Here is a 55,533-nt window from a genome sequence, read left to right on the forward strand (position 1 = left end):
CAGCCTGCGCAGGGCGGTGACGGCGCGCAGGGCCACGGCCGGGTCGGCGTCGGCGACCCGCTGCGAGAGAACTTCGGGATCCATGCCTGTCAGTCTGGGCTGACAACGACTGCTGTGTCAACCCAGACTGACAGAGCGCTCGGCGTGGTGCCGCGAGCTCACGGCGGAGGCGGACGGAGGCTCCCCGTCATGCGGACGGGCGAGGAGTGGCTGGTCCGGCCGGACGGGACCGTCGGGCGGGCGGGGGACCGCTGCGCCGGGGGCCGGCCCGGCCGGCGCGCCGTCCCACTGGTTCGTCCCCGCGGCGCCGTCCGGCCGGCGTTCGAAGCGTCCGGTCAGCGGCGGATGACGTGCAGGACGCTGGCGATGCGTTCGGCGGCGGTGACGACGTCCGAGGCGTGGCCGATGCGGCCCGCCCAGGACAACCAGTACCACCACTCGCCGTCGCTGGCGTTGGACGCCAGCACGTCCTCGGCCATCGTGGGCTCCATGGGGTTGATGACACGCAGACGCGGGTAGAGGCCCGCGGGCGCAGTCATGCGTACCTGGAACGAGTGGGCCTCCAGTTGCGCCGCGAGCCGCTCCAGGTGGTCCATCGCCGCACTACGGTCTACCGTCGTCATCGTCGCCTCCGGGGAACGTTGGACCTATCACCGGAAAGGGTGAACCCGCTACGACACACCGGCAATCGTCCGGATCCCGCGAAACCGTGCAATAACCAGGGAACTCACCCCGATTCCGTGGAACAGACGCGGGTTCCCGGCCACGAACGCATAACAGTCGCGGGGGGTTGGGTGCCTGCTCCTTTACGTTGGGGAAACAACCGTAAACGGGGACTCTGCACAAACGGAGGGCGTGTCCATGGCCCGCGGAGAGCACTCACCCGCTTGCGCACGACGCTGGCGCGAACAGGCGCAGATTCGGCAGTGGACGCTGTGGCAGACCGTCCAGGCGATCCACGGGTGCTGCGGCGTCAGCCTGCTGAAGGCCCACCGGCTCGGGCGCGGCTGGTCGGCCCGGCAGGCCATCGAGGAGCTGGAGCACCTGTGTGACCAGCAGGACCTCGGGCACCCGCACGCGAGCATCGACCTGCTGAACGCCTGGGAGAACAACCGCGCCCGCCCCCGCCCGCAGACGATCGACCTGCTGGCCCGCTTGTATCGTGCCAACGCCGTACGGCTCGGTCTCGCCGCCGACTACTGCGAGGACACGGGCGGGCAGCGGATCGTCGTGGTGGGGCCGGGCCAGACCGGCGAGCAGGCCCGCACGGAGGACCTGACCGCCGACGACGCCGAGCGCCGGGCGCTGTTCCACCAGGCGATGCTGCTGGGCACGCCGAACGGCCGGTTCTTCGCCGAGGTCGAGGGCATCCGCCACGAGCTCGACCGCACCCTCGCCATGGGCACGGTGAACGAGGACCAGCTCGACCGGCTGGACGAGCAGGTCCTGCGCTACCGCCGTGAGTACATGACGACCCCGCCGATGCCGATGCTCTGCCGGGTCATGCTGGAGATCTCCGACGTGCGCCGGCTCAGCGCCGCCCGTCAGCCGTCCTCGGTGCAGCGCCGCCTGCTCACCGCGACCACGATGCTCACGCTGCTCGCCGCCGACGCGCTGATGAAGCTGGGCGACACGCGCCAGGCCCACACGTGGTACGGCACCGCCCGGGCCGCCTCCGACGACGTGGGCGACCTGCGGCTGCGCGCGCTCGTCCGCGCCCAGCAGACGATGCTCCTGTACTACTACGGCGACCTGAACGAGACCGTCCGGCTCGCCCGCGAGGCGCGGATGCTGGCCGGCTCGGCGCCGAGCTCCCCGGCGGCGCTCGCGGCGGCGGCCGAGGCCCGCGCGCTGGCCAGGATGGGAGACGGCAAGGCGGCCAGGATCGCGCTCGCCGAGGCCGAGCAGATCTTCGCCCGGATGCGCGGCATGAGCCAGGACGACCTGGCCTTCGTCTTCACCGAGAAGCGGATGACGTTCTACCGCACCGGCACCCTGATCGAGCTGGGGGACGCGCAGAAGATCCAGGGGATGGACACGTTCCCGCCGGGGTTCCAGACGATCGACCCGGCGCTGATCCTGCTCGACCAGGCGAGCCACCTCGCGCGGAGCGGCGACCACGAGGAGGCGTGCCGGCTCGCGGCCGAGGCGTTGCGGCAGGTGCCGGCCGAGCATCGCACCTCGATCGTGGTCACCCGCGCCAGGGCCCTGCTCGCGGACGCCGACCCCTCCCTGCCCGCCGTACGGCGCCTGCGGCAGGTGCTGGCCGAGTCGTCGCCCGCGCTCGTGCTGAGCGGGCTCTTCCCGTCCGCAGAGAACGCCTGACGCCGTCGTGAGGACCTCCGGCATGAGGATCATGGAACGCCCGTCGCTGGCCGAGGAGGCGTTCGAGGTCCTGCGCGAGGTCTGCGCGCGGATCGGGGTCGACGCGCGTGGCGCGCAGCTCATGCGGCTGCGCAGCAACGCCGTCTTCAAGCTGCGCGCGACCGCGCCGGGCTGGGACAGGGCAGGCGGTGACAGGGCAGGCGGTGACAGGGCGAGCGGCGAGATGGTGGTGCGGATCGCGACGGCGCCGGACGCGCTGACCCGCCTGCCGGTGGTCCTGGCGGTCGCCCGCTGGCTCGCCGACCGGGGCTTCCCGACCGTGCGGCCGGTCGACGAGATCCCCGGCCAGCCCATCGTCCACGAGGGGCGGGCGGTGACCTTCTGGCGGTACGTCCCCTCCCGGGGCCGTCCGACGACCCGGCAACTCGGCCGGGTGCTGCGCAGCCTCCACCGCGAGCCGGTGCCGCAGATGGGGCTGCGGACGCTCACCGACCCGCTCGCCGAGGTGCGGCACGCGGTGGAGCAGCGGGCCGAGGTGCTCACCCCCGGGCAGCGGTCCTGGCTGAGCGACCGCATCGAGGAGCTCACCGGGCGCTGGCGCGACCTGGACACCGGCGCGCCGGTGCTGCTGCACGGAGACGCCTGGATCGACAACCTGCTGCGCTGCCAGGACGGGCACGTGGTGCTGTGCGACTGGGACGGCGTGGCCGTCGGGCCGCGCGAGTGGGATCTGGTGCACACCTATCACGGGCAGCGCCGGTTCGGGCTGTCGACGGACGACGTGGACGGCTTCGCCCACGCGTACGGCTCCGACCTGCGGCAGTGGCCGGGCTACGGCACGCTCATGGAGGTGCGGGACATGTACGCCGTGGGCATCCACATCCGCAACGCCGCCGGAGACCCGTTCTCCCGGCAGGAACTGCCCCGCCGGCTCGACTCGCTCACGCGCGGTGACGGCCACGCCCGCTGGTACATGGCGGCACCGGCATAGCCTCGGGTAATCGCGGGTACTGTCCGTACAGGCTGTGAGTGTCGCAGTGGACGATTTCCAAAAACGTGGTCTGTGAAAAGCGCACCCGGGTTGCTCCCGGCGGCGGGCGTGCGTGCCATTCCAGCGTCCCACGCGGATGGGCGACGATTCCGCTACGCAGCCTCATGCTCCCGACCTGGGAACATGGTGCGGCTTCCAAGAAGGAGAAGCAGTTGTCTGAAGGCACTGTCAAGTGGTTCAACTCCGAAAAGGGCTTCGGTTTCATCGCCCCGGACGACGGCACCCCTGACGTGTTCGTTCATTATTCGGCGATAACGTCGAACGGTTACCGTACGCTGGACCAGAATCAGCGGGTCAGTTACGTGACCGTTCAGGGCACCAAGGGACCGCAGGCCGAACAGGTCACGCCGCTGTAATTCTGTGACTCTCGGTGACGGTGCGGCCGTGATCGGCCGCACGCGCGGTACCGCGTCGGCCCGCGCCGTTCCGGCGGCGCGGGCCCGATGTTTTGCCGTTCCTTTGCCGGGAAGCGGGAACGGTCATGAGACTCAGCATGACCTCCGACCTCTGGTGGAAGAACGCGGTCGTGTACTGCCTCGACATCGAGACCTTCGCCGACGGCAACGGCGACGGGATCGGCGACTTCCGGGGCGCGATCCAGCGCATCGACCACCTCGACAGGATGGGTGTCACGTGCATCTGGCTGATGCCGTTCTTCCCGACGCCTGACAAGGACGACGGGTACGACATCACCGACTTCTACAGCGTCGACCCGCGCCTGGGGACGCTCGGCGACTTCGTCGAGTTCATGCGGGTGGCCAGGGACCGCGGCATCAGGGTCATCGCCGACCTCGTGGTCAACCACACCTCCGACCAGCATCCCTGGTTCAAGGAGGCGCGTTCGAGCCGGAACTCCCGCTACCGCGACTGGTACATCTGGTCGGACAAGCCGGAGCCGGACGACCCCGAGGGCGTGGTGTTCCCCGACAAGGAGGACAGTCTCTGGGAGTACGACGAGAAGACCGAGCAGTATTACTACCACCGGTTCTACCGGTTCCAGCCCGACCTCAACACCGCCAACCCCGAGGTGCAGGACGAGATCTCCCGCATCCTCGGTTTCTGGATGGAGCTCGGCCTGTCGGGGTTCCGGGTGGACGCCGTGCCGTTCCTCATCGAGCAGGTCACCGACAGCGGTGACGACCTGCCCGACCCGCACGAGTTCTTCGCCTGCCTGCGGGCGTTCCTCAGCCGCCGCGACGGCAGCGCGATCCTGCTCGGCGAGGTCAACCTGCCGTACCCGGACCTGGTGAAGTACTTCGGCAACGACCTCGGCGACGAGCTCACCATGTGCTTCGACTTCATCAGCATGCAGCGGACGTACCTGTCGCTCGCGCGCAAGGACGCCCGGCCGCTCGCCGCCGCGCTGCGGGAGCGGCCCAACCCGCCCAGGGACAGCCAGTGGGCGACGTTCATGCGCAACCACGACGAGCTCACGCTCGACAAGCTCAGCGACTCCGAGCGCGAGGAGATCTTCGAGGCGTTCGGCCCGGACAAGGACATGCAGGTGTTCGGGCGTGGTCTGCGGCGCCGCCTGCCGACGATGCTCGGCGGCGACCTGGAGCGGATCAAGATGGTCTACAGCCTGCTGTTCTCCCTGCCGGGCACCCCCGTGCTCTTCTACGGCGAGGAGATCGGCATGGGGGAGAACCTTGAGTTGGAGGGCCGTCTCGCCGTACGGACGCCCATGCAGTGGACCCCCCACCGCAACGGCGGCTTCAGCGAGGCCGACCCCGCGAAGGTCGGCCTGCCCATCACGAAGGGCGACTTCGGCCCCGAGAAGGTGAACGTCAGCGCGCAGGAACGCGACCCCGACTCGCTCCTGGCGTGGATCACCCGCCTGATCCGGCACTACCGCGACTGCCCGGAGTTCGCCTGGGGGAAGTACACCGTGCTCGACACGGGCGTGGACGCGGTGTTCGCGCACCGCGCGGACTGCGACGGCGAGACGGTCGTCGCCGTGCACAACCTCGGCGACGCCGAGGCCGAGGTGGAGCTCACGCTGGAGGGGCTCGACTCGTCGAAGGTGCTGACCGATCTGCTCGTGGACGGCCGGATCGAGATCGGCGACTCGGGCCGGGTCAGCTTCCCGATGGGCCGGTACGGCTGCCGCTGGTTCCGGGCCTCCACCCCCGAGACCGCCCCCGCCGACTCCGCAGACCCTTCCTAGGGGACGCCTCAGGGGCGGCTCCGGTGGATCTCCGATGGGCCGTCGCCATCCCCATGGCCACAGTGGGGAGCCATGGGGATGGTCTTGGGATACGCGCTGGTCGCCGCCGGCTCCGCCGTGATGTTCGTGCTTCATCTGACGGCCGGGCTCGACCCGCTGACGGACATGATCAGTGAGTACGCGTTCGCGCCGCACGGCGTGCTGCTGCCCGTCTCGCTGACGCTGCTCGCGGCCGGCTCCGCCGTGCTCGCCGTACGGCTGGCGCGGCTGGACCGGCGCGCGGCCCTGCTGGTCGGCGTGTGGAGCGGCTGCCTGCTGCTGGTCGCCGGGTTCCCGACCGACCGGCCCGGGCTGTCGCTGTCGGTGTCCGGGGGCATCCACCGCTACGCGGCGTTCGCCGCGTTCGTCAGTCTTCCGCTGGCCGGGCTGCTCGTCGCCAGGGCCACCCGCTCGCGGCCGGTCCGGCTGCTGTGCTCGGCCGCGCTCGGGTCGCTCGTCCTGGTGCTCGTGCCGTACGCCCTCCGCGCGCTCGGCCTCGACCCCGGCATGGTGCCCGCCGGTCTCACGCAGCGCCTGACCGTCGTCTCCGAGGTCGCGGCGCTGCTGGTGATGGCGGCCTCGGCCGCCTCCGCGGTGTCATCCGCGGTGTCAGCCGCCGCAGCTCAGGTACGCGAAGGCGCCGGACCGGACCTTGTAGGAGTCGCGCACCCGGGTCCGGCCCGTCTCGGTGTCGACCCGCAGGACGGTCACCACGTCGCGGGATCCCCGCGCCCGGACGAGATGCAGGGTCACCTCGTGCCCGCCGGTCCAGTCGATCATGTCGAGCGCGGCGTCCTCCGGCAGCGAGAAGCCGACCGAGCCCGTCGGCTGGTCGGTCGCGACGTCGTAGAAGCGCAGCCTCGCCTTCTTGCCGAGGCCGGTGACGAAGGCGACCGTGCGGTCGTCGGCGGACAACGCCCACGGGCCGTTGTTGGCCACGATCTGGGGCGGGACGGCGGCGGCCAGTTCGGCGCCCGTGTCGTCGTGGACGGACAGCCCGATGGTGTTCGCGTCGCCGGCCCGCTGCAGGAGGACGGCCGAGCCGTCCCCGCTGAAGCCGGAGAACGCGTCCGTCTCCGGGGTGGTGCCGGTCGCGCTCGCCCGCGCCACGTCGAACAGGCGCACCCGGGTGCGGCCGTCCTTCGTGGTGTAGCCGAGGGCCAGGCGGTCGCCGCCCTGGGAGAGCTTCAGCCAGGACGCGTTCATGCCGACGCCGCGCGGCAGCGGATTCCTCGGCAGCACGCGGACCGCGCTCCGATCCCCGTGGAACTCGCGTACGACGAGCCGGTGGTCGGACCTGCGGAAGTAGGCCACCGACTCGCCGTCGCCGCTCACGGTGAGCGGGGCGCTGTTGGTCCTGTCGGGCCTGCCCTTGGCGGTCAGCGGCCACAGCATGGCGTCCTTGAGCGCGACCCGCCTGCCGTCGAGCAGGTCCAGCCGCCAGGTGTGGCAGGGCGTCGTGGTGCCGTCCCTGCGCGGGCAGGAGTCCACCGACGCGTAGCGGATCATGTGGTGGGAGGTCCGTGCCTGCGCGGCCGCCGGGACGGTCAGTGCCGGAACGGTCAGCACGGGCAGCATCGTCAGCGTGGTCAGGGCGAGGCCGGTCAGTCCCCGTGTGATCGGCCGGGTGGGGTGCTGCATGATCATCTCCTCTCTGGGATGTCATGCATTGGATCCGCCCGGGACCCGGCCGGTTCTGTCACGTGTTGATATCGGGCTGCCGGTGGTCGAGGGTCTCCAGCGCGTCCTCGACGGCACGGTGGAAGGTCGGATACGCGTACATCATGTGCCGCAGCCGCGCGGTGGGGATCTCGTTCTGCACCGCCACCACGAGCGCGCCGAGGACCTCGCCGCCCGCGGGCCCGCTGCTGGTGGCGCCGACGAGCACTCCGCGCCGCGCGTCCTCGACCAGCTTGACCAGGCCCTCGTGCCCGGGGCCGTGGATCCAGCCCCGGGCCGAGTCGCCGAGGGCGGCGAACCCCACCCGCACCTCGACGCCGGCCTCCCGGGCCTCCCGCTCGGTCAGGCCGACCGCGCCCACCTCCGGGTCGGTGAACGTGACGCGCGGCACCGCGCGGTAGTCGGCGGCGGGCCCGCCCTCGCCGAGGATGTCGCGGGCGGCGATCCTGCCCTGGTAGACGGCGACGTGCGTGTAGGCTCCGCGGCCGGTCACGTCGCCCACCGCCCAGACGCCGTCGGCGGCCCGCATCCGCTCGTCCACCTCGACGAAGCGGGCCTTCTCGTCCAGGCCGGCGTTCCCGGCGCCGATCGCCGCCAGATCGATGTCGCGCCCGGTGGCCACCAGCAGGTGCTCGGCGCGCAGGGTCCGGCCGTCGCCGAGCGTCAGTGTGAAGCCGGTGTCGTCGTCGTGCCGCACCCGCTCGACGGCGACCCCGATGCGCGTCTCGACGCGTTCCCCCGCGAACACGCGGGCCAGCAGCGCGCCCGCCTCCGGCTCCTCGCGGGGCAGCAGGCGGCCGGCGCCCTCCACGATCGTGACCTGGGCGCCGAACCGGGCGAAGACCTGGGCGAGCTCGCAGCCGACCGGTCCGCCGCCGAGCACGATCAGCGACTCGGGCACCCGCCGCGCCACGACGGCGTCCCGGTTGGTCCAGTACGGCGTGCCCTCCAGGCCGTCGATCGGCGGAACGGCGGGAGTGGTGCCGGTGGCGACGACGATCCCCCGGCGGGCGCGCAGCCGGCGGCCGTTCACGGTCACCTCGCGCGGGCCGGTGATCCGGCCGCGGCCGCGGACGACCTCGACCCCGGCGCTCTCGAAGTGCTCGGCCTTGTCGGCGTCGCTCCAGTCGTCGGTGCCCTCACCGGTGATCCGGTCGATCACCGGGGCCCACGCCGGGGTCACCCGGACCGACCCGGCCACGCCGGGCACGCGGCGGGCCTCGGCGAGCAGGTCGGCCGCGCGCACCATCATCTTCGAGGGGACACAGCCCCAGTAGGCGCACTCGCCCCCGATCAGACCGGCCTCCACGGCGGCCACGCCGAGCCCGGCCTCCGCCAGCCGTCCCGCGACGCCCTCGCCGCCGGGTCCCATGCCGAGCACCACAACGTCGTAGGCGCCGTCTCCAGTCATCAAGATCCTCCATGGAAACCCCCGCCTTCAGGCGGGGGAGGAATCGGGCTCCCTGTGGAGCGGGGCAGGGGTCGGCGTTTCGCTGTTAGTTGGAGTTCCATGCGAACAAAGATGCGATTCTCGGCTGGCCGGGTGGCATGATGTGCGGCGTGGCGCAGATGGTGAAGCGGGCTTACCGGTACCGCTTCTATCCGACTCCCGAGCAGGCGTGCGAGCTTGTCCGGACGTTTGGGTGTGTGCGCTTTGTCTACAACAAGGCGCTGGAGGAGCGGAGTCGCGCCTACGCCTTGGAGGGCCGCCGCGTCTCCTACGCGGAGTCCTCGGCCGCGCTGACGGCGTGGAAGCGCCAGGAGGAACTGGCGTTCCTCAATGGGGTGTCCTGTGTGCCGTTGCAGCAGGCGCTGCGACACCTGCAGGCGGCGTTCGCGAACTTTTTCGCCAAGCGGGCCAGCTATCCGGTGTTCAAGTCGCGGAAGAAGTCGCGGGCGTCGGCCGAGTACACCCGCTCGGCGTTCCGGTGGCGGGACGGCAGGCTCACCCTGGCCAAGATGGACCCCCCGCTGGACATTGTGTGGTCGCGTCCACTCCCGCAGGGGGCACGGCCGTCCACCGTGACCGTGAGCAAGGACGCGGCCGGGCGGTGGTTCGTGTCCCTCCTGGTCGAGGAGACGATCCACCCCCTCACCCCCAGCGGGGACGCGGTCGGTGTGGACGCGGGCATCACCAGCCTGGTGGCCCTGTCCCGCCCCATCCCCGATCTGACCGACCAGGACGGCAAGGTCGCCAACCCCCGGCACGAGCGGGCCGACCGCAGACGCCTGGCCAAGGCCCAGCGCTCGCTGGCCCGCAAAGCGGCGGGCAGCGCGAACCGGGCCAAGGCCCGGCTCAAAGTCGCCCGCACCCACGCCCGCATCAGCGACCGGCGCCGGGACTTCCTGCACAAGCTGACCACCTCGCTCGTCCGTGAGACCCAAACGGTCGTGATCGAGGACCTGACCGTTCGCGCCATGGTCAAGAACCACTCCCTCGCCCGCGCCATCTCCGACGCCTCCTGGCGGGAGCTGCGCTCGATGCTGGCGTACAAGACGGCCTGGTACGGGCGGGAACTGGTCGTGATCGACCGGTGGTTTCCCAGCTCGAAACTGTGCTCGGTCTGCGGGACCCTGGCAGAGGCGATGCCGTTGCACGTCCGCGAGTGGGAGTGCGCCTGCGGCGCGGTCCACGACCGGGACGTCAACGCCGCCAGGAACATCCTCGCCGCCGGGCTGGCGGAGAGGTGAAACGCCTGTGGAGCTGGTGTAAGACCTCAACGGACTCCTCCGAGCGGGCAACCGGCAGTGAAGCAGGAAGACCAACTTGTGAAGGTTGGAATCCCCTCCCTTCAGGGAGGGAGGGGAGGATGTCAAGCCCGTCCACTGCCCGTCCACTGCCCGCGGAAGGCCACAGCGCACCCGATGCACGGTAATGCCGGGAAAAACGTGAGGAGGGGGCGGGCCGTGACCGGCCCGCCCCCTCCTCACGCGGTTTGTTAGATGAGGCCGAGCGCCTTGACGGCGTCGCGCTCCTCCACCAGCTCGCCGACCGAGGCGTCGATCCGCTCGCGGGAGAACGCGTCGATCTCCAGACCCTGGACGATCTCCCAGCGGCCGTTCCTGGACACGACGGGGAAGGACGAGATGAGGCCCTCCGGCACGCCGTACGAGCCGTCGGACGGCACCGCGGCGGAGGTCCAGTCGCCCTCGGGCGTGCCGTTCACCCAGTCGTGCACGTGGTCGATCGCCGCGTTGGCGGCGGACGCGGCCGAGGACGCGCCGCGCGCCTCGATGATCGCGGCGCCGCGCTTGGCGACGGTCGGGATGAAGGTGTCGCGCAGCCACTCCTCCTCGACGAGCTCGGCCGCGACCTTGCCGCCGACCTCGGTGTGGAAGAGGTCCGGGTACTGCGTCGCGCTGTGGTTGCCCCAGATCGTCATCTTGCTGATCTCGGTCACCGGCACGCTCAGCTTGCCGGCGAGCTGCGACAGCGCGCGGTTGTGGTCGAGGCGGGTCATCGCGGTGAACCGCTCGGCCGGCACGTCGGGAGCGGCGGACCGCGCGATCAGCGCGTTGGTGTTGGCCGGGTTGCCCACGACGAGCACGCGGATGTCGTCGGCGGCGTTGTCGTTGATGGCCCTGCCCTGCGGGCCGAAGATCCCGCCGTTGGCCTCCAGCAGGTCGCCGCGCTCCATGCCCTTCGTCCGAGGCCGGGCGCCGACGAGCAGCGCGACGTTGGCGCCGTCGAAGGCCTTGGCCGGGTCGTCGGAGATCTCGATGCCGCGCAGCAGCGGGAACGCGCAGTCGTCGAGCTCCATCGCCGTGCCCTCGGCCGCCTTCACGGCCTGCGGGATCTCCAGGAGGCTGAGCTTCACCGGGGTGTCGGCCCCGAGAAGCTGACCCGAGGCGACGCGGAACAGCAGCGCGTAACCGATCTGGCCGGCCGCGCCGGTGACGGTCACTTTGACGGTCATGACGATCCCCATTCGCGATATGTGTGACTCACGGATGCTACCCGCCGGACCCCATCCCCTCGTGACCAGGTCAGGTTCGCGTCCGGCGCCGCCGTCCCGGGCGTTCCGCCGGGGACCGCCCGGCGTCCCGCCCGCGGGATCCGGTTGACGCACCGTAGGGCCCTGGCCACGCGTTTCGCGGATGAATGGGTGAAACTTTCACGTAACACGCAGGCGTCTTCGGGCGTAACGTCACCATGGATGCCCTGTTCGGGCGGCGGGTACACGCCGGGTGGCCTATTCGTGGCGGTGTGGGTCTTGACGGGTCTCTGTACGCCGCCGGGGGCGGTGCCTATGGTTCGTGGGAGCGCTCCCAAGCGCAGTAACCACCGCCAGGAGGACCTTCCCAATGAGATCCACCCCCCGACCGGGAGCCGTGAGCTCCACGGTGCGCCGCGGCCTGGTCGCGGCGGCCGTGCTCGCGATCGGTTCCACGGCGGCCGTGGCCACCGCCACTTCGGCGAATGCTGCGGTCTCGTGCAAAGTCACCTACTCCGCCAGTCAGTGGCAGGGCGGCATGTCCGCCAACCTGACCATCCAGAACCTGGGTGACGCGCTCAGCAACTGGACGCTCACGTTCACCTTCCCGAACAGCGGCCAGAAGGTCGCCCAGGGCTGGTCGGCCAACTGGAGCCAGTCGGGCAGCAACGTGACGGCGACCGCGCTCGACTGGAACAAGTCGCTCGCGACCGGCGCGTCCACGAGCCTCGGCTTCAACGGCACCTGGACCAGCAGCAACCCGTCGCCGACCGACTTCAAGATCAACGGCGTGAGCTGCAACGGCACCCCGCAGTCGCCGTCCCAGTCCCCGTCGCAGTCGCCGTCGCGGTCGCCTTCGCAGTCGCCCTCCCAGTCGCCTTCGCAGTCGCCGTCCCAGTCCCCGTCGCAGTCGCCCTCCCAGTCGCCTTCGCAGTCCCCGTCCCAGTCGCCGTCGTACTCGCCGCCGCCGCCCGGGACCCACGTGGACAACCCGTACGTCGGCGCCACGGGTTACGTGAACCCGGACTGGTCGGCCAGCGCGAAGTCCGAGCCCGGCGGCTCGCGGATCGCCAACACCTCCACGGCGGTCTGGCTGGACCGCATCGCCGCGATCAGCTCCGGCTCGGCCGGCAACAACAGCATGGGCCTGCGTGACCACCTGGACGAGGCGGTCAAGCAGGACGCGGCCAACGGCAGCGCGCCTCTCACGATCCAGGTCGTCATCTACGACCTGCCGAACCGTGACTGCTCGGCGCTCTCCTCCAACGGTGAGCTGAAGATCGCGAACAACGGTCTCGCGCGGTACAAGTCCGAGTACATCGACGTGATCGCCGGGATCATGGCGGACTCGAAGTACTCCAACCTCCGCATCGTGACGATCGTCGAGCCCGACTCGCTGCCGAACCTGATCACCAACGTCAGCAACTTCCAGGCGTGCCAGGAGGCCCAGTCCTCCGGCGCCTACGTCCAGGGTGTGCAGTACGCGCTGAACAAGCTGCACGCGATCCGGAACGTCTACACCTACGTCGACGCGGCGCACCACGCCTGGCTCGGCTGGGACACCAACTTCGGCCCGGTGGTGAACCTCTTCCACCAGGTCGCGTCCGGCACCACTGACGGCGTGAACAGCGTCGACGGCTTCATCGTGAACACCGCCAACTTCGGCGCGACGGTCGAGCCGTACTTCACCATCAACACCTCGGTGAACGGCCAGTCGGTGCGTCAGTCCAAGTGGGTCGACTGGAACTACTACGTGGACGAGCAGTCCTTCGCGGTCGGTCTCCGCAGCGCCCTGGTGGCGAAGGGCTTCCCGAACACGCTGGGCATGCTGATCGACACCTCCCGCAACGGCTGGGGCGGCTCGGCCCGTCCGACCGGGCCGAGCACGTCCACCAACGTGGACACGTTCGTCAACCAGTCCCGCGTCGACCGCCGGATCCACGCCGGCAACTGGTGCAACCAGTCCGGCGCCGGCATGGGTGAGCGGCCGAAGGCGAACCCCGTCGCCGGTCTCGACGCCTACGTCTGGATCAAGCCCCCGGGTGAGTCCGACGGCTCCAGCTCCGCCATCGACAACAACGAGGGCAAGGGCTTCGACCGGATGTGTGACCCGACCTACACGGGTAACTCGCTGAACGGCAACAGCATGTCCGGTGCCCTCGGCGGCGCCCCGGTCTCGGGCCACTGGTTCTCCGCCCAGTTCCAGCAGCTCATGCAGAACGCCTACCCGCCGCTCTCGTAACCCGAGGAACCGCGTAGGCGCACAAGAAGGCGGGCCCCGTCGCGATCGCGACGGGGCCCGCCCCTTTTACCTGTCCTGCGGCCGGTCAGGTGTAGTGGCTCGACCCGCTGCTCCGGGTGAGCTTGAACACGACCGACACGATCAGGGCGATCGCGCCGATGATCAGGACCCACTTCAGCGCGCCGAAGATGAGCCCGATCACGGAGCCGAGAAGGAAGAACCCGACGACGACGGCTGCTGCGATGAGGAGAATGCGTCCCATGCCTTCACGGTACGGGCCGCACTCCCCCCGCTCACAGGGCCGAAGGCCAAGTTCAGGGCCAACTCAGGGTCATCTCAGGGTGCGCCTCGGTAGGGCGGCTCAGTAGGGGAGATCAGTCGTTGGCGTGCAGCGCGGCGTTGAGCTCGATGCCCCTGCTGTCCCTGGCCACCGCCTCGACGGCCCCGGTCGTCGAGTTGCGGCGCAGCAGCAGGCCCGACTTGCCCGACAGCTCCCTGGCCTTCACGACCTGCCCGTCCGGGAGGGCGACCTTGGTGCCCGCCGTGACGTACAGCCCGGCCTCCACCACGCAGTCGTCGCCCAGCGAGATGCCGACGCCGGAGTTGGCTCCGAGCAGGCACCGCTCGCCGATCGAGATGACCTCCTTGCCGCCGCCGGACAGCGTCCCCATGATCGAGGCGCCGCCGCCCACGTCGGAGCCGTCGCCCACGACGACCCCGGCGGAGATCCGGCCCTCCACCATCGAGGTGCCGAGCGTGCCCGCGTTGTAGTTGACGAAGCCCTCGTGCATGACGGTGGTGCCGCTCGCCAGGTGCGCGCCGAGCCGTACGCGGTCGGCGTCGGCGATCCGCACTCCCGCGGGCAGCACGTAGTCGACCATCCGGGGGAACTTGTCCACGCCGTACACGGTCACCGGGCCGCGGGCCCGCAGGCGCAGCCGCACTTCCTCGAAGCCCTCAACCCGGCACGGGCCGTGGTTGGTCCACACGACGTTGGCCAGCAGCCCGAAGATCCCGTCGAGGTTGAGCGCACGCGGCCGGACCAGGCGGTGGGACAGCAGGTGCAGGCGCAGGTACGCGTCGTGCGCGTCGGCCGGCGGAGCCGCCAGGTCGGCGATGCCGGTGCGCACGGCCTCGACCTCGACGCCGCGGGCGGGGTCGGGGCCGACGAGCTCCGCCATGCCCTCGCCCAGGTCCTCGTGGGAGATCGGCTCGGTGCCCACGGCCGGGGGCTCGCCCAGCGCCGGGAAGGGGAACCAGGTGTCGAGCACGGTGCCGTCCGCGGCGATCGTGGCCAGGCCGATGCCGTACGCACCAGAGGTGGAGTCGATAGCTGTCATGGACACCTACGCTACCGGCTCACGCACCGGTGTCCCCGGGGCGGACCAGACCCGACTCGTAGGCGTGCCGCACGGCCTGGGCGCGGTCGCGCAGGCCGAGCTTGGCGAGGAGCCGGTTGATGTGCGTGCTCACCGTCGCCTCGGCGATCGCCAGCGCGGCCGCGATCTCGCCGTTCGACAGCCCCCGCGCGACCAGGCGCAGCACCTGCTCCTCCCGGGCCGTCAGCCCCGAGTCGCCGGGCGCCGGGGCGGGCCCTGCGCGCCGGTAGGCGTCGACGACCCGCTCGGTCACGGCGGGGTCGAGCAGGACCTCGCCCCGCGCCGCGCTGCGGATCGCGGCGAACAGGTGCTCGGGCGGCGACACCTTGAGCAGGAAGCCGCTCACCCCCGAGCGCAGGGCGTGGTCGAGGTTCTCGTCGGTGTCGTACGTCGTCAGCATGATCACCCGTGGCGGCTCCGGGAAGGCGAGAATCCGCCGGGCCGCCTCCAGGCCGTCGAGGCGCGGCATGGCGATGTCGAGCAGCACGACGTCGGGCCGCAGGCTCCGGGCCAGCTCGACGGCGCGCTCGCCGTCGGACGCCTCGTCCAGCACGGCGAGGTCCGGCTGGGTCCCGATGACCAGGCGCAGCCCGGCCCGGACCATCGCCTGGTCGTCGGCGATCAGGATCCCGACTAAACCCCCGCTCACAGCGGCAGCACCGCCCGGACGCCGAAGCCGCCCGAGGGGAGCGGCGCCGCGGTCAGCGTGCCGCGGAACAGCGCGGCCCGCTCCCGCATGCCGATGAGCCCGTGCCCGCTCCCTCGCGTGGCCGGCCGGGCACGCCCCTCGCGGGGGCCGTGGTCCACGACGTCGAGGCGCAGCTCCCGCGGGCCGTAGGCGACGGTCACCTCCGCCCGGGTCGCGCCGGCGTGCTTGAGCGTGTTGGTCAGGGCCTCCTGCACGATGCGGTAGGCCGACAGGTCGAGCCCCGCGGACAGCGGCACCGGATCGCCCCGCACCTCCAGGGTCACGTCGAGCCCGGCGGCGCGGACCTGGTCCAGCAGGTCCCGTAGGCCGTCGAGGCCGGCCCGCGGCCCCGGGACCTCGGCCGGTGATCCGCGCAGCAGGCCGAGCATCCGGCGCAGCTCGTCCACGGCGCCCCGGCCGGTCTCCTCGACGGCGGTGAGCACCTGGCGCTCGCGTTCCTGGTCCTCGCGCAGCATGAGCCGTACGCCGCCGGTCTGCATGGTCATCACGCTGACGCTGTGGGCGACGATGTCGTGCAGCTCGCGCGCTATGCGGGCGCGCTCCTCCGCCACCGCCTCGCGGGCCAGCAGTTCGCCGCGCTCGGCGGCCTGCTCGGCGAGCGCGCGGTGCCGGCGTACGGCGAGGCCCGCGCCGGCCGCGATCGCGCACATGACCAGCGCGACGGCGACGTCCCCCGGGCCGGACGGCGGGGACGAGGCGGCCAGCATGGCGGCCACGAACGCAGCGGTCGCGCCGAGGCCGCATACGGCCTTGACGCCGCGCGGCCGGACCTCCGACAGGAGCGTGAACAACAGCACGAGCTGGGTGTAGAACTGCCAGGCCGCCGCCATCTGGGGCGTCAGGACGAGCAGCGCGACGTTGGCGGCGGAGTAGACGGCGAGGATCGCGAAGGGGGCGTGTCGCCGGAACAGCACGCCGGCGGCGGCGATGAGCCCGGCGGCGATCCAGAGGGACAGATGGCCGCGCGAGGGGGCTGCCGTGCGCCCGCTGACCTCCTCGGCGACCGCGAACAGGCCCACGACCACCGCGACGAGCCAGTCGACGGTTGTGGGGGGACGGCGGTGGAGCATGAGCAGAGGGTAACCCCGCCGTGTACCGTTCCACGTCCGCCTGAGGCCCGCCGAAAATCCCCCTACAGGGGGACAGAAGGTCAAAGAGTGCTTTGACGACGCGTCCCGGGTCCGCTCCGTACGGTCCTCCGCATGCTTACCAACGCGAACTCCTTCCGCCGCGTCGCGGCGGGCGCCAGCCTCGTCCTCGCGCCGCTCTGCCTGCTCCTCGGCATGGCCGCCGACCCATCCGAGCCGGGGGTTGAGGACCCCCTGGTGTACGCGCACAACCCGGGCGCCGTGGGCGTCAGCGCGACCCTCCTCCACTACGCGTGGATCCTGTGGGTCCCCGGGGTGATCGGCCTCGTCCACCTCGTCCGCGGGAAGGGCGTGGTGCTCGCCCACATCGCCGGGGTGATCGCGGTCCTCGGCCTGATCAACTTCTCGGCGCTCATGATCTCCGACTTCTTCGACATCGTGGCGTACCAGATGCTGCCGCCGGCGCAGGCGGAGAAGCTCATGCAGGACGCGGCGCAGCCCGCGATGATCGCCGCCTGGCAGATGCCCGGCCTGATCGGAAGCTTCCTCGGGCTCGTCCTCGTGGCCGTCGCGTACGCCCGGGCGGGCCGGGCGGGATGGTGGTTCCCCGCCGGTGTGCTGGCCGGGATCGTCGTCTGGCTGTTCGGCGCGAGCGCCTGGAACCTCGTCCTGGGGCTCGGCGGCCCGGTCATCCTGCTCGTGGTCTTCGGTGCGGTGGGCGTCTCGATGATCCGGATGCGGGACGAGGAGTGGGCCACGACCTCAGCGTGACCCCGGTCGACTCCCTGTTTGGCCAGTTCTCAGGTTGAAAGAGGCATTTACGGGGAAAGTTGACTCGGCACCACCGAGTCGTGTGAGGCGGGTCGTGTGAGGCGAGGGGGGCGGATGACCGACGTGCAGGGGTACGCTCGGGACTGCTTCCGCGGAGCCACGTCGAGCCGGTTGGGCGTCGAGCTGGAGTTCCTGGTGTTCGACGCGATGGACCGGGCGAGGCCGGTCCCCGTCGCCAGGATCGAGGACGCGCTCCCGCCGCTCCCGGGTGGCAGCAAGGTGACCTTCGAGCCGGGCGGTCAGCTCGAACTGTCGGCCCCGCCCGACGTCCTGCCCGCCGCGATCACCCAGCTCACCGCCGACGTCGAGGCCGTACGGCTCGCGCTCGCCCGGGCCGGGCTGCGGCTGGGCAACCGCGGCCTCGACGTGCTCCGCCCGCCCGTCCGGCAGCTGACCGAGCCGAGGTACGAGGCGATGGCCGCCTTCCTGGGCCGCCCGCACGGACCGGCGATGATGTGCTCGACGGCCTCGATCCAGGTCAACCTCGACTTCGGCGACGATCCGCGGGCTCGCTGGGAACGCGCCCACGTGCTCGGCCCGGTGCTCGTGGCCGCCTTCGCCAACTCGCCTGCCGGTGGGTGGGCCTCCGGGCGCCAGGCGGTGTGGAGCCGTCTCGATCCGACCAGGACCGCTCCCGTCGCACAACGCCTGGACGGCGGCGGCGACCCGGCGGACGACTGGGCGCGCTACCTCCTCGACGCGCGTCTCATGATGGTCCGGGAGGGCGACGCCTGCCGGCCCGTCCTCGACGGCTCGCCGTTCCGCGACTTCGCCCGGGTGGCCGGGCGGCCGGCGGGTGAGGCCGACATCGCCTATCACGCCACCACGCTCTTCCCGCCGGTGCGTCCCCGCGGCTGGCTGGAGGTGCGCTACCTCGACGCGCAGGGGCCCGCCGGATGGCCCGTGTGCGCGGCCATCGTCCACGCGCTCGTGACCGACGACCAGGCCGCGGCGACCGCCCTGGAGGCCGCCCGGCCGCTCGCCGGCCGCTGGACCGACGCCGCCCGCCTCGGGCTCACGGACTCCGCCCTGCGCCGCTGCGCCTCCGTCTGCTTCCGCGCCGCCGCCGAGGCGCTACCCCGGCTCGGGGCCGGGCCCCGGCTGGTCGCCCGGGTCCGCGCGTTCGCCTCCCGGCACATCGAATCCGGCCGCCCGCCGGCCGCCGACCGGATGGAGGAGATGTTCGCGTGACCGAACTCGACATCGGTATGACCGGTCTGAAGGACAGGATCGCGGCCGAGCTCGCCGCCGTGCGGGAGCGGTCCCTCGCCTACACCGACGCCGACGACGACGTGCTGACGCGTCAGCACTCGTCGCTCATGTCGCCGCTGGTCTGGGACCTCGCCCACGTCGGCAACTACGAGGAGCTGTGGGTGCTCCGGGAGGTCGGCGGCATCGAGCCGCTGCGCCCGGAGATCGACCACCTCTACGACGCGTTCAAGTATCCGCGCGCGAACCGGCCCTCGCTGCCGCTGCTCACCCCCGCCGAGGCCAGGAAGTACATCTCGGGCGTACGCGGCCGGGTGCTCGACGTCCTCGACCGGCTGGACCCGGCCGACCCCGACCCGCTGCGGGCCGGCGGCTTCGTCTTCGGGCTGGTCCTGCAGCACGAGCACCAGCACGACGAGACCATGCTGGCCACGCTGCAGCTGTCCCGGCGGCCGGGGCTGGTGCGCGACGGCGAGCTGCCGCCCGGCGGCGCTCCGGCCGCCGATCCCGAGGTCCACATCCCCGCCGGGATCTTCAGCATGGGCACGGACACGGTGGCCTGGGCGTACGACAACGAACGCCCGGCGCACCGGCGGCACCTGCCGGGCTTCTGGATCGACCGTCATCCTGTCACCTGCGGGGCGTACCTGCGGTTCGTCGAGGACGGCGGCTACCGCGACCCGCGCTGGTGGCTGCCGCAGGGCTGGGAGTGGGTCGAGCGGACCGGCGTGGACGCCCCGCTGTTCTGGACGAGGGACGGCGACACCTGGTGGCGTCTCCGCTTCGGCCGGGAGGAGCCGGTGCCGCCGGACGAGCCGGTCCAGCACGTCTCGTGGTACGAGGCCGACGCGTACGCCCGATGGGCGGGCAGGCGGCTGCCGACCGAGGCCGAGTGGGAGAAAGCGTGCGGGGGCCGCGAGTATCCCTGGGGCGACGCCGGGCCCGCCGACCTCGCCTACCGGGCGAACCTGGGACACCGGGCCGCGCGGCCCGCGCCGGTCGGGGCGTACCCCAAGGGAGCGAGCCCGTACGGCGTCGAACAACTCGTCGGCGACGTCTGGGAGTGGACGGACTCCTGGTTCCAGCCCTATCCGGGCTTCCGGAGCTTCCCGTACAAGGAGTACAGCGAGGTCTTCTTCGGGGAGACCTACCGGGTGCTGCGCGGCGGCTCGTGGGCCACCCATCCCTCGGCGGTGCGGACGACCTTCCGCAACTGGGACCTCCCGATCCGCAGGCAGATCTTCGCCGGGTTCCGCTGCGCGCGATCCGAGGACTAACCGGTGTGCCGCCACGCGGCGTGGCTGGGGCCGCCGCGGTCCCTGGCCTCGCTGGTCAGCGACCCCGAGCACGGCCTGCTGCGCCAGTCGTACGCGCCGCGCCTGCAGAGGTACGGCACCGTGAACGCCGACGGGTTCGGGTTCGGGTGGTACGACGCGGCCCTGCCGGGGCCGGTCCGCTACCGCCGGGCGGTGCCGATCTGGGCGGACGCCAACATGCCCGGTCTCGCCGCGGCGGCGCGCTCGTCGTGCCTGCTCGCGGCGGTCCGGTCGGCCACGACCGGGATGCCGGTGGAGGAGACGGCGACCGCGCCGTTCGCCGACGGGCGCTGGCTGCTCAGCCACAACGGCAGGGTCCGGCGGGAGGCGGTCCGGCCCCTCGTGACCGGCGTGGACGCCGACCCGGAGAGCGCGTGCGACTCGGCGTGGCTCGCCTCGGCGGTGTTCGCCCGCCTCCGCGACGGCGTGCCGCTCGCCGACGCGCTGTCCCTCGTCGTGTGCGAGGCCGCCGAGGGGGACCGGCACGCACGGCTCAACCTGCTCGTCACCGGCGGCGCGGAGGTGGCGGCCGTCACCTGGGGCGACACCCTGTTCACCCACCTGGAGGAGGGAGTGCTCGTGTCCAGCGAGCCGCTGGACGACCGGCCCGGATGGCGGGCCGTGCCCGACCGCAGCCTGCTGCTCGCCTCCCCCGACGGCGTGGCGGTGACACCCATCTGACACCCATCCGACGGCCACCGACTGAGAGGGGACCTCATGAGCATGATCGATCACCTCGGCGGCGACTACCTGCGCCAGGCTCTGGAGTGCGACGTGCGCGCCGGGTTCACCTCCACACCCAAGTGGCTGCCGCCCAAGTGGTTCTACGACGCGGCCGGCAGCGAGCTGTTCGCCCGGATCACCCGGCTGGCCGAGTACTACCCCACCCGGTGCGAGCTGGAGATCCTGCGCCGCCGGGCCGTCGACGTCGCGGCGCTCAGCCGCGCCGACACGCTCGTCGAACTGGGCTCGGGCACCAGCGAGAAGACCGTGCTCCTGCTCGACGCGCTGGCCGCCGCCGGGACGCTCCGGGCCTACGTCCCGGTCGACGTGGACGCCGTCACGCTGGAGGCCGCGGCGGAGCGGCTCGCCGTACGCTATCGCGGCCTGGACGTGCGGCCGGTGCGCGCCGACTTCGAGCGGCACCTCGCCCTGCTGCCGAGGACGGGCAGGCGGCTGGTCGCGTTCCTCGGCGGCACGATCGGCAACCTCACGCCCGCCGCCCGGGAGGTGTTCCTCAAGGAACTGCGCGCCACGATGCGGCCGGGGGACACCCTGCTCCTCGGCGCCGACCTGGTGAAGGACCCCGCCCGGCTGGTCGCGGCGTACGACGACCCGCGGGGCGTCACGGCCGCGTTCAACCGCAACGTGCTCCGCGTGATCAACAGGGAGCTGGACGCCGCCTTCGAGCCGGAGGCGTTCGATCACGTCGCGCTCTACGACGAGGACGAGGAGTGGATCGAGATGCGGCTGCGGGCGGCCCGGCCGATGGAGGTCCCGATCAGGGCGCTCGGCCTGACGGCCGCCTTCGGCGCGGGGGAGGAGCTGCGTACGGAGATCAGCGCCAAGTTCCGCAGGGAGGGCCTGCTCGGCGAGCTGTCCCGGGCCGGCTTCGCGGTCGCCCGCTGGTACACCGACAGCGGAGGCGACTTCGCGCTGACCCTCGCCGCCGTACCCGCCGTCACCGGGCCGGGCGTCAGCGGGTGAGCTGCCGGGGGCGGGCGGCGGCCGAGGCCCCCGCGGGCAGGGGGAGGCGCAGGACGAAGCGGGCGCCGCGCGGGGAGTCCTCGACGCGGAGCGTGCCGTGGTGCGCGTCCGCCGTGATGCGGCAGAGGGCGAGGCCCAGCCCGGTGCCCTTGGGGTCGCGGCGGCGCCCGTCCTTCAGCCGCACGAACGGCTCGAAGACCCGCTCGCGGTCCTCCGGCGCGATGCCGTCGCCGTCGTCGAGCACGGTGACGACCGCCTCGTCCCCGGTCCGCTCGACGCTGACCTCCACCTCGCTGTGCGCGTGCCGCTGGGCGTTGATCAGCAGGTTGGTCAGCACGCCGCACAGCTGGATCCGGTTGCCGAGGACGGTCACGTCGTCCCTGATCTCGGCGCGCACGGGCACCCCGTCCGTACGGGCGGCCGCCTCCTCTCGCGCGAGCGTCCCGAGGTCGACCGGCTCGGGCTCGGCCGCCGCGGCCGTGCGGACGCGGGCGACCGTGAGCATCTCGTTGATGATCGCCTGGCAGCGCTCGGTGGTGCGCACCGCCGTCCGCAGGGTCTCGTACGGATCGGTCTCGTCTCGGTAGAGAAGGGCCTCCTCCAGCTGCGTCCGCAGGCCGGCCAGCGGGGTCCGCAGCTCGTGGGAGACCATCGAGGCGAAGTGCCGCTGCTGGCGCACCGAGGAGTCGAGGTGTTCGAGCAGGCCGTTGGAGGCCCGCGCCAGCTCGGCGATCTCGTCGTGGCCGCGCGGCTGCGGCACCCGCAGGCTGAGGTCGCGCACGGTGATCTCTTCGACCTTCTCGCGGATCTCCCGGACGGGGCGCAGTGTGCGCCCGGCCGAGCGCCAGCTCGCCCAGGTCCAGCCGGTCGTCATGAGCAACACCCCGATCGCGATGAACAGTTCCAGCCGCCGCGTCGCCAGGAGGGCCGGCTCGGCCTTCCCGGAGTAGACGGCGTGCGGCTCGCCGTTCCAGAAGAGCCGGGTCTGCACCGGAAGCACCCGTACGGCGGTGACCACGACGCACCAGTCCCCGTTCCGGCACTCGATCCGGTACTGCAGGCGGTCCAGGTCGCCGGGCATGGGAGAGGTCAGCGGCGGCCTGCCGGTCGCCCCCCGGCTGGCGGTGATCACCCGGTTGCGGGAGTCGACGAGCTGCACGAGGTTCTCGTGCGCGGCGGGCGGCGCCGGGATGCCGTCGGGGCCCATCGAGGCGATCCAGTCGGTGGCCACCCGCTGGGTGTCCATGAACAGGTTCGAGTGGATCCGGTTCCGGACCGCGAGGTCCAGGCCCACCCCGATCACCGTGAGAACCGTGAGGGAGAGGACCGCGCTCATCAGGGCGATGCGCGCCTGAATAGAACGCGGGCGTAAAAGGAAAGGCATGCGCCTGCCAGTCATGGCCCCTCCCCGATTCCCCGTAATGCAATGCGCGTACAAAAAGGGTATGGGACGTATCCGAGTTCGGACGCCTCAGGACAAAAAGGATCACAAGTCTTACCAGCTCAGGGCCGATGCTTGGCCGTCCCTTTACCCACTCCTCGCGCCGCTTTTCCGGGCCGTGGGAACGGTGGTCGCCGAGGGGAAATCGCGCCGTATGTGAAAAGGGTGGCGGCGCCGGCCGCGAGGACGAGACAGGCGGTCACCACCACCGCGACCGCCGGCCAGGGAATGACCAGGGGGACGGCCGCTCCGGCCTTCTGGGACAGCCCGGCGCGCATCCCGAGCAGCGCGGGCACGGCCACCGCGAACCCGAGCGTGGTGCCGATCCCGGTGACGAGCACCGCCTCGGCCGCGGTCGCCGCGATCACCTGCCGCCGCGTCGCTCCGGACAGGCGCAGGTCCTCCCGGGCGGAGGCGCTCGCCACCGCCAGGGCCAGGCCGCCGGCGACCGACGCGACGCCGGTGATCCACCGCAGGCGCGTCATCGGCGTGCCGCCCGCCGCGTGGTCGCGCAGGGCCTCCAGCGGGCGGACCCGGGCGGCCCGGCCCGAGGCGGACCACGCGCCGAGCAGGCCCGCCGCGATCCCGGCCGCGACCGCGCCGGCCAGGGGCAGGGGGGTGATGCGCACGTCGAACGACGCGGGCTCGAAGCCCGCCGTGACGAGCACCCCGCCCACGGCCGGCGCGACGGCGGCGCCCAGCAGGGCCCCGGCCACCGCCGCGACGACGCCCACGGCGAGCGCCTCGCCGTACACGATCAGCCGCACCTGGCGGGGGGTCGCGCCGGCCACCCGCAGCAGGCCGAACTCCCGGCGGCGCTGGACGACCCGGAACGCGAACGTGGAGGCGACCACGAACACCGACACGAAGCCGCCGAGCAGCGCCATCGCGGTCAGCACCTGCATGCCGATCCACCGGGTCCGCGCGTCGGCGGCCGGCTCGGCCTCCGCCCTGTCCTCCCCGGCGAGCACCCGCGCCGCGCCGGCCCCGGCGTCGCGCACCGCACGCCCGGCCGCCGCCCGTATGGCGGAAAGATCGGCTCCTGGTTCGGTGCGCAGCCCGATGACGCGGACCCCGTCCGCGCCGTACGGCCCGGGGGTGCGGTAGGGGACGACCGCCGCGACGCCGGGCACCGACGCCAGGGCGCGGACCAGCGCCTCCGTCGTTCCGGGAGACCAGGGCGGGTTCTCGGCGAAGTTGTTCTCCTCCCCGGGCACGCCGGGGCCGCGCACGAGCAGGGGCACGGCGGCGTACCGCGCGGGCACCCGCGGGCCCGCGGACGTCAGCAGCAGCGCGCTCGCGGTGAGGATCGCGGCGCCGAGGCAGAGCGCGGCGAAGGTGCCCGCGAGGCCGGTCCACCGGCCGCGGAGCAGGGCCAGGCTCAGGGGCCGGTTCAGGGGCCGGTTGAGGGGACGGCTCAGCACGTCTCCTCCAGCAGCGCCACACGGGCGGCGATCTCGGTGGCGCTCGACCGGTCCAGCTCCCCGGCGAGCCGCCCGTCGGCGAGCAGCACGACCCGGTCGCCGTACGCCGCCGCGGCGGGGTCGTGTGTGACCATGACGACGGTCTGCCCGTGGGCGTCCACGAGCGCGCGCAGGAGTTCCATGACCACGCGGGACGCGGCGCGGTCGAGCGCGCCCGTCGGTTCGTCGGCGAAGAGCACGGCGGGCCGGGTGATCAGCGTGCGGGCGATCGCCACCCGCTGCCGCTCGCCGCCGGAGAGCTCGGCGGGCCGGTGCCCGGCCCGCCGGTCCAGGCCGACCTCGGCGAGCGCCGCGCGCACCTCGTCCCGTCCGGGACGGCGCCCGGCCAGGCGGAGGGGGAGCGCCACGTTCTCCTCGGCGGTGAGCGCGTCGACGAGGTTGTGCTCCTGGAACACGAAGCCGACCCGTTCCCGGCGCAGCAGGGTGAGCGCCTTCTCGCCGAGCGGGCCGAGGTCGACGCCGCCGATCAGGACGGTCCCGTCCGTCGGCCGGTCGAGCCCGGCGGCGCAGTGCAGCAGCGTCGACTTGCCCGAGCCCGAGGGCCCCATCACGGCCGTGAAGGTCCCCTGGGCGAAGCCGAGGCTCACGCCGTCGAGAGCGGTCACCGCGCCCGGCCCGGTGCCGTGGACCATGCGGACCGAGTCGAGCAGGACCGCCTGCCCGGTCGTCTGTGTCGTGCCTGTTCGTCTCATGGAGCCGAGCCAACCGGGAGCGAGCCCGCGCGGCACTGGCGTTGGGACGAGAACCGGAGGTATCCCCAGCACTACCGACATCGGCGGGCCCGGCGGCTAGCGTCGATGCCGTGACCGCCCCCTTCCCCGCCGTCGCCGCTCTCGCGCCCCGGACCGCGTTGGAGGCGCTCGCCGGGCCTCCCCAGCGGTTCCTCGCCTCGGCCTGGCCGTGGAGGTCCCTGGCGTACCTGCTGGCCGGGCTCGTCCCCGGCTCCGCCTTCGCCGCCGTCCTCACGCCCGTCCGGCTCATGGGTGGTCCGGCGGCCGTACCGGTGTCCCTCGCGGTGGCGGCCGTGCTGCTCACGCCGGTGGCCCGGTTCGAGCGGTGGCGACTGGGGCTCGCGGACCGGCAACCCGTACGTGGCCTGCCGGACGGGTGGTGGCCGGGATGGCGGGAGGCGGGGCACACCCTCGTGGCGCTGGTCGCGCTCTGGTGGGTCGACCTGCTGGTGGCGGCGGCCGCGATCGGCGGGCCCGTGGTGCTGATCCTCTCCCCGGTCGTGCAGCCGACCGCTCCCGAGGGCGAGGCGACACTGGCGCAGACCTTCGCCGGCTCGGCCCTCGGGCTGCTGCTGGTGCCCGTCGCGGCGTACACGGTCAGCGCCTGGGCGGGCGCCCGGGCCGCGATGGCGCGCGCGATGCTGGTCCCGCAGGAGGCCGAGACGCGGGAGATCGCGCGGTCCCGGGCGCGTCTGGTGGACGCCTTCGAGGCCGAGCGCCGCCGCATCGAGCGCGACCTGCACGACGGCGCGCAGCAGCGGCTGGTCGCGCTGTCGATGAAGCTGGGCCTGGCGGGGCTCGACCTCCCGCCGGGCTCGCCCGCGGCCCTGCGGCTCGACGAGGCGCGCGAGCTGGCCGGGCAGGCGCTCGGTGAACTGCGCGAGCTGATCCGCGGAGTCCATCCGCAGGTGCTCGCCGATCGCGGCCTGCCCGCCGCCGTACGCGACGTCGCCGGGAGGTCGCCGGTGCCCGCGCGGGCGGACGTCACGCTGGACCGGCGGCTGCCCGAGCGGGTGGAGGCGGCGGCCTACTACGTCGCCTGCGAGGCGCTGGCGAACGTGGCCAAGCACAGCGGGGCCGGCTCCTGCACGGTGCGCGGCCGGCTGCGCGGCGCACGGCTCGTGCTGGAGGTCGCCGACGACGGGCGCGGGGGAGCGGACCCGGCGCGCGGCACCGGCCTGACCGGGCTCGCCGACCGGGTGGCGGCCGTCGGGGGCACGCTCACCGTCGAGAGCCCGCACGGCGGCCCGACCACGGTGCGGGCCGAGATCCCGTGCGAGTGGTGATCCCGTGCGTGTGGTGATCGCCGAAGACTCGGTGCTGCTCCGGGAGGGACTCGCGGGCCTGCTCGAACGCTTTGGGCACGACGTCGTCGCGGCCGTCGGCGACGCTCCCGCGCTGATCGCGGCGGTCGCCGAGCAGGATCCGGACGTCGTCGTCGCCGACGTGCGCATGCCGCCCGGCTTCAGCGACGAGGGACTCCGGGCGGTGCTGGAACTGCGGGCGGCGCGGCCGTCCCTCGCCGTGCTGGTGCTCAGCCAGTACGTCGAGCAGACCTACGCCGCCGAACTGCTCGACCAGACCCAGCGCCCGGGCGGGGGTGGCGTGGGCTACCTGCTGAAGGACCGCGTCGGCGACGTCACGCAGTTCGCCGGCGCGGTGACGACGGTCGCGGGCGGCGGCACGGTCATCGACGCCGAGGTCGTCCGGCAGTTGCTGCGCGGGCGCCGCGACCCGGTGGCCCGGCTCTCCCCGCGCGAGCGCGAGGTGCTCGCGCTCGTCGCGGAGGGCCGGTCCAACGCCGCGATCGCCCGCGCGCTGTTCGTCTCCGAGGCGGCCGTCGCCAAGCACATCGCGAGCATCCTCGCCAAGCTCGACCTGCCTCCGGACGCGGACGACCACCGCCGGGTGCTCGCCGTGCTCGCCTACCTGCGCGCCGGCGGGTGACGCCCCGTCAGCGGCCCGGGCTGGAGATGACCTTCTCGGGAACGACGCGTACGGTGACGCGCTGCTCTCCCGGCTGGCGGAAGGGGTAGGTGTCCACCCCGAGGTACTTCTTCGCCAGGCCGTCGATGACCGTGTCCGCGCCGTCCAGCTCCAGCGTGGCGGTGCCGGAGACGCTGACGAAGCGGAAGGCGTCGTTGGGGTCGAGCACGCTGACCGACACCTGGGGGTTGCCGCGCAGGTGCCGCTCCTTCGCCCGGCCCACGGCGGTGTTGAAGACGACGTCGTCACCGTCGACGGTGACCCACACCACCGTGTTGTGCAGCGATCCGTCCGGCCTGACGGTCGTCACCCAGGCGTGGATCGGTTCCCGCAGTAACGCCACGGCGTTCTCGTCCAGCTTGCTCATCCGGCTTCTCCTCGGTTCGTCGGCGCTGATCCAGATCGACAACACGACAGCGCACGACGACATTCTCTTCCCGAGGACGGGGGGCATGATCGCCGCCCCCGGATCAGCGTACGGAGACGGGCTCGGGGGCGGGGATGACGGGGCGCCGGACCTCCTCCCGCAGCCGGGGCGCGAGTTCGGTGGTCAGCGGCGCCCTCTCGGCCCGCAGCCGGTTGAGCGCGAGCACGAGCGCGGTGCCCCACAGCAGGTGTCCCGCCAGCAGCGTGGCCTGGCGTCCCGGGCGGTCCTTCGGCAGGGGCGGATACGCGCCGATGGCCGGCGCGAGGCCCCGGCAGCCGAAGTGCCACACCAGCAGCCCGTACGCCGTGCCGATCGGGACGGGCACCCGTTGCCCGGCCGACAGCAGGCCCAGCACGGTGCCGCAGCTCGACCCGAAGGCGTAGTGCGCGATGGTCGAGAGCACGCTCTCACCCGGTTTGGGACGGCTCGCGCGGCCCGGCAGGGTCATCCGGGCGAACCGCCGCGGCGGCGGCTCCTCCAGCAGGCCGGCCCTGTCCGCCGCCATCAGCATCGCGCTGTACACCGCCGTCGCGAGCGCGCCGCCGACGGCGCCGTTCACCAGGTTGCGCATCATGAGGAGCCTTTTCCCACCCCGGCCGGATCACCCGCCCTCGCGGTGCCCCGTTCTCGGTAAACAATCAAGTCCCACCCCACGAGGAGCTTGGTCAGGCCAGGGAGTTGATGGATGCACTGCGGTACGGCAAGGCGCCCACTGTCCACTGGCGGACGGAGCGCGCGGGCCGCAGGGCGCTGATCGCTGCCACTGTGGCTTCACTGGACTGCCTCTCCCTGGTTGCGATCGCCTTCTACAGTCCCCCGGGCCGTTCGGAGCGCGCCAGGCGCCGCTGCCTCCTTCGGCTGCTGCCTGAACTGTCCGCCCATGAGGTGGGCACGGTCGTCTTCGAGTCCCGTCGAGAGCAGGACGCAGGCGATAGGGCGATCCTGACGAACCTCCGTATCTCTGGGCAGGTCGCCGCTGAGATGGCTGTCGTCTGGGCGCGCGCCAGTTCTGACGCCGCGTTGTGGACAGCAGACGTGGTCGCAGGAATCGTCGCCGGGTGGCTGGACGGAGAAGATCGCTGGTTGGCGCTCTTCGAGGAGCGACTCACGTTTTTCGAGGCAGAGGGAATTTGATCCCGGACAGCGCGAGCGCCGGGCTCCCGATTCCATCGGGGGGTTCCCGGCGCCACTTCCGCACCCCAGAGGGTGCGTCACAGTCAGTATCTCCACGATTGCGCGCTGTCGTCAACCCGGTATCGGGTTGCGTGTGGCCTGTGGGCGCGAGCTGCCCGAGGCGGCCGGTAGACCGGATCAGCTCGGGGCGATGGAGCGGAGGAGGCGGTCCCAGTCGGTGTGGAAGCGGTCGAGGTTGTAGCGGGTGAGCGCGGCGGCGCGGGCGGCCTTGCCGGCCTGGGCGGCGAGCTCCGGTTCGTTGGCGAACCGGTCGAGGGCCCGGAGCAGTGAGGGGATCTTGGTCGAGACGACCCCCGCCTCCGGCGGCACCGCCTCCACGGCCTCGGTGGTGGCGAGGGCGACGACCGGCATGCCGATCATCATGGCCTCGATCAGCGACAGGCCGAGCGAGGTCCAGCGGTAGGGGTGCAGGTAGACCCGGCGCCTGGCCAGTTCGGTGTGCATGGCGCTCTGCGGCAGGTCCTCGAAGGCCTCCATCGCCCCGTCGAGGCCGAGCTTGGCGGGCAGGTTCGCGACCTGCATGCCGAACACGTCGATCGGGGCACCCGTGGCGAAGGTGGGCAGCAGGTCGGTGCCCGCCACCCGCCAGCGCCTGATCGGCTCGTTGACGACGACCCCCGCGCGGGCCAGTTCACCGCTGTAGAGGTGGCCGGGATCCACCACGCCGTGCTCGATGACGTGGGTGGGCGCGCGGCCGGAGTCCCAGAAGAGGTCGTTGAAGTGGGTGACGTGGACGAGCGGGATGTCGTTCCGGTCAGCGAGCGGGTGGCGGGTCTTCGGCACGTCCCCGGCGGGGGTGTTGTGCTCGACGTAGACGCCCGGCACGTCGCGGCCCAGCCATTCGCGGGCGAGTTCGATCTCGTGCGGCCGCTGGTAGACGACCAGGTCGACGTCCTCGGCGGCCAGCCGGTCGTGGGGCACCTCCCGCACGGTCTCCGGCCAGGGATAGGTCTCCGCCCGGCCCCGCCCGTCGGGGCCGCGGTCGGGCGTGAGCGGCACCAGATATTCGTGCCCCCCGTGCACGAAGGAGGTGGTCCACGAACCGTGGACATGCCAGACCATGATCTTCATCGCGTCGCTCCCCGTCCGTCCTTCTGCAGACTCTGGAACACCCTGCCTCCTGTCGCGCCTCCCCCCTGGGCGCGCCACCCCCCTGCCCCACTCGGCCCCGCTTAAGGCTCCGCTGTCAGCGGAATCCTCGGCAGCACCAGATCGACCGCCGCGGCGAGGTCGGGCGCCACCTCGAGCGCCGCGGCCACCTCCTCCGGCAGCGTCACCGGGGTCGGCACAAGGACTCCCCGCGCGCCCGCCGCGCGGGCCGCCTCCACGTCCCGGCCGATGTCGCCGATCACCACGCAGTCGACGGGCGAGACGCCGAGTCGGCGGGCGGCGCTCAGCACGAGGCCGGGTGCGGGCTTGCGGCAGGCGCAGTGGTCGCCGTCGTCGTGCGGGCAGATCTCCCAGACGTCGAACGGCCCCAGCAGGGCCTCCACCCGGGCGTTCACGGCACGCAGGGCAGCCGGCGCGATCAGCCCCTTGGCCACCCCCGACTGGTTGGTGACCACCCCGATCGGGACGCCGGCCGCGCGGAGCCGGTCCAGCGCCTCCCGCGCTCCGCCGACCGGCGCCACGCGATCGGGGTCGCTGTTGTACGGAACATCGTGGACGAGTGTTCCGTCACGGTCGAAGAGCACCGCGGCGGGTGGGCGAGCGGGCTGGGACACGAGCGGGCCTCCTGAGCGGCCTCTTAAGCGGCCTTCTGCGGGAATCGCCCGCCGGGCTACCCGGAGGACTTATAGGCAAACGCGCCGTGACCACGAGCTGACCGCGCGCTGACCACCTCCAGGCCAGGGCATGTAACTACGCAGAGTAGCGGTTATTGAGCACATCACCCACTCACGTCGACTTCTCTACAAAGGAGTGTTTAGCGCCGCTTCTCTCGGTAACCAGACCGGCACTGCGCAACGGAGGGAAACCGATGCGGTTCTTGGGCATAAACGCGATATTCCATGATCCGGCCGCTGCGCTGGTCGTGGATGGCGAAGTGGTGGCCGCAGCGGAGGAAGAGCGCTTCAGCCGGCGCAAGCACGGCAAGCGGCCGGTGCCGTTCTCGGCCTGGGAGCTCCCCGAGCAGGCCGCGGCGTGGTGCCTGGAACAGGCCGGCCTGCGGCCCGAGGACCTCGACGGAGTCGCCTACTCCTACGATCCGGAGCTGGTGCTGCCCGGAGGGGAGGGGCAGGACGCGCGCTGGGAGGACATGCGCACCACCTACGCGCGCCGGGCCCCCAGCTTCCTGGCGACCGCGCTGCCCGGGCTGGACGCCGCCCAGGTGCGGTTCGTCCCCCACCACATCGCGCACGCCGCGTCGGCCGGGCTGGCCGCGCCGTACGACGAGTCGGCGGTGCTGGTCTGCGACGGCCGGGGCGAGGCCGTGTCGCACCTCGCCGGGCACTACCGGGACGGCGAGCTCACCGTGCTGGCGAGCCAGGCCCTGCCGCACTCCCTCGGACTGATGTACGAGGACCTCACCGCGCACCTCGGCTTCCTGCGGTCGAGCGACGAGTACAAGGTGATGGCCCTCGCCTCCTACGGCGAGCCGCGGTTCCTGCGGGAGATGCGCGAGCTGATCTACCCGACGGGTGACGGCGGTTTCCGGGTCGAGCAGATCGACTGGAGCGTCTACGCCAAGGCCCTCGGCAAGGGCGAGAAGTGGACCTCCGACCACGCCGACCTCGCGGCGAGCGTGCAGACGCGGCTGGAGGAGGTGTTGCTCGACCTCGCCCGGTGGCTGCACGAGCGGACCGGCGCCCGTCATCTCACGATGGCCGGGGGAGTGGCGCTGAACTGCGTGGCCAACACCCGGCTGTTCGCCGAGGGCCCGTTCGAGGACATCTGGGTGCAGCCCGCGGCGGGTGACTCCGGCACCGCGCTCGGCGGGGCGCTGCACCTCGCTCAGGCCGGTGGCGACCGGGTCGCCCCGATGCCCGGCGCCGACCTCGGCCGCGGCTGGACCGACGAGGAGCTCGGCGCCTGGCTCGACGTGGCGAAGGTGCCGTACGAGCGGCCCGCCGACCTCGCCGCGGCCGTCGCCGCCGACCTCGCCGCCGACCGCGTGGTGGCCTGGTTCCAGGGCCGCGCGGAGTACGGCCCCCGCGCCCTCGGCCGCCGTTCCCTGCTCGCCAACCCCGGAAATCCCCGCAACACCGAGCGGCTCAACGACGTGAAGGGCCGTGAGCAGTTCCGCCCCATCGCCCCGATGGTCCTGGCGGAGCGCGCCTCCACGATCTTCGGCAGGGGCCCGATGTCGAGCCCGTACATGTTGTTCGTCCACGACGTGAGGCCCGAGTGGCGCGACCGCATCCCGGCCGTCGTCCATGTGGACGGCACGGCCCGCATCCAGACGATCGAGCCCGGGCGCGACCCGCTGCTCGCCCGGTTACTCGAGGAGTTCGAGGCCCGCACCGGGGTCCCCGTGGTGGTCAACACGAGCCTCAACACCGCCGGCCGTCCGATGGTGGACGATCCGCGCGACGCGCTGGAGTGCTTCGGCTCGGCGCCCGTGGACGTGCTCGTTCTCGGCCCGTACGTCGTGCGCAGGGGGGCGGTGTTCGCGGGATGACATCGGAGACGACCCGGCAGACGACACAAAAGACGACACACCAGACGACAGAAAAGACGGCACAGCAGATCGGCCGGAAACGGAAGGCCGCCCCCACCGAGGCCGTCCCGCAGGGGCCGGCCGTAACGGTCGTGATCCCGACGATCGGGCGGCCGAGCCTCGCCGCCACGCTCGCCGCCATCGATCCCCAGGACGGTTCAGAGGTCATCGTGGTGGACGACCGTCCAGAGGACGGCGCCGAAGCCCTGCCGGTCCCCGCCCGCGTACGGGTGCTGAGGTCGGGCGGGCGTGGCCCGGCCGCCGCGCGCAACGTGGGCTGGCGGGCGGCGACGACCCCCTGGGTGGCGTTCCTGGACGACGACGTGGTGCCGGGGCCCGGCTGGGCGCGGGCGCTGGCGGCCGACCTCGCCCGCCTGCCCGCGCACGTGGGCGGCAGCCAGGGACGGCTGGAGGTGCCGCTGCCCGGGTCCGCCGAGGGCCGCCGCCCGACCGACGCCGAGCGCAACACCGCCGGCCTGGCCGGCGCCGACTGGATCACCGCCGACATGGCCTACCGCAGGGCGGCTCTGGAGGCGACCGGCGGGTTCGACGAACGCTTTCCCGGCGCGTACCGGGAGGACGCCGACCTCGCGATTCGCGTGGAGCGGGCCGGGTTCTGCCTGGTGAAGGGGGAGCGGCTGACGCGGCACCCGGTGCGCGCCGACGGCTTCTGGTCCAGCGTGCGCTTCCAGCGCGGCAACGCCTCCGACGCGCTCATGCGCCAGGCGTACGGCCGCGACTGGCGGCTGTTCGTCGGCGGCCACCCGGGCAGGCTCAGGCGGCACGCACTCACCACCGGCGCGGGACTGCTCGCGCTCACGCTGGCCGCCGCCGGCGTGCGGAACGGCCGCCGGACGCGTCTCGCCGCGGGCGCCGCCGGACTCGCCTGGCTCGGCCTCACCGCCGAGTTCGCCTGGGCGCGGATCGCCCCCGGGCCGCGTACGCCCGAGGAGATCTGGCGCATGGCCGTGACCAGCGTGGTGATCCCGCCGGTCGCGTGCGCCCACCGGCTCAGGGGCGAGCTCGCGGTGCGGACGGGGAGGCGTCCGTGATCGGGACCGCACTGGTGGTGCGGCCCGACAACGCGGGTGACGTGCTGCTCGCGGGGCCCGCCGTGCGCGCCGTCGCCGCCGGGGCACGTGAGGTCGTCATGCTCGCCGGCCCGAACGGCAGGGCGGCGGCCGGACTGCTGCCCGGCGTCGACCGCGTGCTGGAGTGGCGCGCCCCCTGGATCGACCCCGACCGGATGCCGGTGACCTCCGAGCACGCGGCCCGCCTGGTCGAGCAGGTCCGCGCCGTCGGGCCCGACCTGGCCGTGATCTTCACGTCCTTCCACCAGTCGGCGCTGCCGACGGCCCTGCTGCTGCGGCTCGCCGGAGTGCCGCGCATCGCCGCGATCAGCGAGGACTACCCCGGCTCCCTGCTCGACGTGCGGCACGTCGTGGACGAGAGCGTGGACGTCCCCGAGCCGGAGCGGATGCTCGGCCTCGCCCGCGCGGCGGGCTTCGTGCTGCCGCCCGGCGACGACGGGCGGCTCGCCGTACGCGGACCGCTGCCGGACGTGGAACACCTCACCGGGCCGCCGGGCTATGTGGTGGTGCATCCCGGCACGACCGCGCAGGCCAGGGCGTGGCCCGCCGAGCGCTGGGCGGAGGCGGTCGGGGCGCTGCTGGCCGCGGGCGAGCGGGTCGTCGTCACCGGCAGCCCGGGGGAGCGGGCCCTCACCGCGATCGTCTCCGGTCCCGCGGCGGACCTCGGCGGGGCGACCACGTTCGCCGAGCTGGCCGCCGTGCTGGCCGGGGCGTCGGCGGTCGTGGCGGCCAACACCGGCCCCGCCCATCTCGCGGCGGCGGTCGGCACGCCGGTGGTCAGCCTGTTCGCGCCGGTCGTGCCCGCCGCCCGCTGGGCGCCGTACGGCGTGCCCTCGGTGCTCCTCGGCGACCAGGACGCCCCCTGCCGGGGGAGCAGGGCGAGGATCTGCCCCGTCCCCGGCCATCCGTGCCTGTCCGCCGTCAGCGGGGCGCAGGTCGTGGACGCCGTCCGCGGCCTGACCGCGGCGAGGGAGCCGCTCGGCGAGGCGGTCGAGGTGGTCGAGGCGGTCAAGGAGGGGGTGTCATGAGGATCGCCCTGGTCTCGGAGCACGCGAGCCCGCTCGCGACCCTCGGCGGCGTGGACGCGGGCGGGCAGAACGTGCACGTGGCGGCGCTGGCCCTGGCCCTGGCGGAGCGGGGCAACGAGGTCGTCGTCCACACGCGGCGCACCTCGCCGGAGCAGCCGGACACCGTGCCCATGGCGCCCGGCGTCACCGTCGAGCACGTGCCGGCCGGGCCGCCCGAGCCGCTGCCCAAGGACGAACTGCTGCCACACATGGTGGAGTTCGGCGCGCACCTGGCCCGCGGGTGGAAGGGCGAGCGGCCCGACGTGGCGCACGCCCACTTCTGGATGAGCGGCCTGGCCGCCCTCACGGCGGCCGAGCCGCTCGGCGTCCCGGTCGTGCAGACCTACCACGCGCTCGGCACGGTGAAGCGGCGCTGGCAGGGCGAGGCCGACACGAGCCCGGCGACCCGGATCTCCGCCGAGCGCGAGATCGGCCGCCGGGCCGTCGCCGTGATCGCCACCTGCTCCGACGAGGTGCGGGAACTGGTCGCGCTGGGCGTGCCGCGCGACCGGATCGCGGTCGTGCCGTGCGGCGTCGACCTCGGCCTGTTCCGCCCGGGCGGCCCGGCCGCCCCGCGCGGCGACCGGCCCCGGGTGCTGAGCATCGGGCGCATGGTGCCGCGCAAGGGGGTGGACACCGTCGTCCGCGCCCTGCGGCAGGTGCCCGGCGCCGAACTCGTCATCGCGGGCGGCGAACCGGGCGACGAGGAGAGCACGCGACTGCGCGCGCTGGCGGACGGCCTCGGCCTCGGCGACCGGGTCCGGCTGATCGGCAGCGTGGGCCGGGCCGAGGTGCCCGCCCTCATGCGCTCCGCCGACGTGCTGGTGACCGTCCCGTGGTACGAGCCCTTCGGCATGGTGCCCCTGGAGGCCCTGGCCTGCGGGGTGCCGGTGATCGCCTCGGCGGTCGGCGGCCACCTCGACACCGTCGCGGGATGCGGCGTGCTGGTGCCGCCCCGGCGGCCCCGCGCGCTGTCCCGCGCGCTCGGCGACCTGCTCGCCCGGCCCGCCCTGCGGGCGGCGCTGTCGGCCGCGGGGGTGAGGCGGGCCCGCGCCCGCTACGGCTGGTCCAGGATCGCCGAGCAGACCGAGTCCGTGTACCGAAACCTGGCCGGCGGGCGTCTCGGCGCCCTCGCCGCCGCGGGAGGCTGAGCGATGCATCCTCACCTGGCCCGGCTGAGCACCGCGCTGACGGCGGTCGACCCGGAGACGCCCAAGATCCACGCCTGGGGTTACAAGCTCGCCGCCGTGCTGAGCGGTGGTGGACGGCTGCTCGCCTGCGGCAACGGCGGCTCGGCCGCCGAGGCGCAGCACCTGACCGCCGAACTGGTCGGGCGCTACCGCGCCGACCGGCGGCCGTACGCCGCGATCCCGCTGCACGGCGACACCTCGTCGCTGACCGCCATCGGCAACGACTTCGGCATCACCGAGCTGTACGCGCGGCAGGTGCGGGCGCACGGCCGCCCCGGCGACGTGCTGATCTGCCTGTCCACCAGCGGGACGAGCGCCAACGTGACCGGGGCGGCCGAGGCCGGCCGCGAGTGCGGCCTGACCACCTGGGCGCTGACCGGCCCAGGGCCGAACCCGCTCGCCGACCTGTGCGACGAGGCCCTGACCGTGCCCGCCGACGACACCGCGACCATCCAGGAGGTGCATCTCACGGTGATCCACATGCTGTGTGACGTGATCGAGAAGGCAGTGGCGTGAGCGCACCACTCGTCATCGTCGGAGACTCCCTGCTCGACGTCGACGTCGAGGGCACGGCCGACCGGCTGTGCCCCGACGCGCCCGTCCCCGTGGTCGAGGGGCAGGCGGAGCACCACCGGCCGGGCGGCGCCGGCCTCGCGGCGCTGCTCGCCGCCCGCGACGGCACGGCGGTGACGCTGGTCACCGCCGTCGGTGACGACCCCTCCGGCCGCTGCCTGGAGGACCTGCTGTCGCCCACGGTCGAGATCGTGCGGCTTCCGCTGCGCGGCACGACCGTGCGCAAGACCCGGGTCCGGGCCCGGGGGCAGACGCTGGTCAGGATCGACACCGGGGACGGCCGGGCGATGGGGCGGCCGGGCCAGGTGGCTTCGAGGAGCTCCGCGGGAGTCTCGGCCTTCGCCCGCGCCGCGGACGCCCTCGCCTCGGCGGGCGCGGTGCTGGTGGCCGACTACGGGCGCGGCGTGGCCGACCTGCTCCGTGAACTGCTGCACGGCCTCGACGTGCCGGTCGTCTGGGACCCCCACCCACGTGGGTCGCTGCCCGTGCCCGGATGCGCGCTCGTCACACCCAGCGAGGCGGAGGCCCGGGGCATGTGCGGCGAGCCGTACGTCTCGCCGGAGCGCACGGCCCGCAGGCTCGTCCGCGACCTCGACGCCGAGGCCGTCGCGATCACGCTGGGCGAGCGCGGCGCGATGCTGGCCCGGCGCGGCGGCAGGTTCGGGCCGGTCCCCGCCCCGCACGTCGCCACCGGCGCCGACGCCTGCGGCGCGGGCGACCGCTTCGCCGCGGCGGCGGCCCTCGCCCTGGCCGATGGCGCGTCCACCGAGGACGCCGTCGCCCGCGCGGTCGGCGAGGCCACCAGGTTCGTGGCGGAGGGCGGGGCCGCCGCCCTCCGCTTGCCGCGCCCGGCCGCCGAGGCGCCCGTGCCGTTCCCGTCCGGGGCCTCCGCCTTCGAGGTGGCCGCCGCCGTACGGGCCGCCGGAGGCCGGCTCATCGCGACCGGCGGATGCTTCGACCTGCTGCACGCCGGGCACGTGAGCCTGCTGCGGCGGGCCAGGGCGCTCGGCGACGCCCTCGTCGTCTGCGTCAACTCCGACGACTCGATCCGGCGGCTCAAGGGCCCGAGCAGGCCGCTGGTGAGCGAGCGCGACCGCGTCGAGGTGCTGCGCGCCCTGGGCTGCGTGGACGCCGTGACGGTCTTCGACGAGGACACGCCGTCCCAGGTCATCGAGCGGCTGGGCCCGGACGTGTGGGTGAAGGGGGGCGACTACGACGAGCGGTCGATGCCGGAGGCCGAGGCCGTGCGCCGGGCCGGCGGGGAGGTCGTCATCCTGCCGACCGTGCCCGGATATTCCACCACGGGCCTGATCGCCGCCGCCCGGGCCGCATCGTGATCTCCGTCGCGGGTAGCGGTCCTCAGTCGGAAGGGAAACCTCAATGGTGGGAAACGTACTGATCACCGGTGGCGCGTCCGGCCTCGGCCGGGCCACCGCGGCGGCGGTCGCCAAGGCCGGCGGCCGGCCGCTGGTCGTCGACCTCAACGAGCCGGACGGCGGGTTCGACCACGTGCGCGCCGACCTCGCCGACCGCGAGCAGGCCGAGCGGGCCGTACGCGAGCTCGCCGAGCGGGCGGGCGGCCTCGACGGCGTGGTCACGGCGGCGGGCGTCGACGCCTGCGGACGGCTGGAGGACGTGGCCGCCGACACGTGGGAGCGGGTGATCGGGGTCAACCTCCTCGGCACCGCCGCGGTGGTCCGGGCGGCCCTGCCGTTCCTCCGCGCGTCGGAGGGTGCGTCGGGGGGCAGGGTCGTCACCGTCGCCTCCACGCTCGGCGTGCGGGCGCTCAGCGACGCCACGGCCTACTGCGCCTCGAAGTTCGGCGTGGTGGGCTTCACCCGGGCCCTCGCGGCCGAGCTGGCGGGCCAGGTCGGGGTCACCCTGCTGATCCCCGGCGGCATGCACACCAGCTTCTTCGACGACCGGCCCGAGCAGTACAAGCCCGGCCCCGACGCCCGGCTGAACCAGCCGGAGGACGTCGCCGCGGCGATCCTGTTCGCTCTCGGCCAGCCGCGGGGCTGCGAGGTCAGGGAGCTGGTCGTGGCCGCCTCGACGGAGACGTCATGGCCCTAGAGGAACCGGGAAGACCGGTCCTGCTCGCCCTGCGCGGGCTGGGGCTCGGCGACCTGCTCGCCTCGGTGCCCGCGCTGCGGGCGCTGCGGCGGGCGCATCCCGGGCATCACTTCGTGCTCGCCACCCCCGCCTACCTCGGCGGGCTGCTCCCGCTGATCGGCGGCGTCGACGAGCTGATCGACGTGTCCGGCCCGGGACCGGTGCCGTACGCGTCGCCGGACGTCGCGGTGAACCTGCACGGCAGCGGCCCGGAGAGCATCCAGGCGCTGCGCCGCACGCGGCCGGGCCGCCTGCTCACCCACACGCACCCCGCCGTGCCCGGCTCGGACGGCCCCGCGTGGAACGCGGAGACGCACGAGCGTGAGCGGTGGTGCTCGCTGCTGGACTGGTACGGCATCGCGGCCGACCCCGACGACCTCGCGCTCGGCGACCCGGGTCCGGGCTCGCTGCCCGGCGGCGAGGTGGTCATCCATCCGGGTGCGGCGTTCCCGGCCCGGCAGTGGCCGCCGGACCGCTTCGCCCAGGTGGCCGCCGAGCTCGTCCGGGAGGGCCACCGGGTCGTCGTCACGGGCGGGGTGACCGAGATCGCGCTCGCCCGGCACGTCGCGGCTCTCGCCGGGCTGCCGGAGGAGTCGGTGCTGGCCGGCCGTACGAACCTGCCCGAGCTGGCCGCGCTGACGGCGCACGCGTCGCTGGTGGTGTGTGGCGACACCGGTATGGCGCACCTGGCCACCGCGGTCGGCACGCCCTCGGTCATCCTGTACGGCCCGATTCCGCCCGCGTTGTGGGGCCCGCCGCCGGGCCGTCCGCACATCGCGCTGTGGGCGGGACGCCGGGGAGATCCGCACGGCGACACGCCGTCGGAAGGCCTGCTGGAGATCGGAGTGCCCGAGGTGCTTGACGCGGTCAGAAGGTTGCGAGGAGTGGGGGCGCGATGAACGGATCCCGTGTCGTGGTCACCGGAGGAGCCGGGTTCCTCGGCTCCTACCTGTGCGAACGCTTACTCGAAGGGGGCGCGGCGGTCGTCTGCCTGGACAACTTCCTGACCGGGTCCCCGCGCAACGTCGAGCACCTGATCGGCCGCCCGGCGTTCCGGCTGGTGGAGTGCGACCTGACGGGGTTCGTCCACGTGCCCGGCCAGGTGGACCTGGTGCTCCACTTCGCCTCGGCGGCGTCGCCCGCCGACTACCTGCGTCATCCGATCGAGACGCTGAAGGTCGGCAGCATGGGCACGCTGCACGCGCTCGGGCTCGCCGCCGAGAAGGACGCCCGGCTGGTCCTCGCGTCCACCAGCGAGGTGTACGGCGACCCGCTGGAGCACCCGCAGAAGGAGACCTACTGGGGCAACGTCAACCCGGTCGGGCCGCGCAGCGTGTACGACGAGGCCAAGCGCTTCGCCGAGGCGCTGACCACGGCCTACCGCGACTCGCGGGGCGTCGACACCGCCATCGCCCGGATCTTCAACACGTACGGCCCGCGGATGCGGCCGCACGACGGCCGGGCGATTCCCACGTTCATCCGGCAGGCGCTGCTGGGCGAGCCGATCACGGTGACCGGTGACGGCAGCCAGACGCGGTCGATCTGCTACGTGGACGACACGGTCGACGGCGTGCTCGCGCTCGCCGCGAGCGACTTCGCCGGGCCGGTGAACATCGGCAACCCGGCGGAGATGTCGATGTCGGAACTGGCGGAGACGATCCGGGACCTCGCGGGTTCCGCCTCGCCGGTCCGGTTCATCGAGCGCCCGGTGGACGACCCCGCCGTGCGCCGCCCGGACACCACGCTCGCCGAGGAGCGGCTCGGGTGGCGTCCCCGGGTCGACCCCCTCACCGGCCTGCGCCGCACCATCGACTGGTTCGAGAAGGAGCTGAGCTCGCCGTACTCCGTCGCCTCCTGATCGCCGTCGTCCCGGGACCCGCTACGACGGGGATCAGTCCATGCCCGTCCCGTCCGTGGTGTCGTCCGACGCCGCCCGATGACGGTGATCACGGGGAGAGACGCCGTAGGCGGCGCGGAAGCTGCGGCTGAAGGTCGCGGCATCGCCGAAGCCCCAGCGGGCGGCTATGGCCTGGATGGGCCGGGACCGCTGGAGGGGATCGACCAGGTCGCGGTGGCACCGCTCCAGGCGGCACCGGCGGATCCAGCCCGCCACGCCGATGCCCTGCTCCTGGAAGATCGCGTACAGGTGCCGTACGGAGATCCCGTGTGCCGCGGCGATCATCTCCGGGTTCAGGTCCGGATCGCCGAGCCGCTCCCGGATGAAGTGGTGGATCAGTGACAGCAGCGCCTGACGCCGCGACTCGGGCGTCAGCGCGGCGGGGGCCTCGGACCGGTGCGCGCACGTCGCCGCGATCAGGTCGAGGGTGACGAGGCCCAGCGCCTCCGCGTCCTGGCGGGTGAGATCGCCGGCGTTCTCCGCCAGTTGCCTCAGGTGCCCGGCCAGGACGCCGGTGATCCCGGCCCGGGCCGGGAACGGCGCCGCGACGAGCCGTCCGGCCAGGTCGGACCGCAGGCCGAGCGAGGATTTCGGGAACTGGACGACCAGGGCCTTCGCGGGTCCCGCTTCGGCCCCTCGCCATCCCCGCCAGGGCTGGGACGAGTCGATGAGAAGGAAGTGGTTCACCGCGAAGTGCGCCTCCCGGCCCGCCTGCGTCATCGCACCGTCGCCGGTGAGAACGAGGTGGAGCTGGAAGACCTCCGGGTCCGACTGCCGGATGAGCTTCGCGGGCCGGGTCACCTGCAGCCTGTGGTGGCTCATCGCCGAGACGGTGATCGCGCCGAGGTCGAACAGCCGCGCTGACGCACGGAAGTCGGCGGGGCTGTCCGTGGTCGGCCAGGTGCTCACGAGCGACTGCGACATCGTCTGATGCCAGAAGGGGAAACGGTCCTGAGCGGTCAGGTCCCCGGTGTGCCACTCCAGAACTCGCATCCGTACCCCCGTGCGGCCGAAACAGTGTGCACAAATCGGCATTAAGTGTACAGAAAACGTCAAGACGTGCTCCAGGGATCTGGGGCACACTGACGCCAGATACTGAATCCAGGCGCAGAAAGCCGTCGGTGGTGCAGATTGAAGAAAAGCGTCGAAGGCCGGGATCGCCCAGGTGGAAAGCGTGGGAATCCCGGACTTAGGTGATGTTAGGACGCAGAAATGACGCAACCCGAGCAGGGGCTCCCCGCGGAGAACCAATGGGATCTGATGGTCGAGCACGGGCACGGCCTTCACAACGGATTCCACGGCCTCTGGGCGGAGGGCGACGATCCTGAGGAACTGTCCCGGCTGCTCCGGGCGGATCCGGACTCGCGCCTGGAGTGCGATCTCGAAACGGCCGTCAAGGTGTACGGACGCATGCGGGAGCGCGCCGCCGCGTGGATCGGCCCGCACGCCCCCGGATGGACACACGTCCTCGTCCTCGGCCTGCATCCGTATCATCCGGCCGTCCGCAACCTCGGGAAGCGGCGTGTCCTGGAGATGTACTGCCGTGAGGAACTGCGTGAGCTCGAACCCCTGAACCTTTACTACGACGGAGAACGGATCGGAAGCGTCATCCCGCCGTACGACCAGGGCACGGATATGGACCTCCCTGAGTGCATGCCGTACGCGCCCGGGCCGGAGCGCGGCGGGACACGGAGCTTCACGCGGGACGTGCATTTCGTGGCGAGCATGGTGGGCCGCATTACGGGACGCTTCATCGACCGGGATTGGTGGACGGCGACGCGCACCCTTTATCGCATCCCCGACGGCTCATGGGAATCGCGATGACGCCGGCCAGGTGAGCGGAGGCGGGGCCGGTTCCGCCGGCCGGCCCGGCGCCCCGTCTCTCCCGGGTGCGGCGCGCCCGTGAGTTTGGTAAGGCTGTAGTCATGATTTTTCCCGCGAGGGCGTTCAGCACCGCCGTAGCCACCCTTCTGGTCGTCCCGATCACCACGGTCGCCGCCGCTCCCCAGGCGGCGGCCGACGCCGGGAGCGCGACCCACGCCGCGGCGTCGGCCCGCCGCCTGCTGGCCCATCTGAAGGTGGCCAGGCCGTTGCCGCTCCGCGGGTACAGCCACCGGCGGTTCCTGCCCCGATGGGCGCACCACAAGGGCACGTGCGACGCGCGGGAGGTGGTCCTCGCCCGCCAGGGGCGGGGGGTGCGCAGGGACGCGCACTGCCGTCCCGTCAAGGGCACCTGGCACAGCCCGTACGACGGCAGGGTGCTGAGGAGCGTGAAGCAGGTCGACGTCGATCACCTGGTGCCCCTGGCGTACGCCTGGCGCTCCGGCGCCGCCAAGTGGAGCCAGGCACGGCGCCGGGCGTTCGCCAACGACCTCACCCGCCCCGAACTGGTCGTGGTGAGCCACAAGGTGAACATGGCCAAGGGAGGCCGGGGCCCGCAGAGCTGGCGTCCGCCGCGCCGGAGCCACTGGTGCCGCTACGCCAGTGCGTGGATCGCCGTCAAGCACCACCACCGGCTCTCCGTGACCAGGAAGGAGAGGACGGCCCTGCTCAACATGCTCCGCACCTGCCGGCGCTGACCTCCGCCCTTATGGCCGGGAGACGGCTTGCGGCTGGGAGACGGCGTGCAGGGCGCGGCCGACGAGGGCCGCCAGGCTGTCGCCGTGCGCGCCGTGCCAGTAGACGCGGCCGCAGGAGAGGCACCGGGCGAACGCGTCGTAGCTGCGCCGGGTGCCCGGCTCCAGCGCGTCCTCCACCTCGGCCTTGCCGACGGGCGCGAGCGACCCGTTGCAGGCGGTGCAGCGGGTCCACGGGGCCAGCGGCGGCCGGAACCGGTCGAGCACGTCGAGGAACTGGTCGTCCGGCCGGGCTCCGCGCACGTACGCGCCGCGCCGCAGCGACCGGCGGCGCAGGATGCCGCGGTCCTGCGTGAGCAGCACCCGCTCCTCGGCGCCCGCCTGCTCGATCAGGGCGTCGTCGTCCATGTCGTTGTGATAGGCGGTGTCCAGGCCGACCAGGCGCAGACGGCGGGCGAGCGTGCCGAGGTGGACGTCGAGCAGGAACCGGATCCCCGGGACCACCTGCGGCCTGCGCACCGGCCGGACCTCCACGACCTCGCCTGCGCTGGGCCGGTACGACGGGTCGACCGGCCGGTCCGCCGCGGTCAGCCCGCCGATCTCCGTCAGCGGCACCCCGGCCGACTCGATCACGTGCCCGAGCGAGGAGGTCCCGTCGTACGGCAGGCACACCTCCGGCCGCCGGTTGCGCGGCGCGAGGAAGAGCCACAGATCAGGCGAGAAGCGTACGGACAACTCCATGCCCCCAGCATGCCCCTCAGCATGCCGCCGGCGGGCGGCATACGAAAGGCCCCGCTGCCGTCCGCCGGGGAGGGCGGCAGCGGGGCCGTACAGGGGTGGGCAGAGGGCGGGCAGGGGCTCAGGCGGCGACGGTGGTCCGGCCGCGGACCTGGAGAACGGTCAGCAGGCCGACGACGACGGTGACGGCGCCGGTGATCCAGGCGGTCCACGCCGAGGCGGCGTCGCCGTCGAAACCGAACGCCCAGGGGGAGACGAACAGCAGGGCGCCGAACGCCGCGGTCACCCAGGAACTCGCGCCGCCCGCGCCCAGGATGGACCACAGGGCGGAGACGACGAGGAGCGCGCCGAGGACGAGCAGCGGTTGCGTCGCGGCCTGGGCGTCGGCCCAGAAGAACGGCGCGACCACCGCGACCAGACCGGCGAGGAGGGCGACGACGTCGGACAACGATCTCGTGAGATCCATCCGTGCCTCCGTACGGGGAGAGATTGGCTGTGCTCCGACACTCCGTCTGATTGACCGCCCGGTCAACAACCCGTTACGTCAGGATTTCCTAACCGTGAGTGACAACGCCCTGAACGTGAGGGTCGCGGACTCCGCGCGGAAACCTCCCGCGCGTATGGCGGTGGCCGCCGGCCCCGGGGAGCCCGGTGCCGGCGGCCACCTTCACGGACCGGTCAGCGCCTGCCCCTGACCTTGACGGTCTCCTTGTTGTAGTTGTCGCCGTTGCCGTCCGGCTTGTAGTTCTTCTCGACGTTGCCCGCGATGTCCACGGCGAACCAGTGGACCTCGGTGGTCTGGTTCACCGTGATCCTCTGCGCGCCCTCGCGCATGCCGGCCGCGGCCAGCTTGGGCGAGCTCAACGTCGGACGGCTGCCGTCGATCGTGTAGTAGACGTTCGCCGGCTCGTCGGTCGTGAACGTGAACGTCGCCGAGGTGTCGTCCTTCGCGAGCTCCTTGAGCCGGGAGTCGGGCTTGTGGGTGTCCTCCCCGTACTCCCGCGCCACCTCCAGGATGGCGATCTGGCCATTGGAGAACTCCATCGCCTCCTCGTGGCCCTCCTCGAACGGCGGCTGGAAGCCGACCGCGCGGTACTGCTTGGCCGCCTGGTCGTAGACGTCCGCGCCGACCTCGAAGTCCCAGCCGATGATGCCGCGGTTGTACCAGTGCTCGTCGGCGCTGTTGCCCGCCGCCGAGTAGAGCACGTCGACCACCGGGCCGGTGCGCCCGGGCCAGATCGCCGTCCCGCGCCAGCCCTGCACGGCCGACAGGATGTGGCTGGAGGCGTTCCAGAAGAAGCTCTCCGTGCCGAAGTCGGCCCGCGGCAGCGTCTCACGCCCGGCGGTCTTGTACGCCCCCGGAGGCCACATGAAGTAACCGCCGTAGGAGTGGGTGTTCATGGCGAACCTGATGTTCGGGAACGTGTCGACGAGCCACACCTGGTTGCGCGTCTCGGGCTCCGACAGCTCCGACGGCCCGGCGAACGTGTCGTTGGTGCAGGTCGTGGTGGCTCCGTTGTACCCGTCGAAGACCGAGCCGACGGTGAAGTTGCGGTTGAGGTCGACACCCCACGAGTTGCGGCGCCCCGGGTCTCCGTTGGTGACCGGGCAGTGGTTGGTCATGTTGCGCCGCTGCATGTTGTAGTCGTACATCGAGTAGTGGCCGCCGTCGGGGTTGGCCGTCGGCATCACGAAGATGTCGAGGTTGTCCACGATCTTGCGGGTGGCCGCGTCCTGCGCATAGTTGCGCAGCAGCCGCTCGGCGGTCTCCACGCAGGTCACCGGGGTGACCCACTCGCGGGCGTGCTCCTGGCAGTAGAGGAAGACCCCGACCTTCGAGCCGTCCCGGTGCTTGCCGATCCGCAGCGCCTTCATCTGGAACGGCTGACGCGAGACCGTCGTCGGGGCCAGCAGGCCGTCGGTCAGCCGGGTCGCCGGGGCCTCCGCCACCACGCCGTTCCCGGCGTTGCCCCGGTAGGTGGCGGCGGTGAGCAGCGCCGATGCGGCGGCGTCGCCGTTGAGGGCGGCCACCACCTGCGCGGCCGTGCTGCCGATCGCCCCGGAGGCGTCGGTGGCGAGGGTGACCGCCACGTTCTTGCCGGTGACCGCGACCGACAGCGGAGTTCCGGCGGCGCCGGGCTTCACCAGCGCGAGGCTCACGTCGTTGCCGCCCTCGCTGCCGTACGCCCGGGAGCTCACGTAGAACGTGCTCGCGGCGGCGGCGCCGGTCCCCGTGCCGAACTGCGCCTGGGCCGCGCGCCGGTAGCCGTTCGTCTTGTACGGCAGGTCGACGATCTCCGCGACCTTCGGGAACTGCCCGGCGAGCGCGGTGATGCGGCCGGTGACCTCGGTCGGGTCCATGTAGTGGTCGATGAAGTCCGACACGTAGTGCCTGCTCGGGGGCTTGCGCTTCTCGCCGAGCCACTTCGTCACCGGCACCGTGACCGAGCCGCCCCGGCTGCTGGTCACCGTGACCTTCGTGGGGGCCTGCGTCACGGGGATGGGCGCGCTGAACCGGTGGTACATGTACTGCCCGGCGTCGGTGAAGCGGGACATGGTCGCCGTTCCGCCGGAGCCGGGGGCCGTGCCGGGGCCGCTGTCCCAGGCGGCGGTCAGCACGGTCTGCGCGTCGGTCGCGCTCGACTTCACCTCGACCGAAAGGAAGCGCTGGTCGTCCAGGCTGGTGAACCACTCGGCGCGCAGCGGGGTGAGCGTGTCGGTCTCCGCGGCGTCGGCGGCGGCGGAGGCCAGGGCCTGCCGCCGCTCGGCGATGTTCGCGGCGTAGTCGCCCTGGTCGGAGATCGCGTCGCGGACGTCGAAGCCCTGGTCGCGCAGGCCCTGCGCCTCGCCGGGGCTGAGCACGGCGTGCACCTCGATGCCGCCGTCGACCGGCTTGGTGTATTCGGCCAGGTCGACGCCCAGGGCGACCAGCCTGTCCACCGCCGCCTGGTCGGGGACGACGACCCGCAGCAGCGCGACGCCGTCCTGCGCGGTGCTGGACGCCCGGTCGGGGGGCACCGGCTGGGGCGAGGGATCGGCGAGCACCGGGAGGGCGTTCAGGGTGAGCGCCAAGGGGAGCGCGAGCACGGCCGCGTAACGCCGCGTTCGGCGGGGGGAGCTCCTCATCGGGTTTCCTCCATCTGGCGTGCCCTTCCAGGCAGGGGGGTCGGCCGGAGCGGGGCACGCAGGTCGAACGAAGTCTTTGCCGGTGCGGAAAAATCGTCAAGAAGCCCCAACTATCCGATTTCGGGATTTTTCCGTAACGAGACGCTTTAGTGCCTGTTTATGGGTTTTGGCCCACGTCTCTCTTCTGTTGCGGCCCCGCCTGATGGCCGGGACTCTATCCGGAACCGCTGGTCTGTGATTACTTCATGTGCTAGTCATGTGACCTAAAGTAATCGTCAAATTGGAGGTGTCATGCTCGCTGGCGTACTCGCCGTCGTGGCGGCCGTCGGCCTGGTGGCCCTGGCCGTCGTCCTCTTCCGCACGCTCGGCCGGGGCACCGACGACCGCGATCCGGGCGGCGCCTCCGCCGGCCACGCCGGGTCGATGCTCTCCTCGCTGTTCCTGCTCGTGTTCGCCATCGCGATCGTCGTGCCGTGGACCTCGGCCGACGCGGCGCGGCAGAACACCTACATGGAGACGCAGGCCCTCGTCGAGACCTACTGGGCCGCCGCGCCCCTGCCCGTCCCCGACGCCGACCAGTTACGCGAGGGGCTGCGGGAGTACGCGCGGTACGTCGTCGACGACGAGTGGCCGTTGATGGCCGCCGGGCGGCTCGGCCCGGAGGGGACGGACCGGCTGGAGTCCCTGCGCGCCTACGTGGCGGAACTGCCGGTGACGACGGACGAGGCCCGCGACGCCAAGAGCACGGTGCTGGACCGGATGGCCGACCTGTTCGCCGCCCGGCGCCAGCGCGCCGCGGACGCGGGGACGGCGCCGCCGCCGGGGGTCCTCCTCCTGACGGTCGTCACGGGCGTCCTCGTCATCGTCTTCCCGTTCCTGGCCGGAGCGAGGCCCCGGGGCTTCGCGCTCATCCCGGTCACGGCCATGGCGGTCCTGCTCGGCGTCGGCGTCTACCTGGCCTGGAACATCGCGCATCCGTTCAGCGGGGGTCTGGCGGTCAGGCCGGACGCCTTCGTGAGCGCCCTGCACGAGTTCCAGCGGATCCCCGAGGGCCGCTGACATGGGCCGGACGGCGGGCCCGCGCATGGCCGTCACGGTCGCCGTGGCCGTCTCCGCCTGCGCCGCGCTGACCGCCGCGTTCCCCTCAGGGGCGCGCGGCGGCGTGGCGGGTGAGTCCCGCGCGGTCGCCGATCCGCACCGGCCGGGGGTGCGGATCGGCGTCTGCGTCGACGTGGACGTGATCGTCGGCCTGCACGCGGAGGTGGGCGTCGGAGGCCCGGCCCGCTGCACGCCGCCGACCCCCGTGCCGCCGCCTCCGCCCGCCCCGCAACCTTCCCAACCTCCGCCCCCACCTCCCGCGTCGCCGGTGCCCGCGAAGCCCGCGCCGGCCCCGCCGCCGGCGCCGCGCCCCTCCCCGCGTCCGGCCGCGCCCCGGCCGCCGGTCGTCGTGGCGCCGTCACCTCGTCCGCACGTGAATCGTCCTCACCCGGCCCCGCGGCCTGTCGCCACGCCGTCGGCGTCCCCCGTCTACCGGGTGCCGGCCAGGCATGCCGCGACGCTCGTACGGCGCCGCAACCCCATGGGGTCGCTCACGGTCGTCGTGGTCCTCTGCGTCGCGATCGCCGCCGCCGCGGCCGCCGCGTTCCGGGTGCGGTAGCCGTACGCCGTCAGCGCCGGGCCACGCCGGGAGAGGGATCGGCGAGCGCGGCGGCGCCGAACACCCACGACGAGGTCTGGGCGATGAAGTCCCCCGGGAATCCGAGGGTGAACCCGGTGGCCTCTTCCAGCCGCTCGCGGATCTCGGGAGGGAGGACGAGACCGGCGGAGGCGAGATTGTCCCGGAGCTGATCGGCGGAACGCGCCCCGACGATCGGATGGACGGCGGGGGAGCGGCTCATCGTCCACGCGATCGCCACCTGGGACGGGGTCGCCCCGAGCTCGTCGGCGGCGGCCTGCACGGCCCGGGCCACGGCGTGGTCGCGGTCCGAAAGGGACTGCGCGGCCAGCCGTCCGGCGGGCGCGGTCCCGTCCGCGCGGGTGTACTTGCCGGACAGCACGCCGCCCCCGAGCGGGCTCCACGCCGTGACGCCGAGCCCGAGGGACTCGGCCATGGGCAGCAGCTCCCTCTCGATGTCGCGCTGCAGCAGGCTGTACGGCACCTGGAGGCCGATGAAGGGACTCCACCCGCGCCACTCGGCGAGCGTGTTGGCCCGGGCCACCACCCAGGAGGGGGCGTCGGAGATCCCCACGTACAGCACCTTGCCCGCCTGGACGGCGTCGTCCAGGGCGCGCATCGTCTCCTCGATCGGGGTGTCGCGGTCCCACATGTGCACCCAGTAGATATCGAGGTAGTCCGTACGCAACCGGCGCAGGCTGGTCTCCAGTGAGGCCCTCAGGTTCTTGCGGTGATTCCCGGCGGCGTTCGGGTCGGCGCGGTCGCGCGAGACGGTGTACTTCGTGCCGAGGACGAACGACTCGCGCCGGCCTTCGAGCAGCTCGCCGAGGATCTCCTCGCTGGCTCCGTCGCGGTAGTTGACAGCGGTGTCGATCGTGTTGCCGCCCGCCTCGGCGTACAGGTCGAGCATCCGGCGGCACTCCTGCGGGGGCGCGCCGACGCCACCCTGCTCGCCGAAGGTCATCGCGCCGAGGATCAGATCGGACACGCGCAGGCCGCTCGTGCCCAGGGTGCGGTATCTCATGCCGTGGCCGATCCCCGGACGCCCTGGTCCGGTGCCCAGCAGTGCCCGCGCGGACCGGGATCGGCGACCACCAGGTGGCCGGATAACTGTGTCATGGAAAAGACTATACACAGTGTATGGACAACGTGTCTGTACCTGGAGGCCATACCGCGATCCCGGCCCGGACGAGCCCTCACACCGTGTTGACGCCGCTGGCCGTTCGGTCGTTCGAGGTCTCCTGGTCGGGCACCGGCGTCGCGGCCGGATCGTGGCGCGCCGGCCTGTCGGCCGGGAGAGCGATGGCGGGGACGACCGCGGCGGCGGTGATGCCGATCGCCCACCAGAACGCGCCCTGGAAGGCGCCGGTCGCACCGTGGCCGAGGAGCGACTGCAGCGCGACGGCCACGATCGCGGTGCCGAACGAGGCGCCCACCTGCTGGACGATGCGGGTGTTCATGGTGGCGTGCGGGATGCCCGCCGGTTGGATGTCCCGATAGGCGATGGACATCGGCGGGATCAGCACCCCGCCGATCCCCAGGCCGCGGACCAGCAGCACGGCTCCCAGCCACCACAGGCTCGTGTCCGGCCCGGCGAGCGCGAACGGGACGGTGGACACGGCGGTGAGCAGGAAGGCGGCGATCGTCACGGCGCGCGCCCCGAACCGGCCGACCAGATCGCCGATCACGAAGCGCGAGGCGAGCGCCCCGACACCCTGCGGGATCATCAGCAGTCCGGCGTCCAGCACGCTGTCACCCCGTAGCTGCTGGTAGTAGAGCGGAAGCAGGAACATTCCGGCGTACATCGCCGCGCCTGCGGTGAACAGGGCCACGGAGGCGCTGCCGAGCGAGCGTACGCGCAGCAGTCGTACGTCGACGATCGGCTCCCGCTCGCCGGGCAGCCGCGACGCCCAGGCGACGAACGCGGCCAGCAGGACGAGGCCGGCCGCCAGCGGCACCAGCACTCCGGCATGGCCGATCCCGCCGTTCTCGGACAGTTGCGAGAGGCCGAGCAGGATTCCCGCCAGCGCCGGCGCGAGCAGCACCAGGCCGATCCAGTCCAGGCGCCCGCGCCCCGCCGGGGAGCCGGGGCGGCCGGCGGGCAGGAAGCGCCACGCCAGCAGCAACCCGGCGGCGATCACGGGCACGTTGACGAGGAACAGCCAGCGCCAGCTCAGCCAGTTGAGGATCACGCCGCCGATCACCGGGCCGAGGATCGGGCCGAGCGCGATCGGCAGGCTGACGGCCGCCATCAGCCTGCTGCTGACCCGCCCGCCCGCGGCTCTCACCGCGAGCGTCTGCATCAGCGGGAAGATCAGCCCGGCGGCGAAGCCCTGCAGCACCCGGAAGCCGATCAGGCTCGCGTCGTTCCACGCCGTCGCGCACAGCACCGAGGCGAGCACGAACAGCACCAGCGCGGCCATCCAGACCCGCTTGCCGCCCCAGCGGCGCTCCGCCCACCCGGTGACCGGGATCGCGACGGCCATCGCCAGCAGGAAGCCGGTGGTGACCCACTGGATCGTGCCGGCGGTCGAGTGCAGCTTCACGACCAGCGTGTGGATGGCCAACGTCACCATCGTCGAGTCGAGGATCGCCGCGATCCCGCCCACGACCAGCGCGATCAGCGCCTTCTTCACCTGCGGCGGCAGCTTCGCCTCGGTGGTCTCCGTCATCGTCTCGTCCTTGGGATAAGAGTGGAATCCATCTCTTATGAGGCTAGGGCGTGTTGCTAAGGAATGTAAACCTCTCTTATGCTGGAATCGTGACATCTGCCGCCGCGACCTCTCGTCAACGCCGACGCGGGCCCGAGCTCGAGGCCGCGCTGCTGGACGCGGCCTGGGACGAACTGCTCGAGGCCGGCTTCGCGAAGCTGACCATGGAGTCCGTGGCCTCCCGCGCCGGCACCGGCATCGCCGTGCTGTACCGCCGCTGGGCCAACAAGAACCAGCTCGTGCTCGCCGCGCTCGAGCACTACCGGAACACCCACCCGGTCGATCTCCCCGACACCGGCACCCTGCGCGGCGACCTCCTCGCCGCGCTCACCGGCATGGGCGAGGCCCGCGCCGCCTTCTCCGCCATCGCCGCGGCCACGGCCTTCTCGGGGCTGCTGGCCGATACCGGGCTCACCCCCGCCCAGGTACGCGAGCGGATCCTGGGGGACCAGCCGCTCTCGCGCGTCCGGGTCATCTACCAGCGCGCCCACGACCGCGGCGAGATCGACCTGAGACGGATCCCTCCCGCGGTGCTCGCCATGCCGTTCGACCTGGTGCGCCACGACCTGCTCATGGACCTCAAGCCCCTGAAGCCCGCACGCGTGACGTCGATCGTCGACGAGATCTTCCTCCCCCTCGTCCACAGCTATCACGACGGGCCGGGGCCGGCGGGAACCGTCCCACCCGCACCGGCCTGAGCGCCGTGGAGCCGATCCGGCGCGCTCCTGTCGCCGCCCGTGGCGTCCTCACAGCTCGTCGTATTCTGAGGGGCATGCCTTCGAAGCGCGGCGCGCAGCCGGCCCGCAGATCGGTCGCGGAGCCGGCGTCCACCGGGTTGCGTGAGCGCATCCTGTCCGCGACGCGCGACCTGCTCCGGGAGCGCCGCTTCGAGACCCTCAGCGTCGCCGACATCCTGACCGCCGCCGGGGTCTCCAGGGCGAGCTTCTACTTCTACTTCCCGAGCAGACAGGCCGTGCTGGGCGAGCTGGTGCGCGAGGCCGTCACCGGCGGGCGGCGGGCCGCGCGGCCCTGGACCGGCGGGACGGAGGATCCCGTCGCCGCGCTGCGCGCGGGGGTGCGGGACGGCGCCCGGCTGTGGCGCGACAACGCCGGGGTCCTCACGGCGATCGTGGAGAGCCAGGGCTCCGACGAGGGGCTGCGTGCCCTCTGGCACGAGCAGATGGGCCTGTTCACGGACGCGGCCGCGGCCCGTATCGAGGCCGACCCGCAGGCCCGCGCACGGCTCGGGGACCTGGACGTGCGCGCCGTCGCCGCGTCGCTGACCTGGATGGGCGAACGGCTCTACTACCTGGCCGCGGCCGGCGTCCCCCCGTTCGACGACGAGGAGGTCCTCGTCGACGTTCTCACCCACGCCTGGACGTCGATGCTCTACGGGCCGCCGGACGCCCCGCCGCCGGCGGTCCGCCACGGCCCCGCGGACTGACCGCCTCCCCGGGACACGCGGGAGCCGGTGCCGCGCCCGAGCGGCGGCACCGGCTCCGCGGGCTTCCGATCAGGACCGGTTGGCCCGGGCCACGACCTCCTCGCTGGTCAGGGGGCCGCTCGGGTGGTGGCTCAGGCACAGGGGCGTACGGACCTTCGTGAAGGACCCGCCCTCGACCGCCGCGTAGAACTGACCGGACCGCAGCCGCGACACGTCGGGGACGTCGCCGCCCTTGGCCCGGGCCAGCTCACGCGCCGCCGTGATCTGCGCGGGCGCGTTGAGCAGGCCGAAGAACTGCGTGGCCGCGTTGCCCGTGATCTGGTTGTGCAGGCCCTTCGGCGCCTGGGTGGCGAACACCAGCCCGAGGCCGTACTTGCGCGCCTGGGCGGCGAGCGCGAGCGTGCTCTGGGTGCAGGCGGTCGTCGTCCCGGACGGCGCGAAGGTCTGCGCCTCGTCCATCACGAACAGCCCGCCGAGCGGCCGGTCTCCGGCGGGGTGCCGCTTGATCCAGGAGAACAGCGCCATCTGCAACTGGTTGACGAAGCTCTGCCGCTGCGCGTCGGAGGTGAGACCGGTGAGGCTGATGACCGACACGCGGGCCCGCTTCCCCGCCGCCGGCGTCAGCAGGACCTCGGGATCGACCGGCACGCCCTTCCCCGCGAACAGCGGATCGCTGATCATCTCGGCCCGCAGGTGCTGGGCCATCTCGGTCGCGAGCCTGGCCGCGCCCTCCAGGCGGCTCACGCCGTCCGGCAGGTCGTCGAGCAGGGCGACCAGCCCGTTGAGCGCCGTGCCGCCCTGCCGTCCGTAGTGGACGACGGCCTCGCGCAGCACCGCCCGGCCCAGGTGTGCCCTGGCCGTCCTCCCGTCGACCTTGGCCCGCGGCACGAGCGCGGCGAGGGCGGCGTCCACCGCCTCGCCGAACTCGTCGGGGTCGTCGAGCACGCTCGCGAAGTCCGGCAGTGGCTGGAAGCTCAGCGGGCGTCCCTGCTCCTTGCGGGGCGTCCAGACGACCACGTCGGTGCAGGCCAGGTATTCGGCCGCCCTGTCCGCGTCGCCCTCGCCCCACTCGCCGGGCGGCTCGGGCCACGCGTCGCCGAGCCGCGCCAGGTCGTTGTTCGGATCGAGGACGACCGACGAGACCCCCCGCAGGGCGCACTCCTCCACCAGCCGCCGGATCAGGACGGTCTTCCCCGACCCCGAACCGGCGAAGACCGCCACATGCTTGCGCAGGGCGTCCAGCGCGATCCGTACCGGCCGGTCGTCCGAGCTCGCCGCCCCGATCGTCAGGTGCGGAGCCGTCTGGGCCTCGTCTGACGACAGCGGCCTGCGCGGGCGAGGAACGGCCTGCGCCTCCGCGACTGTTGCCGTCGGAGACGCTTCAGGGACCGGCGCAACCACCCTGGCCGCGGTCTCCGCTGACGGCGCGTTGACGGCCGGCGTCTCGATCGGCACCACCCCGGGCAAAGGCTGCAGCGGCCAGACCTGGGGATCGGGGCCGGCCGCATGAAGGCGCGTGCCCTCGGCACGCGCCACGCTCACACCGGTCGGGTCAGGCGCATCGCCGAAGGCGGGGGGCGGAGTCGCGGCCGTCGGTGGCTTGAGGTGCGGCACGGGCTCCGGCTGCAGCACGCGCCGGACGGGATTGGCGGTGCGCCGGGGCTGGTCCGGCGACCGGGTCGCCCGTGAGGACGCCCTGACTCCCGGATCGGACACCCTGGGAACGGCGGCGTCGCTCAACGCCTCGGCGAACAGCTTGACCTCGCTCGTCGGTCTCCGGGAGACGAGCCAGGCCTGGAGATCGGGCGGGTTGTCGGCGAGAAGGTTCCGGAGAGCGGCGAAGATCCTGAGGTCGTGCTCCTCGATCTGGAGCACCCGGCCGCCCGCCTGCTCGAACGCGGCCAGCGCCTCCTGGGTGGCCGGTCCCTTCGCCCAGCTCTGGTTCCTGAGCACGAACAGCTTCCGCTTGGGAATCTGGTCGTTGAGCCCGGCCGCCATCGACGCGTTCTTCAGACGCGTGAGCGCGGCGGAATGATGGGTCGCCGAGATGGCCCGGAAGCACCAGTGCGCCTCGTTTTCCGTCGCCTCGTCGAGCGTGCGCCGCAGGCGGGCGTGCAGGGGCGGCTTGGAACTCGGCGGCGGGTCCTGGCTGAACACCCGTCCCGTCTCACCCTGCTCGGCGATCCACGCCTGCAGCCCGGCCGACAGCAGCCAGGGCATCACGGCGTCCTCCGTGACCGGGTCCAGCGCCCCCGCCACGTCCGCCCGCTCCCGCAACTCCGCGAACCGCCTGTCGAGCCCCGTGAGGTCGTCCGGCGGGTCGATGACCCGCTTGATGATCTCCCGGGACTGCTCGCTGAGGCGCATGAGTTCCGTGACCTGCCCAATGGCCAGACAGGATCGGACGTGCGTGTCGATGCGGCGCAGTAACTGGCGAGGCGTGTATTGATGCGCTTCTTCGAACGCCTCCGGCTTCACCGGCCACGTCGGATACGGCGGTGTGAATCCCACGGCACCGTACTGCGCGGTGAATCGCTTCTCGATGAGCTCTCGTCCCGTCCGTGCGTCCGGGATGGTCTTGAGCGGAGTGGTACTTCGGAACCGGTCCTGCACCGTATCGGTGGCGTGCGTTTCGATAGCCGTCCACGTGATGGGAATGCAGCAGAGAACAGTGACCGTGCGCCGAGTGACTTCGCGCAGAGTCATAAGGCCGCCGGCCACCTGCTCCAAAGCT

51 protein-coding genes and 2 pseudogenes (1 of these 53 only partly in view) are annotated in these 55,533 nt (G+C 72.7%); 30 read left to right on the forward strand and 23 right to left on the reverse strand.

All coding sequences use genetic code 11. The annotated features are described in order from the left end of the window. Both Mam01_RS06590 and Mam01_RS06595 read right to left on the reverse strand, forming a co-directional pair. Positions 1-84: the 5' end (the start) of a helix-turn-helix domain-containing protein gene (locus Mam01_RS06590; RefSeq protein ID WP_150935277.1), read on the reverse strand. The gene continues 120 nt to the left of window position 1, outside the view; the window shows 84 of its 204 coding nt (coding positions 1-84); the start codon lies at positions 82-84; its stop codon lies off the left edge, out of view. Positions 85-335: 251 nt separating this feature from the next. After that, complete coding sequence (locus tag Mam01_RS06595; protein WP_150935276.1) at positions 336-623, reverse strand: hypothetical protein; 288 nt, start codon at positions 621-623, stop codon at positions 336-338. Between the two features lie 238 nt (positions 624-861). Between Mam01_RS06595 and Mam01_RS06600 the strand changes: the two genes are divergently transcribed. The 5 genes and pseudogenes from Mam01_RS06600 to Mam01_RS37595 form a co-directional block, all read left to right on the forward strand. After that, the gene (locus tag Mam01_RS06600) at positions 862-2,325 is read left to right on the forward strand and encodes an NsdA family TPR-like regulatory protein (RefSeq protein ID WP_204284508.1); all 1,464 of its coding nucleotides are present in this window, start codon (positions 862-864) and stop codon (positions 2,323-2,325) included. 22 nt (positions 2,326-2,347) lie between these two features. Continuing rightward, positions 2,348-3,316 (forward strand): phosphotransferase enzyme family protein, encoded by a 969-nt coding sequence (locus Mam01_RS06605; protein ID WP_239101090.1) that lies wholly within the window; start codon positions 2,348-2,350, stop codon positions 3,314-3,316. 212 nt (positions 3,317-3,528) lie between these two features. Continuing rightward, positions 3,529-3,732, forward strand: coding sequence for a cold-shock protein (locus Mam01_RS06610; protein ID WP_204284695.1), 204 nt, complete (start codon positions 3,529-3,531; stop codon positions 3,730-3,732). A 125-nt stretch (positions 3,733-3,857) separates the two neighbouring features. Beyond that, a complete protein-coding gene (locus tag Mam01_RS06615; RefSeq protein ID WP_204284509.1) occupies positions 3,858-5,543 on the forward strand; it encodes an alpha-amylase family protein in 1,686 nt (561 codons plus the stop codon). A 165-nt stretch (positions 5,544-5,708) separates the two neighbouring features. Further along, positions 5,709-6,101: pseudogene (locus tag Mam01_RS37595) on the forward strand (DUF998 domain-containing protein); the annotation flags it as partial. A gap of 90 nt (positions 6,102-6,191) precedes the next feature. On the opposite strand, the gene Mam01_RS36400 reads toward Mam01_RS37595, so the two are convergent. Together Mam01_RS36400 and Mam01_RS06625 are read right to left on the reverse strand one after the other, a co-directional pair. Next, the gene (locus tag Mam01_RS36400) at positions 6,192-7,223 is read right to left on the reverse strand and encodes a hypothetical protein (protein ID WP_239101093.1); all 1,032 of its coding nucleotides are present in this window, start codon (positions 7,221-7,223) and stop codon (positions 6,192-6,194) included. Positions 7,224-7,281: 58 nt separating this feature from the next. Then, the gene (locus Mam01_RS06625) at positions 7,282-8,673 is read right to left on the reverse strand and encodes a dihydrolipoyl dehydrogenase family protein (RefSeq protein WP_204284510.1); all 1,392 of its coding nucleotides are present in this window, start codon (positions 8,671-8,673) and stop codon (positions 7,282-7,284) included. Positions 8,674-8,813: 140 nt separating this feature from the next. Here Mam01_RS06625 and Mam01_RS06630 point away from each other — a divergent pair. Further along, positions 8,814-10,022, forward strand: a pseudogene (locus Mam01_RS06630) (RNA-guided endonuclease InsQ/TnpB family protein); the annotation flags it as partial. Positions 10,023-10,201: 179 nt separating this feature from the next. Here the strand turns inward: Mam01_RS06630 and Mam01_RS06635 are convergent. Next, on the reverse strand, positions 10,202-11,179 hold the full coding sequence (locus tag Mam01_RS06635) for a malate dehydrogenase (RefSeq protein ID WP_150935271.1): 978 nt from the start codon (positions 11,177-11,179) through the stop codon (positions 10,202-10,204). Between the two features lie 415 nt (positions 11,180-11,594). Between Mam01_RS06635 and Mam01_RS06640 the strand changes: the two genes are divergently transcribed. Further along, complete coding sequence (locus Mam01_RS06640; RefSeq protein WP_307819874.1) at positions 11,595-13,439, forward strand: glycoside hydrolase family 6 protein; 1,845 nt, start codon at positions 11,595-11,597, stop codon at positions 13,437-13,439. A gap of 85 nt (positions 13,440-13,524) precedes the next feature. On the opposite strand, the gene Mam01_RS06645 is transcribed toward Mam01_RS06640, so the two are convergent. From Mam01_RS06645 to Mam01_RS06660, 4 genes are all read right to left on the reverse strand, one after another. Next, on the reverse strand, positions 13,525-13,701 hold the full coding sequence (locus Mam01_RS06645) for a hypothetical protein (RefSeq protein ID WP_191910244.1): 177 nt from the start codon (positions 13,699-13,701) through the stop codon (positions 13,525-13,527). 112 nt (positions 13,702-13,813) lie between these two features. Further along, complete coding sequence (gene dapD / locus Mam01_RS06650; protein ID WP_204284513.1) at positions 13,814-14,779, reverse strand: 2,3,4,5-tetrahydropyridine-2,6-dicarboxylate N-succinyltransferase; 966 nt, start codon at positions 14,777-14,779, stop codon at positions 13,814-13,816. A 19-nt stretch (positions 14,780-14,798) separates the two neighbouring features. Continuing rightward, a complete protein-coding gene (locus tag Mam01_RS06655) occupies positions 14,799-15,467 on the reverse strand; it encodes a response regulator (RefSeq protein ID WP_239101094.1) in 669 nt (222 codons plus the stop codon). Further along, on the reverse strand, positions 15,464-16,597 hold the full coding sequence (locus tag Mam01_RS06660; protein WP_204284514.1) for a sensor histidine kinase: 1,134 nt from the start codon (positions 16,595-16,597) through the stop codon (positions 15,464-15,466). Before Mam01_RS06660 ends, Mam01_RS06655 begins: the two co-directional genes overlap by 4 nt. A gap of 132 nt (positions 16,598-16,729) precedes the next feature. On the opposite strand from Mam01_RS06660, the gene Mam01_RS06665 reads away from it, so the two are divergent. From Mam01_RS06665 to egtD, 5 genes are all read left to right on the forward strand, one after another. After that, on the forward strand, positions 16,730-17,386 hold the full coding sequence (locus tag Mam01_RS06665) for a hypothetical protein (RefSeq protein ID WP_204284515.1): 657 nt from the start codon (positions 16,730-16,732) through the stop codon (positions 17,384-17,386). A gap of 114 nt (positions 17,387-17,500) precedes the next feature. Next, on the forward strand, positions 17,501-18,637 hold the full coding sequence (locus Mam01_RS06670) for a glutamate-cysteine ligase family protein (protein ID WP_204284516.1): 1,137 nt from the start codon (positions 17,501-17,503) through the stop codon (positions 18,635-18,637). Between the two features lie 17 nt (positions 18,638-18,654). After that, positions 18,655-19,932, forward strand: a complete 1,278-nt coding sequence (gene egtB / locus Mam01_RS06675) for an ergothioneine biosynthesis protein EgtB (RefSeq protein ID WP_204284698.1) — start codon at positions 18,655-18,657, stop codon at positions 19,930-19,932. Between the two features lie 3 nt (positions 19,933-19,935). Beyond that, on the forward strand, positions 19,936-20,652 hold the full coding sequence (egtC, locus tag Mam01_RS06680; RefSeq protein WP_204284517.1) for an ergothioneine biosynthesis protein EgtC: 717 nt from the start codon (positions 19,936-19,938) through the stop codon (positions 20,650-20,652). 42 nt (positions 20,653-20,694) lie between these two features. Beyond that, a complete protein-coding gene (gene egtD / locus Mam01_RS06685; protein ID WP_373868683.1) occupies positions 20,695-21,678 on the forward strand; it encodes an L-histidine N(alpha)-methyltransferase in 984 nt (327 codons plus the stop codon). On the opposite strand, the gene Mam01_RS06690 is transcribed toward egtD, so the two are convergent. From Mam01_RS06690 to Mam01_RS06700, 3 genes are all read right to left on the reverse strand, one after another. Beyond that, a complete protein-coding gene (locus tag Mam01_RS06690) occupies positions 21,668-23,014 on the reverse strand; it encodes a sensor histidine kinase (RefSeq protein WP_204284519.1) in 1,347 nt (448 codons plus the stop codon). The genes egtD and Mam01_RS06690 overlap by 11 nt on opposite strands. 167 nt (positions 23,015-23,181) lie before the next feature. Next, positions 23,182-24,543 carry an ABC transporter permease gene (locus Mam01_RS06695; protein WP_204284520.1) on the reverse strand — a complete coding sequence of 454 codons (1,362 nt, stop codon included), beginning with the start codon at positions 24,541-24,543 and terminating at the stop codon, positions 23,182-23,184. After that, positions 24,537-25,295 carry an ABC transporter ATP-binding protein gene (locus Mam01_RS06700; protein WP_204284521.1) on the reverse strand — a complete coding sequence of 253 codons (759 nt, stop codon included), beginning with the start codon at positions 25,293-25,295 and terminating at the stop codon, positions 24,537-24,539. The genes Mam01_RS06695 and Mam01_RS06700 overlap by 7 nt, the downstream gene beginning before the upstream one ends. Before the next feature lie 110 nt (positions 25,296-25,405). On the opposite strand from Mam01_RS06700, the gene Mam01_RS06705 reads away from it, so the two are divergent. Continuing rightward, complete coding sequence (locus Mam01_RS06705) at positions 25,406-26,620, forward strand: sensor histidine kinase (protein ID WP_204284522.1); 1,215 nt, start codon at positions 25,406-25,408, stop codon at positions 26,618-26,620. 4 nt (positions 26,621-26,624) lie between these two features. Further along, on the forward strand, positions 26,625-27,281 hold the full coding sequence (locus tag Mam01_RS06710) for a response regulator transcription factor (RefSeq protein WP_204284523.1): 657 nt from the start codon (positions 26,625-26,627) through the stop codon (positions 27,279-27,281). A gap of 7 nt (positions 27,282-27,288) precedes the next feature. On the opposite strand, the gene Mam01_RS06715 is transcribed toward Mam01_RS06710, so the two are convergent. Both Mam01_RS06715 and Mam01_RS06720 read right to left on the reverse strand, forming a co-directional pair. Further along, a complete protein-coding gene (locus Mam01_RS06715; protein ID WP_204284524.1) occupies positions 27,289-27,687 on the reverse strand; it encodes a PPOX class F420-dependent oxidoreductase in 399 nt (132 codons plus the stop codon). Positions 27,688-27,790: 103 nt separating this feature from the next. Next, the gene (locus Mam01_RS06720) at positions 27,791-28,321 is read right to left on the reverse strand and encodes a hypothetical protein (RefSeq protein ID WP_204284525.1); all 531 of its coding nucleotides are present in this window, start codon (positions 28,319-28,321) and stop codon (positions 27,791-27,793) included. 107 nt (positions 28,322-28,428) lie between these two features. Here Mam01_RS06720 and Mam01_RS06725 point away from each other — a divergent pair, with 107 nt between their 5' ends. Beyond that, positions 28,429-28,881, forward strand: a complete 453-nt coding sequence (locus Mam01_RS06725) for a hypothetical protein (RefSeq protein ID WP_204284526.1) — start codon at positions 28,429-28,431, stop codon at positions 28,879-28,881. A gap of 177 nt (positions 28,882-29,058) precedes the next feature. Here Mam01_RS06725 and Mam01_RS06730 read toward each other — a convergent pair whose 3' ends face one another. Together Mam01_RS06730 and Mam01_RS06735 are read right to left on the reverse strand one after the other, a co-directional pair. After that, on the reverse strand, positions 29,059-30,012 hold the full coding sequence (locus Mam01_RS06730; protein ID WP_204284527.1) for a glycosyltransferase: 954 nt from the start codon (positions 30,010-30,012) through the stop codon (positions 29,059-29,061). 101 nt (positions 30,013-30,113) lie between these two features. Further along, on the reverse strand, positions 30,114-30,665 hold the full coding sequence (locus Mam01_RS06735; protein WP_239101095.1) for a D-glycero-alpha-D-manno-heptose-1,7-bisphosphate 7-phosphatase: 552 nt from the start codon (positions 30,663-30,665) through the stop codon (positions 30,114-30,116). 254 nt (positions 30,666-30,919) lie between these two features. Here Mam01_RS06735 and Mam01_RS06740 point away from each other — a divergent pair, with 254 nt between their 5' ends. Genes Mam01_RS06740 through Mam01_RS06780 form a run of 9 tightly spaced genes read left to right on the forward strand, consistent with a single transcriptional unit; the run spans position 30,920 to position 40,490 of the window. Continuing rightward, the gene (locus Mam01_RS06740; protein WP_204284528.1) at positions 30,920-32,560 is read left to right on the forward strand and encodes a carbamoyltransferase family protein; all 1,641 of its coding nucleotides are present in this window, start codon (positions 30,920-30,922) and stop codon (positions 32,558-32,560) included. Further along, a complete protein-coding gene (locus tag Mam01_RS06745; RefSeq protein WP_204284529.1) occupies positions 32,557-33,651 on the forward strand; it encodes a glycosyltransferase family 2 protein in 1,095 nt (364 codons plus the stop codon). The genes Mam01_RS06740 and Mam01_RS06745 overlap by 4 nt, the downstream gene beginning before the upstream one ends. Then, a complete protein-coding gene (locus Mam01_RS06750; protein ID WP_239101096.1) occupies positions 33,648-34,718 on the forward strand; it encodes a glycosyltransferase family 9 protein in 1,071 nt (356 codons plus the stop codon). Before Mam01_RS06745 ends, Mam01_RS06750 begins: the two co-directional genes overlap by 4 nt. After that, positions 34,715-35,908: a glycosyltransferase gene (locus Mam01_RS06755; protein WP_204284530.1), complete on the forward strand. Its 1,194-nt coding sequence runs from the start codon at positions 34,715-34,717 to the stop codon at positions 35,906-35,908. Before Mam01_RS06750 ends, Mam01_RS06755 begins: the two co-directional genes overlap by 4 nt. 3 nt (positions 35,909-35,911) lie before the next feature. After that, positions 35,912-36,463 (forward strand): D-sedoheptulose-7-phosphate isomerase, encoded by a 552-nt coding sequence (locus Mam01_RS06760; protein WP_204284531.1) that lies wholly within the window; start codon positions 35,912-35,914, stop codon positions 36,461-36,463. After that, positions 36,460-37,857, forward strand: coding sequence for a D-glycero-beta-D-manno-heptose 1-phosphate adenylyltransferase (rfaE2, locus tag Mam01_RS06765; RefSeq protein ID WP_204284532.1), 1,398 nt, complete (start codon positions 36,460-36,462; stop codon positions 37,855-37,857). The genes Mam01_RS06760 and rfaE2 overlap by 4 nt, the downstream gene beginning before the upstream one ends. A 43-nt stretch (positions 37,858-37,900) precedes the next feature. Next, positions 37,901-38,593, forward strand: coding sequence for an SDR family oxidoreductase (locus Mam01_RS06770; RefSeq protein WP_204284533.1), 693 nt, complete (start codon positions 37,901-37,903; stop codon positions 38,591-38,593). Further along, on the forward strand, positions 38,584-39,531 hold the full coding sequence (locus Mam01_RS06775; RefSeq protein WP_204284534.1) for a glycosyltransferase family 9 protein: 948 nt from the start codon (positions 38,584-38,586) through the stop codon (positions 39,529-39,531). The genes Mam01_RS06770 and Mam01_RS06775 overlap by 10 nt, the downstream gene beginning before the upstream one ends. Then, positions 39,528-40,490, forward strand: coding sequence for a UDP-glucuronic acid decarboxylase family protein (locus Mam01_RS06780; RefSeq protein WP_204284535.1), 963 nt, complete (start codon positions 39,528-39,530; stop codon positions 40,488-40,490). The genes Mam01_RS06775 and Mam01_RS06780 overlap by 4 nt, the downstream gene beginning before the upstream one ends. Positions 40,491-40,523: 33 nt before the next feature. On the opposite strand, the gene Mam01_RS06785 is transcribed toward Mam01_RS06780, so the two are convergent. Next, positions 40,524-41,522: a helix-turn-helix domain-containing protein gene (locus tag Mam01_RS06785; protein WP_204284536.1), complete on the reverse strand. Its 999-nt coding sequence runs from the start codon at positions 41,520-41,522 to the stop codon at positions 40,524-40,526. 219 nt (positions 41,523-41,741) lie between these two features. Here Mam01_RS06785 and Mam01_RS06790 point away from each other — a divergent pair, with 219 nt between their 5' ends. Continuing rightward, the gene (locus Mam01_RS06790; RefSeq protein WP_204284537.1) at positions 41,742-42,353 is read left to right on the forward strand and encodes a hypothetical protein; all 612 of its coding nucleotides are present in this window, start codon (positions 41,742-41,744) and stop codon (positions 42,351-42,353) included. Between the two features lie 101 nt (positions 42,354-42,454). After that, positions 42,455-43,108 (forward strand): HNH endonuclease family protein, encoded by a 654-nt coding sequence (locus Mam01_RS06795; RefSeq protein WP_204284538.1) that lies wholly within the window; start codon positions 42,455-42,457, stop codon positions 43,106-43,108. Positions 43,109-43,117: 9 nt separating this feature from the next. Here Mam01_RS06795 and Mam01_RS06800 read toward each other — a convergent pair whose 3' ends face one another. The 3 genes from Mam01_RS06800 to Mam01_RS06810 form a co-directional block, all read right to left on the reverse strand. Continuing rightward, positions 43,118-43,846, reverse strand: coding sequence for a Mut7-C RNAse domain-containing protein (locus tag Mam01_RS06800; protein ID WP_204284539.1), 729 nt, complete (start codon positions 43,844-43,846; stop codon positions 43,118-43,120). A gap of 118 nt (positions 43,847-43,964) precedes the next feature. Further along, entirely contained in the window at positions 43,965-44,309 is a 345-nt protein-coding gene (locus tag Mam01_RS06805) for an SPW repeat domain-containing protein (protein WP_111697282.1), read from the reverse strand. Between the two features lie 212 nt (positions 44,310-44,521). Then, complete coding sequence (locus tag Mam01_RS06810) at positions 44,522-46,969, reverse strand: M14 family zinc carboxypeptidase (protein WP_204284540.1); 2,448 nt, start codon at positions 46,967-46,969, stop codon at positions 44,522-44,524. A 291-nt stretch (positions 46,970-47,260) separates the two neighbouring features. Here Mam01_RS06810 and Mam01_RS06815 point away from each other — a divergent pair, with 291 nt between their 5' ends. Beyond that, complete coding sequence (locus Mam01_RS06815) at positions 47,261-48,028, forward strand: bestrophin-like domain (protein WP_204284541.1); 768 nt, start codon at positions 47,261-47,263, stop codon at positions 48,026-48,028. Position 48,029: 1 nt separating this feature from the next. Next, positions 48,030-48,626: a hypothetical protein gene (locus Mam01_RS06820; protein WP_204284542.1), complete on the forward strand. Its 597-nt coding sequence runs from the start codon at positions 48,030-48,032 to the stop codon at positions 48,624-48,626. A gap of 10 nt (positions 48,627-48,636) precedes the next feature. Here Mam01_RS06820 and Mam01_RS06825 read toward each other — a convergent pair whose 3' ends face one another. Both Mam01_RS06825 and Mam01_RS06830 read right to left on the reverse strand, forming a co-directional pair. Further along, positions 48,637-49,668, reverse strand: a complete 1,032-nt coding sequence (locus Mam01_RS06825) for an aldo/keto reductase (RefSeq protein ID WP_204284543.1) — start codon at positions 49,666-49,668, stop codon at positions 48,637-48,639. Positions 49,669-49,840: 172 nt separating this feature from the next. Next, complete coding sequence (locus Mam01_RS06830; protein WP_204284544.1) at positions 49,841-51,316, reverse strand: MDR family MFS transporter; 1,476 nt, start codon at positions 51,314-51,316, stop codon at positions 49,841-49,843. 89 nt (positions 51,317-51,405) lie between these two features. Here Mam01_RS06830 and Mam01_RS06835 point away from each other — a divergent pair, with 89 nt between their 5' ends. Together Mam01_RS06835 and Mam01_RS06840 are read left to right on the forward strand one after the other, a co-directional pair. Next, positions 51,406-52,053: a TetR/AcrR family transcriptional regulator gene (locus tag Mam01_RS06835; protein WP_204284545.1), complete on the forward strand. Its 648-nt coding sequence runs from the start codon at positions 51,406-51,408 to the stop codon at positions 52,051-52,053. Between the two features lie 74 nt (positions 52,054-52,127). Next, positions 52,128-52,799 (forward strand): TetR/AcrR family transcriptional regulator, encoded by a 672-nt coding sequence (locus Mam01_RS06840; RefSeq protein ID WP_204284546.1) that lies wholly within the window; start codon positions 52,128-52,130, stop codon positions 52,797-52,799. Between the two features lie 69 nt (positions 52,800-52,868). Here the strand turns inward: Mam01_RS06840 and Mam01_RS06845 are convergent, their stop codons facing one another. After that, positions 52,869-55,166 (reverse strand): ATP-binding protein, encoded by a 2,298-nt coding sequence (locus Mam01_RS06845; protein WP_239101097.1) that lies wholly within the window; start codon positions 55,164-55,166, stop codon positions 52,869-52,871. Positions 55,167-55,533 lie beyond the last annotated feature (367 nt).

It is taken from the genome of Microbispora amethystogenes, from assembly GCF_016863015.1.
Classification (GTDB): domain Bacteria; phylum Actinomycetota; class Actinomycetes; order Streptosporangiales; family Streptosporangiaceae; genus Microbispora; species Microbispora amethystogenes.

Excerpts from the sequence above, each read along its gene's own strand:
- Mam01_RS06820 (WP_204284542.1), top strand. The coding sequence starts at position 48,030 with ATGGGCCGGACGGCGGGCCCGCGCATGGCCGTCACGGTCGCCGTGGCC.
- Mam01_RS06845 (WP_239101097.1), bottom strand. The coding sequence starts at position 55,166 with ATGCGCCTCAGCGAGCAGTCCCGGGAGATCATCAAGCGGGTCATCGAC.
- Mam01_RS06670 (WP_204284516.1), top strand. The coding sequence starts at position 17,501 with ATGACCGACGTGCAGGGGTACGCTCGGGACTGCTTCCGCGGAGCCACG.
- Mam01_RS06800 (WP_204284539.1), bottom strand. The coding sequence starts at position 43,846 with ATGGAGTTGTCCGTACGCTTCTCGCCTGATCTGTGGCTCTTCCTCGCG.
- Mam01_RS06775 (WP_204284534.1), top strand. The coding sequence starts at position 38,584 with ATGGCCCTAGAGGAACCGGGAAGACCGGTCCTGCTCGCCCTGCGCGGG.
- Mam01_RS06795 (WP_204284538.1), top strand. The coding sequence starts at position 42,455 with ATGATTTTTCCCGCGAGGGCGTTCAGCACCGCCGTAGCCACCCTTCTG.
- Mam01_RS06720 (WP_204284525.1), bottom strand. The coding sequence starts at position 28,321 with ATGATGCGCAACCTGGTGAACGGCGCCGTCGGCGGCGCGCTCGCGACG.
- Mam01_RS36400 (WP_239101093.1), bottom strand. The coding sequence starts at position 7,223 with ATGCAGCACCCCACCCGGCCGATCACACGGGGACTGACCGGCCTCGCC.
- Mam01_RS06645 (WP_191910244.1), bottom strand. The coding sequence starts at position 13,701 with ATGGGACGCATTCTCCTCATCGCAGCAGCCGTCGTCGTCGGGTTCTTC.
- Mam01_RS06830 (WP_204284544.1), bottom strand. The coding sequence starts at position 51,316 with ATGACGGAGACCACCGAGGCGAAGCTGCCGCCGCAGGTGAAGAAGGCG.
- Mam01_RS06760 (WP_204284531.1), top strand. The coding sequence starts at position 35,912 with ATGCATCCTCACCTGGCCCGGCTGAGCACCGCGCTGACGGCGGTCGAC.
- dapD (WP_204284513.1), bottom strand. The coding sequence starts at position 14,779 with ATGACAGCTATCGACTCCACCTCTGGTGCGTACGGCATCGGCCTGGCC.
- egtD (WP_373868683.1), top strand. The coding sequence starts at position 20,695 with ATGATCGATCACCTCGGCGGCGACTACCTGCGCCAGGCTCTGGAGTGC.
- Mam01_RS06740 (WP_204284528.1), top strand. The coding sequence starts at position 30,920 with ATGCGGTTCTTGGGCATAAACGCGATATTCCATGATCCGGCCGCTGCG.
- Mam01_RS06810 (WP_204284540.1), bottom strand. The coding sequence starts at position 46,969 with ATGAGGAGCTCCCCCCGCCGAACGCGGCGTTACGCGGCCGTGCTCGCG.
- Mam01_RS06690 (WP_204284519.1), bottom strand. The coding sequence starts at position 23,014 with ATGAGCGCGGTCCTCTCCCTCACGGTTCTCACGGTGATCGGGGTGGGC.
- Mam01_RS06780 (WP_204284535.1), top strand. The coding sequence starts at position 39,528 with ATGAACGGATCCCGTGTCGTGGTCACCGGAGGAGCCGGGTTCCTCGGC.
- Mam01_RS06745 (WP_204284529.1), top strand. The coding sequence starts at position 32,557 with ATGACATCGGAGACGACCCGGCAGACGACACAAAAGACGACACACCAG.
- Mam01_RS06635 (WP_150935271.1), bottom strand. The coding sequence starts at position 11,179 with ATGACCGTCAAAGTGACCGTCACCGGCGCGGCCGGCCAGATCGGTTAC.
- Mam01_RS06615 (WP_204284509.1), top strand. The coding sequence starts at position 3,858 with ATGAGACTCAGCATGACCTCCGACCTCTGGTGGAAGAACGCGGTCGTG.
- Mam01_RS06770 (WP_204284533.1), top strand. The coding sequence starts at position 37,901 with ATGGTGGGAAACGTACTGATCACCGGTGGCGCGTCCGGCCTCGGCCGG.
- Mam01_RS06600 (WP_204284508.1), top strand. The coding sequence starts at position 862 with ATGGCCCGCGGAGAGCACTCACCCGCTTGCGCACGACGCTGGCGCGAA.
- Mam01_RS06605 (WP_239101090.1), top strand. The coding sequence starts at position 2,348 with ATGAGGATCATGGAACGCCCGTCGCTGGCCGAGGAGGCGTTCGAGGTC.
- Mam01_RS06785 (WP_204284536.1), bottom strand. The coding sequence starts at position 41,522 with ATGCGAGTTCTGGAGTGGCACACCGGGGACCTGACCGCTCAGGACCGT.
- Mam01_RS06790 (WP_204284537.1), top strand. The coding sequence starts at position 41,742 with ATGACGCAACCCGAGCAGGGGCTCCCCGCGGAGAACCAATGGGATCTG.
- Mam01_RS06840 (WP_204284546.1), top strand. The coding sequence starts at position 52,128 with ATGCCTTCGAAGCGCGGCGCGCAGCCGGCCCGCAGATCGGTCGCGGAG.
- Mam01_RS06665 (WP_204284515.1), top strand. The coding sequence starts at position 16,730 with ATGCTTACCAACGCGAACTCCTTCCGCCGCGTCGCGGCGGGCGCCAGC.
- Mam01_RS06730 (WP_204284527.1), bottom strand. The coding sequence starts at position 30,012 with ATGAAGATCATGGTCTGGCATGTCCACGGTTCGTGGACCACCTCCTTC.
- Mam01_RS06825 (WP_204284543.1), bottom strand. The coding sequence starts at position 49,668 with ATGAGATACCGCACCCTGGGCACGAGCGGCCTGCGCGTGTCCGATCTG.
- Mam01_RS06755 (WP_204284530.1), top strand. The coding sequence starts at position 34,715 with ATGAGGATCGCCCTGGTCTCGGAGCACGCGAGCCCGCTCGCGACCCTC.
- Mam01_RS06700 (WP_204284521.1), bottom strand. The coding sequence starts at position 25,295 with ATGAGACGAACAGGCACGACACAGACGACCGGGCAGGCGGTCCTGCTC.
- Mam01_RS06660 (WP_204284514.1), bottom strand. The coding sequence starts at position 16,597 with ATGCTCCACCGCCGTCCCCCCACAACCGTCGACTGGCTCGTCGCGGTG.
- Mam01_RS06805 (WP_111697282.1), bottom strand. The coding sequence starts at position 44,309 with ATGGATCTCACGAGATCGTTGTCCGACGTCGTCGCCCTCCTCGCCGGT.
- Mam01_RS06595 (WP_150935276.1), bottom strand. The coding sequence starts at position 623 with ATGACGACGGTAGACCGTAGTGCGGCGATGGACCACCTGGAGCGGCTC.
- Mam01_RS06625 (WP_204284510.1), bottom strand. The coding sequence starts at position 8,673 with ATGACTGGAGACGGCGCCTACGACGTTGTGGTGCTCGGCATGGGACCC.
- egtB (WP_204284698.1), top strand. The coding sequence starts at position 18,655 with ATGACCGGTCTGAAGGACAGGATCGCGGCCGAGCTCGCCGCCGTGCGG.
- Mam01_RS06815 (WP_204284541.1), top strand. The coding sequence starts at position 47,261 with ATGCTCGCTGGCGTACTCGCCGTCGTGGCGGCCGTCGGCCTGGTGGCC.
- Mam01_RS06715 (WP_204284524.1), bottom strand. The coding sequence starts at position 27,687 with ATGAGCAAGCTGGACGAGAACGCCGTGGCGTTACTGCGGGAACCGATC.
- Mam01_RS06725 (WP_204284526.1), top strand. The coding sequence starts at position 28,429 with ATGGATGCACTGCGGTACGGCAAGGCGCCCACTGTCCACTGGCGGACG.